This is a genomic window from Haloarcula ordinaria (genome assembly GCF_029338275.1).
Lineage (GTDB): Archaea > Halobacteriota > Halobacteria > Halobacteriales > Haloarculaceae > Haloarcula > Haloarcula ordinaria.
The window spans coordinates 111,680-166,130 of sequence record NZ_CP119789.1 but is presented as its reverse complement, the minus strand read 5'-3'; the positions used below and the strand labels follow the sequence as shown (position 1 = coordinate 166,130).

Genomic DNA, 54,451 nt, shown 5'->3' with positions numbered 1-54,451 from the left:
AGCGACACGCGGTCGTCAGCGGGACGAACACGTTTCGGCAGTAACTCAGCTCCGTAGCCGGCTCGACGTCGGCCGGCGTGACCGACAGCAACCTATCGATGGCCGCGTCGCTCACGGTCAGGTCGATGTCGTAGTCGGCAGCACCGGGAATCACGTCACGGGGTCGGTCCCGGACCACCAAAAGCCTTCACTCCCGGACGACGCCGACACGGCCGTCCGCCACGTCGAGTTCGAAGCCAGCGTCACGGAGCCAGTCGGCCGCCGCGCCGTCGCCGTGGAGCAGCACCTCTGCGAGGTCACCTGGTTCGTCGACGTCCGTCGCCAGTCGGCGGGAGTCGACCTCGGCGAGACTCGCCCCGACCTCGCGGGCGATGCGACGGTGGTCCCGGATGGATGCCCCGTGGTAGTCCACGCGGAAGTCGGGGTGGCGACTGACGAGAGCGTTGGTCCCGCCGCCCAGACCCGGCGCCAGCACCACGTCGGCGTCGGGCGCGAAGAGGCGGTCCATCGTTTCGGGTGTCACGAGCGGCAGGTCGGCCATCACGACCGCGAGGTCACCCGCCGTCAGGTAGTCGTTGATCAGCGCGTCGAGGCCGCGCTCGTCGACAGTCGTCGGTGCGGGGCAGTCTATCGGTGCGGTCGTCACCACAGTGGGGTCGTGGCCCGCCCCGTCGAGCACTTCGAGCACGTCGGCGAGCATCGCTTCGGTCAACGCCAGTCGCTCGTCGGCGTCGAGCACGGGCGCGAGGCGCGTCTTGGGGTCGGCCCCCGAGACGGGGACGACGGTCCGCATCTACAGCTTGCTGTAGTCGTCTCCCTGCTGGGAGTATAGGTAGTAGATGCCGCCGCCGAGCAGGAGGAGCACGACGAGCGCGCCACCGACCAGCAGCAGCGTCCGGGTGGTCTGCTGGCTCTGCTGGGCGCTCTCGGCGGTGTTCTGTGCCTGGTTCGCCAGGTCGACGGCGTTCTCGAAGTTGCCGTTCTCGTACGACGAGACGGCGCTGTCGACGAGGCTCTCTGCCTCCTCGTTGCCGCCAGCTTCGTCGATGCTCTCCTGAGCAGCGTCGATGGCGTCACGGGCCTCCTTGCTCTCCTCGGTGAAGTGGTGGGCCGTGTCGTTGCGGAACTCCTCGGTGTTGTTGCCCGTCTGGCGCGACAGCGTGGCGACCGTGAACCGCTCTTCGGGCGCGTACGTGTAGTTCTCGACGGCCGGGACCGTCCCGGACAGCGCTATCTCGACCTCGTCACCGTTGTCGTCGATGTCCAGGTCCTGCGAGACGTTCTGGCTCCCGTACGTGTCCTCGCTTATCTGGGTCCCGGCACGGAAGACCGTCACCTGCCAGCTGACGCTCTCCAGTTCGGTCGTCCCCCGGAGCGTCCACTGGTTGGGCGCGTCGGTGAACGGGTCGTCGATGGTGTACGTGACCGTGATATCCTCTTCGACAGTCGCCTCGGACGGAACGCCGTCTGCAGCGACGGTAAACGCGGTGGCCGTGCCCGAAACGGCGAGCAGTCCGACCACGCACAGCAGAGCGAGTGTTCCCTTAGAACAGCGGATCAAGTTCATCTTCGTCGTCTTCGACTAACTCCTCTAAGTTATCTTCGCTTTGGCGCCTGATGTCGTCGATGTTGTCCTGCGCCTCGATGGCGACCTGCTGGAGTTCCTTGATCCGCGGCACGTTGTGGACGCCGGCCAGCAGTATCGAGGCCGCGACTTTCGGGGAGTTGGTCGGGTAGTCCCCACCGCGGACCTCCATCGAACCGGTCTGCTCCTCGAGCCACTTGCGCCCGCGCTCGATACCCTTACGATTCAGGTGCTCCGGCGGCCCGGCCATCACGAGTAGCGCGCGCTCGGCGCCCTCTATCTCACACGGCAGCGTGAGGCGGCCGAGTGCGGCCTTTCGAACCAGCGACGTGATGCGGTTCGTGGTGTTGGCCGTGTCCATGCCGTCGTCGGTGCTGTCGTCGCCGCCCTTGAACCGCGAGAGGAGGCCCCCGCCATTCGAGGAGAGCTCGACGTCCTCGGAGGCGTAGCCGACCGTGGAGACGCCACCGCCGTCGAGCGTGTTGATGATCTCCGAGGAGTCGACGACGCTCTCGGCGACGTTGTCGCCCGCCGAGACCTCGCCGGCGCCGAAGAGGACGCCGAAGCGCCGGACGATCTCCTCGTTGATGTGGTCGTAGCCGCCCTCGACGGACTCACCGGTCTGTCGCCAGGCGTCGTTGTCGAACACCATCAGGTTGTCCACCTCGCGGACGAACGTCTGGAACGAGCGGGCGGCGTTCAGGGTGTAGATGCCACCCTCGTCGCTGCCCGGCAGGACGCCCAGCCCGTAGACGGGCTCGGTGTAGATGCGCTTGAGGTGCTTCGCGACGACCGGCGACCCACCGGACCCGGTTCCGCCGCCCAGCCCGGCGACGATGAGGAACGCGTCGACCTCGTGGACCGGGATGTTGTCGATGGCCCCCTGGACTTCGTCGATGTCCTCTTCGGCGATCTCCGCGCCGAGTTCGTTGTCAGCGCCCACCCCGTGGCCCTTCACGCGGGCCTGGCCGATGAGCACTCGATTCTCCTCCGGTACTTGACTCAGACCGAGCAGGTCGGCCTTCGCCGTGTTGACCGCCACGGCGGAGCGGACGATCCCCGAGTCCGTCTTCTCGTCGTACTCGAGGAACTTGTCCACAATTTTACCACCGGCCTGCCCGAAGCCGATCATCGCGAGTTTCATACTATGGTTCTCCGGTTAAGCAGGGCAATGCGGATTGTACGCTTAAGTTTTATGCCCAACTCTCATCGATGAATATCGAGATACGTACCAGGTACGTTTCAATGTCGGGAGCGCGGGCAGCGAGAGAATTCGAGGATATCGGGACACTGGGGCCTCGTAGCAGCCATATCCGCGTTTCGAGTGTCGGCTACTCGACACCCAGGTACGACCCATACGTTCTCATCTCCGATGGGTCCACACCGAACGCGCCGACGTCGTTCGTCGCCGGCGCGTTGACGAAGTCGAGCCCCTCGTACTGGTCGCTGCCCATCGGGAAGCCCAGCGCGCCGAGGACCGGGAGCCCGATCTTCGCGAGCGGCATCGGGAGCGGGACGATGCTGACGGACTTCCCCTCGGCCTCGAAGACCAGCTCCGTCGCCTCACGCAGCGTCAGGACCTCTGGGCCGCCGACCTCGTACACTTCGCCGACGTGTTCGTCGTCCTCCAGTGCGTCCGCCAGCATCGGGACGATGTCCTCGACCCAGATGAGCTGGAACGTGGCCTTCTCGCCGCCGCCGGGGAGCGGGTAGAGCGGTACGCCGGGTGCGAAGATCTGCTTGAGACGCTTCGTGAAGTAGCCGAACTCGTCGCCCTCGCCGAAGACGATGGAGGGCCGGAAGATGACCCAGTCCAGGTCGGACTCCTTCACGACGTCCTCGGCCTTGCCCTTCGCGCGCAGGTAGTGCGTCGCCGCGTGCGGGGCTGCGCCGAGCGCGCTCATCTGGAGATACCGGTCGACACCGTGTGCTTCGGCGGCTTGCACGCAGTGTTTCGTCCCCTCGAGGTGGACCACCTCGTGCATCTCGTTGCCGCCGTCGGGTTCGAACAGCGGCGTCAGTGCGGGCAGGAAGACGACGGCGTCTTTCCCCTCGAAGACCTCCTCGATGCTTTCGTAGTCGGTCACGTCACCCGTCTTGCGCGTGACACCCGTCGGCAGGTCGGCGTCGTGCGGGTCCCGCGAGAGCGCCGTGACGTCGTGCCCGCGTTCGTCAAGTTCCCGACACAGATACTGCCCGATGAACCCCGTACCGCCCACGACAAGTACGTCCATACCTGACATATTACCGGGGATACCGTAAAGCTACGGCGCAACTAGTATGGGCTGTGAGCCGACGGCCCCGAGTCGACGCCGGGGTGCTTACGTACCCGCGGGCTGACGTGCGGGTATGCTCGTCACGCTCGAAGGACTCGACGGCAGCGGAAAGTCGACGGTGTGGGACCGGCTCGCGGCCGACGACGCCCTCCCCTCGGACACCGTCTTCACCCGCGAGCCGACCGACAGCTGGTACGGTGACTGCGTCCAGCGCTCTATCGACGACGACGACGCCGACTCGCTGGCCGAACTGTTCCTCTACACCGCCGACCACGCGGCCCACCTCGCAGAGACCGTCGAGCCGGCCCTGGCAGACGGCCGACTGGTCGTCTCGGACCGCTACTCCGACTCGCGGTACGCCTACCAGGGCGCGACGCTGGCTGACGCCGACGCGTTCGACGACGCGATGGCCTACGTCCGGCGGGTCCACGAGCCCTGGACGCGGCCCCCTGACCTGACCGTCTATCTCGACGTCGACCCCGAGACGGCCGCTCGGCGCAGCGGTGCGACCAACAAGTTCGAGGCGGCCGACTACCTCGCAGACGTCCGCGAGAACTACGAACAACTCCTCGAAGCCGACCCGGACCGGTTCGTCCGCATCGACGCGACACAGTCACCGGACGCGGTCTCCGAGCAGGCGCTGCGTGCGATTCTCGACCGGCGCTAGTTCATCGAGGTGGGCAGCTCCACCTCGTCGGGGGACGGCATCCAGACGTAGTCGAACGTCATCCCGATGGCGAGCGGGACGCCGATAGTCAGGAACAGCGTCGACCCGGTGCCGAGGGCCAACCCGTCGCCCAGCGGGAGCGGGCCGCTCAACAGGAGCAGGACGACGAACATGGCGACCGGACAGAGCAGGACCGAGTAGGCGAGACTCCCCCACTGGGTGTTCAGTCGGACGCGGAAGAATCGCGTCATCAGTGCCGTCATCGCGCTGTTTATCAGGACGATGACGAGCAGTCCGACGAGTCCGAGGACGCTGACCATGGCTGTGTTACGGGACGAGTCCTCTTTTCCGTGTCGGAACCGGCCGGCGACACAAGTGGTGCAGTCGACCGGCCGCCCACAGGTCACTCCAGACAGATGTAGGTACGCGTGTCGGCGACGCCTTCCAGGTTCCTGATCCGTGACGACACCGAGTGCATGACGTCGTACACCTCCGCCCCCGACGCCTCGGCGATGATGTCGTACTGCCCGGCGACGATGTGGGCCTCGTCGACGCCCTCGGACTCCCCGACGGCGTTCAGGAGCTCCTCGGACTTCCCCGCGACGGTCTTGATCATGATGAAGGCGTTGACCATACTATGCTATGACGTGCCAACCCACGAAAAGGTTTCCCGCGGCCCGGTCGGCCGTCCGTCGATTCACCGGGGTACTTTTATTCACCCCCGTCTCGTACGGCCCCACATGAGATTCGTTATCGTGGGTGCAGGTCGCGTCGGCCTCCGGACGGCACGCGTCCTCAAAGAGAGCGGTCACGACGTCGTCCTCGTCGAGGTAAACGAGACGACAATCGAGCGCGCACGCGACGCCGGCTTCGAGGTCATCGCCGGCGACGCCGGTATGGAAGACACCATCGACAAGGCCGACCTGGACTCGGCGGACGCTCTGGGGGCACTCACCGGCGACCTCAACACCAACTTCGTCGCCTGCATGGTCGCCAAGGAACACGGCTGCCGGACCGTCATGCGCATCGACGAGGACTACCGCGAGGAGATCTACCGCCGCTACGCCTCGGAGGTCGACGAGGTCATCTACCCCGAACGGCTCGGCGCCATCGCCGCGAAGAACGCGCTGCTGGGCGGGAACATCCGCGCCGTCGCCGACATCGCACAGAACCTCCAACTGGTCGAGTTCACCATCTCGGCGGGCTCGCCGATGGAGGGGTACTCGCTGTCGGAACTGGAACTCCCCTCGGACTCGCAGCTGATGGCCCACGCGAAGGGTGACTCGCCGCTCGGACTGCCGAACTCCGACGAGACACTCGAAGCCGGCGACCGGGTCGTCGTACTCGCGGACTTCAACCACCTCGCGGACGTCCGGAGTATCGTCGTCGGCGACTCCAGCCAGGCCACCGCGCTCGGAGGTGCGTGAGCATGGTCACTGCGTACGTGATGGTCAAGGCCCACACCGGGGACGCAGACCGTCTGAAGACCGAGATCGAAGCCATCGAGGGGGTCGTCGAGGCCCACATCGTCGCCGGCGACGTCGACCTCATCGCGAAGGTGGACGTCGAGACGCCGGCCGCCGTCAAGGACGTGGCCGCGACCCACATCCAGGACATCGAGGGCGTCGAGAGCACGCAGACGTACATCGCGATGGACTAGAAACTACATTTTTACTTCGGGGGGTTCCGCCGGACCCCGCTCGCAAGAATTTAGTATAAAGGCCGCAGCGCGCGGAACCGCGCGCTGCGGGAAACGGCTCGCGGTGCCCGCCGTAGATAGTACGCGCCGCTTACAGCGGTGTCCCGCCGCGGCTCCCCTCGCTCTCGCCCGTGCTCGCGTCGTTCATCAGGTCGGCGACGACGCCGACGTAGTCGTAGCCGGGGACGATACCCTCGACGTAGGTCCCCTGGACGTACTCGACGAAGGCCTTCGAGACGGCCGGGCCCTGGCTCGCATTCCCGAGGCTGAACCGGTAGGTGACGACGATCTCTTCGCCGTCACGTTCGACCGCGTAGTCGTCGAGGTCGACCGAGACGCGGGTCGCCATCGGCGCGTCCTCGAGTCGGCGCTCCAGCGTCTCGAACCAGCCGTCGGCCACGGCGTCACCGATGTCGTCGGCCGTCGCGGCCTGTAGCGACGGCGCTCGGACGGTCACCTCGAAGTCCGTCCGCCACGTCTCGCCCTCGCTCGCGGCCACGTGACCGCTGAACTGCGTCGTCTCGACGGCGTAGCCGTCACCGGCCGGCACGAACGCGTCGTGTTGCTCGAAGGGCCGCGTAACCTCGTCTGGCGCGTCGGTCATCGACGGAGTATTGGCGATTCGAGCGGAAAAACGCGTCGTATGCGTCTCCCTGGCGGGTCGCTCACACAGTTGACGCCAGTGCGCTCGCATCGCTCTTCAGGTCCGTTCATCACAGATGCGAGGGATGGGATTCTCACTCGATGCCAGACCTCGCTTCGCTCGGTCTGCCGTAGTTCGAATTGCCATCCGAACGATTCGGTGCGGCGCGAACGTGCGCCGCACACTCATGCGAGGGATGGGATTCGAACCCATGGACCCCTACGGGAGCGGGTCTTAAGCCCACCGCCATTGGCCAGGCTAGGCGACCCTCGCGCACTGCAGACTCGATTCCCTCCCGGGATGTCGTTTTCGGTCTCTCCGTCGGAGGGCGGGGTCGGTCACCAGTCGACAGAGAGGGTCCCGTCGCCGTGTGGATTCGGCGCGATTTCCTCGTTCGTCCGGCGGTCGACGACGTGGATGATGCCGCGGTCCTTCTTCGCCGGGCAGGCCTCCGCGGCGGCGACGTTGTGTTCCACGTCCTCCTCGCCGATGAAGTAGGCCCGGGGCGTCGCGATGGCTGTGTCGAGGTCGAGCTTCCAGTTCCGCGAGACTTCCGCGCACTTGCCCGCGCCGAAGCACTTGTTGGCCTCGAAGATTATCTTGTAGGGCTTTTCCTCGATTGGCGGGGCGTCCTGCTCTCCGAACTCGCTCGGGTCGACGGGGTCGTCGGCCTCGGTCATTGGTTCCAGTTCGGTGCCGACGGACTTTCGATTGTCGGTTCCCGCGGCCGACCGTCACTCGACGACGGTGACCTCGTCACCGGCGCGGACGGTCTCCCCGCGGTCGGCTTCGGGGACGCTCGCGATGAGCATCACCGTATAGAAGTGGTCGAAGGCGCTCCGGTCGGCGAAGTCGGGGAACGTGGCCTCCCGGCGCTCGACGAACCGCTCGCGGAACTCGGGGGTCGGCTCGCCGGTGTCGGGGTCCCGTTCGGGGACGACACAGCGGCCACAGGGTGTGACACCCTCGAACTGGACATCGCCCGTACGGAACGCCGGGGCGTCGTCGCCGACGAAGCGGTCCTCCCAGAACGCCGGGACGCCGCCGATTTCGACGTTCGCCCGCAGGCGTCGGCGTACGCTCTCGACGGTCAACTCGTCGAACCACGAGGCCACCGCCTCGAGGGTCGCCGTGCTGACGACGGAGGGTCCCATCTCGCGGCGGTCGACGTACCCCAGATCTGTGTCGCGCTCGAGCGAGAGGTCGACGCCGAACACCGAACTGAACCACGCTGCCGCCCGCTCGCGCTCGTCCTCGTCACCGATGTCGAACGCGACCGATTCGTGACCGGGGGCCGAGACCGAGAGTCGTCGCGTCTCGGGGTCGTACGCTGTCTCGACGTCGTGGACACGGTCGGTCCGCTTCCCGTTGAGAACGTCGCCGTCGGTATCGAACAGCGCGAACTCGCGGTCGTGCGCCAGCGTGCCACCCGCGACGAGTCGCGAGGCCTCGCGGTCGACCCCGTCGAGCCCCTTCACCGGAAAGACTGTGAGCCGTTCGACGTGTACCATTATCGGCCCTGCGTCACCCGTCATATTCAGGGCATCGACACCGAGTCGCATTTCGGGACTTTTTATTACACCGTCCTGATATACTCGCTCAATGGTACAGCACACACGAACGCTCGATTTCAAGATCGCGTTCGCGATCGGGCTGGGCACGATGATCGCGGCGGGCATCTTCTCGCTTTCGGGAACCGCCGTCGCCGCCATCGGGTCGAGCGCGGTCATCGCTTTCGTCATCGCCGCGGCCATCGCCGGGGTCACCGCGGCCGCGTACTCGGAGTTCGCCTCTATCTACTCCGAGAACGGCGGTGGCTATCTCTTCTGTTCGCAGACCTTCGAGGACCGCGACCTGCTGACCTACAGTATCGGGATGTCGCTGTTCCTGGGCTACACCGGCACGACGGCCTTCTACCTGGCGACGATGGACGAGTGGTTCTTCCGATTCGTCCTCCCCGAGTGGCTGCACTTCCTGCCCCACGGGACGACCGGCGTCGTCACCGCACTCCTGCTGGGCGTGCTCAACGCCCGTGGGACCGAGGAGAGCGGCGGGTTCCAGCTCATCGTCACCGGTGCGAAGGTCGCGGTCCTCATCGCCTTCATCGCCGGCGCGTTCGCCTTCCGCGGCCCCGGGACGGCCGTGACACAGTTCGCCACCAGTTTCGGCGGCGACGCCATCAGTATCCTCGCTATCTCCGCGCTCGCCTTCATCACCTTCTTCGGGTTCTCGGCCATCGCCGCCAGCGCGGGCGAGATCATCGAGCCCCAGAAGACCGTTCCGCGGGCCATCGCCGCCAGCATCGTCACTGTCACCGTCCTCTACGCGCTGGTTATCGTCGCGATGGTCAACTCGCCGGTTCCCCCGGAAATCATCGCCCAGGAGGGCGAGACGGCGATGGGACGGGTCGCCGCCGGGTTCCTCGGCAGCATCGGCGAGTCACTCATCGTTGCCGGTGCCATCTTCTCGATGGTGTCGGCGTCGAACGCTTCCATCCTCGCGGCCAGCTCCATCGGATCGCTGATGGGTCGGCAGGGCCAGGCCCCCCGTCGGTTCTCGCGCATCCACCGCGAGTACGGCACCCCGTTCTGGAGCGTCGGCACGGCGACGGCCACCATCATGGTGCTCATCGTCGTCTTCATCGGCGTCTTCCCGACGGAGGGCGGCCTCGGCGCGGCCATCGGCCTCAACCTCGGACTGACGGCACTCACCGGGTTCGCGACGCTGAACCTCCTCCTGCCGCTCGCCGTCGTCAACATCGCACTCATCTACTCGCGCCGGAAGTTCCCCGACATCAAACGCGGGTTCCGGGTCCCGGGCGTGCCGGTCGTGCCGGTCATCGGCGTGCTCGCGAACCTCGGGCTCATCTACAACCTCCCCGACCGCGGGGTCATCACCGGCCTGGTCCTCACCGGCACGCTCGTCGTGGCCTACCTCGCCTGGGGCGGGAAGCCCGACACCGAGGAGATGTTCCAGGAGGTGGTCCCGGAGACACCGAGCGAGGGCGCCGTCGCCGAGAGCGCCGCCGAGGCCAGCGACCAGTTCCGCGTGCTGGTCCCCATCGCCCGGCCGGACCGGACGCTCCGATACGTGAAACTCGCGGCCGCGCTGGCGAACGTCTCGGACAAGGAGGCCATCATCCACGTCCTGAACGTCACCCAGATCCCCGACCAGACGCCGTGGGAGACGGTCGTCGACACGGCCTCGAAACGGACCGAAATCATCCAGGAACAGGTCGACGATGCGGGGCTCGATGTCGACTACACCGTCGAGGGGCACACCTGTCGCGACATCGCCTTCGACATCCTCCAGACCGCTCGCGACGACGAGGCCGACCTCATCCTGATGGGCTATCCCGAGCGCCACCAAGAGGTCACCGAGGCCGTCGAGCGAGAGGCCCCCTGTGACGTGTTCTTCGCCGATCAGACGGTCGACGAGTCGGACCTCGACGTCATCAACATCGGCGCGGGCGGGGGGCCACACCACCAGGCAGTCCTCCCGCTGGTGAACGCGCTGGGACAGCGCGGGAGCGCGCTCCATCTCATCAACGTCTCCTCCGGGGAGGTCGGCACCGACGAGACGCCGGGGATGACGCTCGACGCACTGGAGGGCGTCGAGACCACCCAGGTCCACAACGTCCGGGCCAGTTCGGTCGCCGACGGCCTCGTCGAGACGACCGCCGAGAACGGCGGCGTGCTCGTCATCGGGGCCTCCCGTGACCGCTGGCTCCGCCAGGCCATCTTCGGCAACACGCCCGACGAGGTGGTCGCCCTCGCCGCCGAACGGGACGTCCCCGTCCTGGTCTACGCCAGTCAGACGCCGCTGTCGGACCGTCTCACGGAACTGCTGTTCCCGGTGGCACGCTACCTCAGAAAACGGTTCTCGCGGAAAGGGTCCAAGCGGGGCGGCAGCCCGGACTGGGGCTGATTCGCCGCTCGCGTCGGTTCGCTACCGGTGAATTTCGACCGACTCGAGCACGATATCCGCGTTCGGGTTGTCGCTGTGGTCCGTCTCGGCGTTCCCGATCGCCTCGACGACGTCCATCCCGTCCGTGACGTCGCCGAAGACGGCGTGTTTCCCGTCGAGATGGGGCGTCGCGGCCAGCGTGATGAAGAACTGCGAGCCGTTGGTGTTCGGGCCGCGGTTCGCCATGCTCAGCTTCCCGGGACCGTCGTGTGTCAGGTCGTCGTCGAACTCGTCGTCGAAGGTGTAGCCCGGGCCGCCGCGGCCGGTCCCGGTCGGGTCGCCCATCTGGATCATGAAGTCGTCGATGACGCGGTGGATCTCGATGTCCGTGTACAGCGGGTCGATGCGCTTCTCACCCGATTCGGGGTCCTCCCACGCGCCGGTGCCGGGCCCGACCTCGGTCCCCTCGTAGTCGTCGGCGCCCTCCGCCAGGCCGACGAAGTTCGCGACGGTGTTCGGGGCCTTCTCGTCGTACAGTTCGACCTCGATGTCGCCCTCGCTCGTGTGGAGCGTGGCAGTCAGGTCACTCATATCCGGCCCGAGGGCGGCAGACGGGAAAAGCCTGCTCACTGGCACCGTCGCGAGCGGACCCGACGGTTTTTTGCCCATCGCCAGACCCCGTATGGACAATGAACATCCTCGTCTCAGGCGGGGCTGGGTTCATCGGCGGCCACCTCGCCGAGCGGTTCGCCCGCGACGGCCACGACGTGGTCGTGCTGGACAACTTAGACCCGTTCTACGACCTGGACATCAAGCACCACAACGTCGAGGTCGGTCGCGACGCGGCCGCCGAGGGCGGCGGGAGCTACGACCTGGTCGAGGGCGACGTTCGGGACGCCGACCTCGTGGCCGACCTCGTCACCGACGCCGAGTACGTCTACCACCAGGCCGCACAGGCGGGGGTCCGTCGGAGCGTCGAGAACCCCCGGAAGTACGACGAGGTGAACGCCGACGGGACGCTGAACGTCCTCGACGCCTGTCGCGACGAGGGCATCGAGCGGTTCGTGATGGCCTCCTCGTCGTCGGTCTACGGCGTCCCGCAGTACCTCCCCTACGACGAAGTCCACCCGACGACGCCAGTCTCGCCCTACGGCGCGTCGAAGCTGGCGGCAGAACGCTACGCCTGCGCGTACGGCGAGGTGTACGACTTCCCCGTGGTCGCGCTCCGGTACTTCACCGTCTACGGTCCACGGATGCGCCCGAACATGGCTATCTCGAACTTCGTCTCGCGGTGTATGAACGACGAACCGCCGATAATCTACGGCGACGGCACCCAGACGCGTGACTTCACGTTCATCGAGGACGTCGTCGAGGCGAACGTCACTCTCCTGAACGAAGACGCTGCCGACGGCGAGGCGGTCAACATCGGGTCGACCGACAACATCGAGATCAAGACGCTCGCCGAGGAGATACGCGACCAGATTGCGCCCGACCTCGACCTGGTCTACGAGGAGCGTCACGACGCCGACGCCCAGCACACCCACGCCGATACGTCGAAAGCGAACGACCTGCTGGGCTACGAGGCCGGACACACCATCCGCGAGGGCGTTTCGAAGTTCATCGACTGGTACGAGGCGAACCGCGAGTGGTACGAACCGCTAGTCCGGCGCTCGTGAGGCCGGGACAGCGCGTTCGAGGTGGCAATCAGACGACGCGGCCGGCGAGTTCCGGAAACAGCGCCGTGACGAAGACGATGACGAGCCAACCGACGAAGTTCCACCAGGGGACGCCGTAGAACCGAGGTTTCGAGAGCCGTGCGGGCGGGTAGCGCCAGAGACCGTCACGGACGCCTCTCGGATCCGTTGCCACGTCCCCGAGCGTCGCGAGGAGGGCCGCCAATGCGGCCGCCGGCACCGTCCCGGGTACGACGAGCAGGGCAAGGCGATAGGAGACGTAGACGACGGCCGGCCACACCAGCACGATAGTGACGGGGACGCCGGCGAGCTGTGGTTCGACGGCGTGTTCGAGGAACCCGAGCCGGATCGTCACCGCTTCGAGCACGAACGCGAGTACCATCCCGCCCAGAAAGAGCGCGGCGGTGTCGGCGAGCGGCCACGTGGCGAGCGCGTGTGTGACTGCGACTGCGACCAGCACGAAGTTGGTCACCTGGAAGCGACGGCGGACGTCCATCGGTCGGTGGTCGTGTCGGCGCCACTAAGGCCGTTCGCTCTCCCGCCTCGCTCGCGCTACCGACCCGCCCCGCTCAGTTGGCGAGCCCGCGGTGACCGCGGCGTCGCTTCCGGTGGCGTGGGCCGTCTGGCCGGCGTCCGTGGCGTGGGCTGCGGTGGTCCGGCGGGCCACGACCCCGGCCGTGGGGCCGCTTCGAGCGGTCTTCGTCGTGGCGACCACGCCGTTCGGCGTTCGGTTCTTCACCTCGGTCGTCCCAGCGCGGCCGGGATCCGGGGACTGGCCGTTCCCGAAGCGTGACCGACTCGGTGAACTCCGCGCCGTCCCGCCGGAGCGTCAATTCGACGCTGTCGCCCGGGTCGGCGCTCGTCAGGAGGTAACTGGTCAGCTCCTCGGTCGACCGGACGGGTTGGTCGTCGATGCCGAGGATGACGTCGCCGCCGGTGGGGACGTCCCGGCCCCGGACGCGGACGACTCGCTCGCACCCTCGCAGAACGGCCTCGGCGGCTTCCCCGACGTCGATGACGAGGACGCCCGTGGGTTCTTCCAGCCGGTTGGCCTCCGCGACGGTCGGCGAGACGTCGATAGTCCGGACGTTGAGGTACGCCGGTCGGAACACGCCGTCCGCGACGAGCGCCGGCAGGACGCGGTTGACGATGACCGGCGCGATGGCGAAGCCGATGTTGTCCCCGCCTTTCGCCCGGTTGACACCGACGACGGTGCCGTCGAGGCTGAGGAGCGGGCCGCCGCTGTTCCCTGGGTTGACTGCCGCGTCGGTCTGGACCGTCTCGGGGATGGTGAATCCCGTCCCCGTCGGACTCGAGCGGTTCGTCCCGCTGACGTAGCCGACGGTGATGGTTCCGTCGAGCCCCATAGGATTGCCGATAGCCGCGACGCGCTCGCCGGGTTCGGGGTTCGCCTCGGCGATGGGTAACGCGACGGCGTCTTCGGGGAGGTCCTCGACGGCGACGACGGCGAGGTCGGTGTAGGGGTCGTCGCCGACGACCTCGCCGGTGCGCCACTGACCGTCGTGGAATCGCAGTTCCACGTAGTCGGTGTCGCCGACGACGTGCTGGTTCGTGACGATATAGCCGTCTTCGACGACGAACCCCGACCCGGCCCCACCGCGGCGTCGTCCGGGTTCGGTCGTGACGTACACCGAGACGACGGAGGGGATGGCCTGCTCGTACAGTTCGCTGATTGTAGGTGTGTCTGACATTTTGCGTGCGTCGAGTCGCGACGGGGACACCCCCGCCGGGGAGACTCACCTTTGGTAACAGATGACACTATATGACGGTTCCGGCGACGTCGGTCGCGATACACGTGATTTCGCCCGTCGGCGCTGCACCGGTCGAGTCACTCCTCGAGCAGGCGGAAGGCGATGTCCCGGCCGTAGGTCTGACTGAGCGAGATCCAGAACCGCGCGAGATGCTCTAAGTGCTCGGCGGCGTCGATGTCGCCGGCGCGGAGGGGGTCGAACCCGAGGTCCCTCGCCAGCGTCCCGACGACGTCACAGGCCGACGGGTCGTCGCCGGCGAGGAACATGGTCGCCCGCTGGCCGTGGACCACGGGGTCACGCAGCCGCTCGGCGCCCACGGTGTTGAACGCCTTGACCACTCGGGCCTCAGGGACTGTCTCGGCGAGGCGGAGGGCCAGCGAGCGACCGTCGCTCTCGATGGGGTACTCGTTACTGGTGTCGACGACGGGCTTCTCGACGAGCTCGTTCGAGAGGTAGGTGGCCACGTCCGTGACCGCGCCCGCCGGGAGCGCCAGGACGACGACGTCGCCGAACGACGCGGCGTCGCGCTGGCCGCCGACCCTGACACGGGCCCCCGACTCGTGACTGGTCGACTCGGGGCTCCGCGACCCGAGGACGACGTCGTGTCCCGCGGCCGCCCAGCCGTCAGCGAGTGCGCTCCCGACCGCTCCCGTCCCGATGATGCCGATATCCATACGTTCCATACAGACTACATGCTCGAAAGCGTATCGCCCGCCAGCACCGGATTTTTCACCGTCCGCTACGACCAGCGAGGTGTGACAGACGACAGGGACCCGGAGGACACGCTCCGCGAGTGGAAAGACGCCATGCAGGGCGAACACGCCGAGGCCATCGCGAACCCGGACCCCGACGAGACCCACCGCATCGAGGGGGTCACGCAGGTCTCACACCGCGTCTACTTCGCCTACGACGAGGAGCGGGGGACGCTCGAACGGGACTACAGCGAACAGGTCGACGACCTCTCGGACCCCGAACTCCGCGCGTGTTCGTGTGGCGTCCGCGGGATGACTCCCGAGGAGGCGCTCGAACACGTCCGGGCGGCGCGGGAGGCGTAGATGACGACCGCCAGGGGGATCGTCGAGGCGTACTACGCAGCGCTCCGGGCGGGCGACCCGCTGGCTCACTTCTTCGCCGAGGCGGGCGCCAGCGACGCGCCCGTCGTGAAGTTCGGCATCTCCGAGCGTCTCGTCGGGGCCGAGGCCGTCCGGGAGGGCCTTCGGACCCAGACAGCGACGACCGCCGACTGGACCGTCGACAGCGACGCGCTCCACGTCACCGAGCGGGAGTGCCACGCGTGGTTCTCCGACCTGGTGCGACTGGAGTGGACCGACACGCAGCGCGGCGTCGAGCACGCGTTCGACACCCGCTGGAGCGGGACACTCGAGCGGCATCTCGCGGGGGAAAACGCCGCCGATACCGGTGGCGACGACTGGCGGTTCGTCGGGATGCACGTCAGCACTGCCCGGACGTTCTGACGGCGCCGAACCGAGTGCCCTATAGCACTCCGGGCCACCACTGCCGACGTGGACAAACGCCTGGGGACGGTCGGTCTGTTCGTCACGCTCGCCTCCCTGTGGGGCTTCTCGTTTCTCGCGATAGCCGTCGGCCTGGAGTCGCTGGAACCCGTCCTGTTCGCGGCGTTCCGGTACGACGTCGCCGCTGTCCTGTTGCTTGGCTACGCCTTCGTCAGTGAGGGGGAGTGGCTGCCGACCGACGCCCCCAACCTCGGTGCGATTCTCGGTGGTGGCGTCTTCTTGATCGCCGGTAACGGCTTGCTCTTCGTCGGTCAGCAGACCGTCCCTAGCGGCGTGGCGGCCATCCTCCAGAGCCTGGTGCCCATCGCCACGTCGCTGTGGGCGCTCGGACTCCTCCCTGAAGAGCGCGTCTCGGCGCGGGGTGCCGTCGGCATCGCACTGGGCTTCGTCGGCGTGGGCCTCGTCGTCCGACCGGACCCGGCGAACCTGCTCGGGACGGGCGTCGTCGGACGCATCATCATCCTCTGTCAGGTGCTGAGCGTGGCGCTCGGCGGCGTCCTCATCCAGCGAGCGCGGCCGACGCTGGGGAACGCGGCGCTGTCGGGCTGGTCGATGCTCGTCGGCGCGCTCGTCCTCCACGGCGTCAGCCCGGTCGTCGGCGAACCGTTCGCGCTCCCCGCGACGCCCGTCGCCTGGGCCGCCGTCGCCTACCTCGGGGTGTTCGCGACCGCGATCGCATTCTTCATCTACTACACGCTGCTCGACGTCCGGGGTGCCCTGGAGACGTCGCTGGTGGCCTATCTCGTGCCCGTCGTCGCCACCGTCGTCGGCGTCGTGGTCCTGAACGAGTCCGTGACGCCGCTGACGCTGGTCGGGTTCCTCGTCGTCGCGAGTGGCTTCTTCGTCCTCAAACGCGAGGCCATCGCCGCTCTCGTGGCAGAAATCGGGGCGTGAGCGATCAGAACGCCTGGAGCTCCTCGAGCACTGCAGCGGCGCTCCCGTCGTCCATGACGGCGCGAGCCTGTTCGAGGCCCTCGTCGATGCTGTCCGCGTCCTCGCCGGCGTAGATGCGCAGCGCCGCGTTGAGCGCGACGGCGTCGGCGAAGCCGTCCGCACGCTCGCCGGTCAGGATTTCCTCGGTGATGGTCGCGGAGTCCGCGGCCACGTCGTCGACCTGCAGGTCCTCGCTCGTGAGGTCCATCCCGTACTCGGCGGTCAGTATCTCGAAGTCGGCGATGCCCTCGTCGTCCGACTCGTCCCCCTCGACGGGCCACTCGGCGACGATGGTGTCGCCCGGGCGCACGTCGTCGTAGCCCTCCATCCCCTGGAAGAACAGGGCGCGTTCGACCGTGCTGTGTTCGGACTCGGCGAGCGTGCGGGCCATCTTCTTCGCGAACGCCAGGTGGTAGAAGCTCCCCAGGTGGACCTTGGCATTGGCGGGGTTCGCGAGCGTCTCGACGGTGTTGACGAACGACCGGACGCCCATGTTGTCGCGGTGCTCGAACAGCGCGTCGATGCCCGGGTTGAAGTTCGGCTGGTAGTAGAAGCCGAAGCCGACCTCGTCGACCATGTCGGCGCTCTCCTGGGGTTCGAGTTCCGTCCGGACGCCGAGTTCGTCCAGGACGTGCTTGTAGGCGTCCTGTTTCTGCGTGGGGACCCGGTCGCCCGAGTGAGTGACGATGGGCGTCCCGGCGGCGGCGGCGACGACGCCAGAGGCGACGCCGAGGATGGCCGAGCGCCCCTTGCCGTCGTAGTTGGCGCCGCAGTCGACGGGGTCGGCGTCGGGTTCGGCGGTGACGACCGACTCCTCGTGCATGACGTCGACGTACGCGCCCAGCTCCTCGGGGCTGTTGCGCTTCCATCGGTTGGCGAGCCAGAACGCCCCCAGCGTGAGGGGGTCGGGCTCGTCGTCGAGGATGCGCTGGAACGCCTCGCGTGCCTGCTCGCGGGTCATGTCCTCGGCCGACTTGTGCCCGGAGCCGACGACCTCTGTCATCAGTCGTTTCAGCGGCCATTCACCGTACTCCCGCGTCGCTTGCGCCATGGGCCGGAGTTGGGGTTTGAGTTCAAAAGCCGTGTCGTTTCGTTCCCAGTCCGCGGGAACGGCGACCCGGCCCGAAACTGATACACCCGTTCACTCCTAACTCGCCTCCAATGAGCCTCAAGTCGGGTGAATGGCGCGAGGACATCGACGACGTGGACGCCGCGCTCATCGACGAGTTCCAGAGCGGCTTCCCCATCCGGGAACGGCCCTTCGAGGCGGTCGGCGAGCAACTGGGCGTCCCGGCCGAGGAGGCCCTCGAACGCGTCGAACGACTCCGCGAGGCGGGCGTGTTCCGCCGGTTTGGCGCGGTCCTGAACCCGCCGGTCATCGGCTCCTCGACGCTCGCGGCCGTCAGCGCCCCCGAGGACCGCTTCGACGAGGTCGCCGAGATAATCAACGGCTACCGCCAGGTGAACCACAACTACGCCCGCGACCACGAGTGGAACATGTGGTTCGTCGTCACCGCCGGCTCCCGCGAGACGCGCGACGGGATTCTGGCCGACATCGAGGCCCGGACCGGGCTGTCGGTACTGGTCCTGCCGATGCTCACGGACTACTACATCGACCTGGAGTTCCCCGTCGTCAACGGCGACCGATTTGCCCGGGAGTCCATCGAGTACACCGACGCCAGCGCGACCCGCATCAGCGAGGACGCCGCCGCCGACTTCTCGGACCTCGACCGCCGACTCCTGCTTGCGATTCAGGAGGGGTTCCCGCTGTCGGCGACGCCGTATCGCGATATCGCGGACGCCGTCGGCGCCGACGTCTCGGACGTGCTCGTGGCCATCGAGGGGCTGCTCGCCGACGGCTGTATCAAGCGCATCGGCTGCGTGGTCAACCACATCGTCACCGGGTTCGACAGCAACTGCATGGTCGTCTGGGACGTCCCCGACGACGAACTCGACGAGCGTGGGGAGGCCGTCGGCGAACTACCCTACGTCACGCTCTGTTACCACCGCCCGCGCCGGTCCGACCAGGACTGGCAGTACAACCTCTTTACCATGATTCACGGGCGCGAGGCCGAGGCCGTCGACGCGAAGATCGACGAACTCGCGGCCGACCATCTCCCCTTCGACCACGACCGCCTCTACTCGACGGCGACGCTGAAACAGACCGGCGCCCGGTACGACGACATCGTCGGCCAGTAGCCGGCCGGAGTCAGTGGCTCAAGGGGGGGGGTCCCCCTTCCGAAACCCATATCCACGTCTCGTCCTAACGAAGGGTCAATGAGCCAGCAACTCCCGGACGTACAGGCGACGAGTCCCGACGTGACAGTCGGTCTCAACCGCGTCGGTGTGACCGGCGTCGAGAAAGCTCCTCAAACTCGGCCGGAAGGACCAGGACCCCATCGTGCTGATGGCCGAGTTCGAGGTGTTCGTCGACCTTCCCTCGTGGCGCAAGGGGGCCGACATGTCCCGGAACATGGAGGTCATCGACGAGACGCTGGAGACGGCCGTCTCCGAGGAGGCCTACCGCGTCGAGGACGTCTGTGGCGACGCCGCCGAACTGCTGCTCGAGAAACACGACTACACGACTCGGGCCGAGGTCCGGATGGAAGCCGAGTACGTCACCCGCGAGCAGACCCCTGAGTCCGGGATGGCGACCCAGTCGACCGCCGATATCATCGCCTCGGCGTCGGCCACCGAGGACGGCACCAGCGAGGAGATCGGCGCCCGTGTCGTCGGGATGACGGTTTGCCCGTGCTCCCAGGGGATGTCGACGGCCCGGGCCCGCGAGACGCTCCAGGGACTCGACGTCGAGGACGAAGTCATCGAGGAGTTCCTCGAGAACGTCCCCCAACCGGGTCACTCTCAGCGGGGCCACGCGACGCTGACCGTCGAGAGCGACGGCGCGCCGGAGGTCGACCTCAACGAACTCATACAGGTCGCCCGCGACTCGATGAGCGCGCGCATCTACAACCTCGCGAAACGGCCCGACGAGGACCACATGACCTTCGAGTCACACAAGGACGCGAAGTTCGTCGAGGACTGCGTGCGGGCGATGGCCGAGGGCGTCGTCGAGCACTTTCCCGACCTCCCGGACGACGCCGTCGTGACGATGAAACAGTCCAACGACGAGTCCATCCACCAGCACAACGCCCACGCCGAACGGGTCGCCGAGTTCGGGACGCTCAGAGACGAGGTCGACGAGGACGTCCTCGCCGACGACTGACTGCGCTGGCTGTCACGGCGGGCCGATAGGCGTCGCGTCCGCCCAGTGTTCTGCGAAGGCGTCGCTGATGTCCCGCGTGAACTCCGGGTCCTTCAGGTCGATGACGCCGAACGTCTCCTCGCGGCCCAGCGGGTGCGGGACCTCGATGCACACCTCGACGTCGTCGATGAGCTCGAACGTCGTCGAGACGTTCTGACTCGCCCGGGCGGCGTAATCGTCGTACGGCGAGAGCCGGTCGTAGTACTCGCGGTTGGCGGCCTCGGGCAGGTTCTCGAAGAGGTCGGGCCGGACGAGCAGGGAGACCTCGACGCCCCGTTCCAGCGCGGCCTCGAGCTGGTCGACGATGCGTTCGGTCGCCGCCAGGATGTCGACCTGCCTTGCGGGGGCGGTCCCCACGACGACGATGTGGTCGTCGGCGGCGGCCAACCGTTCGAGCAGCAGGTCGAGCGTCTCCTCGGGGCCGACGGCGGCCGTCCAGAACGGCTCCTCGACGGGGTCGCCGGTCTCCAGCTGGTCGCCCAGGTCGTCGACGATGCTCTCGTACTGCTGGGCCTGTTCGTCCAGCTCCCGTTTCTTGTCCTCGAGCAGTCGGTCGAGCGCCGTGTCCGGCTCGACGGCGACGTACTTCTTGGGCCGACTCGCCGTCTGGCTCCGGACGAGGTTGTACGTCTCGAGACTGTTGAGCACGTCGTACACCCGCCCCATCGGGACGTCGCTCGCGCGGGAGAGCTCTTTCGCCGTCGTCGGCCCCGTCTCCAGCAGCGAGCGGTACGCCCGCGCCTCGTATTCGGAGAGTCCCAGGTCGCGTAGACTGGCCATGGTCGAACGTGACCCGCACCTCGCAAAAACTTATCGGGCGTTTACTGTTCCTGGAAGGCGGTTACCGCCCACTCTCGTCGTCGGTGAGCAGCACCTCGAGGTCGGCCGGCGTCGACGCCGACCCGGTCACCTCGCCGGCCTCGACCAGTCGCGCCGTCCGGTCGCCGTCCGGAGCCGGGACGACGGTGGCCTCGTGGTCGGCCAGGCGGAGCGCCGCCCGGTGGAGGTCCGACCCGGCCCCGGTGCCGACGGTGACGTACCGGGGGTCCTGCAGGCGGGCCGCGACCGACGCGTAGCCCGCGACCTCGACGCCCATCCGTTCGGCCGCGCCGGCGAACGACCCGACGGCGTCGCGGGCCGTCTCGCGGTACCCCTCGTCGCCGGTCAGCGCCGCGAGGTCGACGAGTGCGTCGGCCAGTTCGACCGTCGCGTCGAGCGGGTGGAGCGACCGCCCACAGAGCCCGGCGCCGCTCTCGGGCCCGTCGCGGAACGCACCGGTGTCCTGCTGGCGATGCTCGATGGTCCAGTCGGCGACAGTTTCGGCCGGGCCCGCCTCGCCGAGCACCTGCCAGCTCGTGGTCAGCCCCCGGAGGAGCTGGGCCTGGTCGCCCAGAAGCCCCGTCTCGCTGTCGGCGCCGTCGTGGTGGGCCACTGCACCGTCCTCGACCAGCGTCTCGCAGACGTGCTCGCGAGCGCGCCGTGCGTACGACGCGGCCCGCTCGTCGTCTGTGTAGGCGTGGTACCAGCAGAGCGCGTCGACGGCGAGGCCGTTGCGGTCGGCGAACACCGTCCCGTCGACGTGCGGGGCGTCGGCGCTCTCCCGTTCGGACGCACCCATCCGGTAGTAGTCGTCGTCGCCGGCCTGGCTCCCGGCGAAGGCGTCGCCGGTCCAGAGGTCCGTCGTGAGGTACTCGATGGTCCGGAAGGCGGCGTCGCGGTAAGCCTCGGTCCCGGTGTACCGGTAGCCCAGCGCGAACGCCCGGACGAGCGCCGCGTTCTCGTCCAGCAGTTTCTCCCGGCGCGGATTGCCCCAGTTTCGCTCGGTGGCGTAGCGGTAGAACCCGCCGTCGTAGGTGTCGAATAGGTGGGTCCGAATCGCTTCCAGGGTGCGCGCCGCCTGGTCGGGCGCCCTGACCAGCGCGAACTCGATGGTCCGGGGCAGCGGGAACTTCACATCTCCTCCCCAGCCCCCGAACTCGTCGTCGAACGAGCCGAGCAGCTGTTCTATCATGTGTTCCTCGATGCGCGGGCGCAGGTCGCCGGCCGGTGGTGCTTCGTCCTGCAACTGTCGAGGTACCGACCCGGCGGCCTCGCCCTGGGCGTCCCAGGACTCACGGACGCTGTCGAGGATACCCCGGAACCCCTCGGGGCCGAGGAACGTCGCGCCCGTGATGACCTCGCCGCCCGGCGTCAGGAACACCGTCGACGGGAACCCCCCCATCGTGTAGCGCTCGCGGACTCTGGGATTGCGGTCGGCGTCCACCCGCACGGGGACGAACCCGTCGTTGATGTTGGCCGCGATGCGTGGTTCGCCGAAGGTCGCCCGGTCCATCGCCCGACACTCCGCGCTCCAGGGTACCGTGAGCGCCAGCAACACCGGCTTGCTGGTGTCGGCGGCGCGCTCGAAGGCCGCGGGCCCCCACTCGCGCCACTCGACTTTCGTCTCCGCCGCGAACTCGTCCATGGCGTCGTGTCGGTGACGGGCGTACAAAGGCCCTCTCATGAGCGACGAAAGACCGAACTGTCGGCCGTCCTAACTCCGGCCATGGCCAGCCAACAGGCCCGCGCCACGGATTCGGGGCCGGTCACGCCCGGCGACCGACCGCCCATGCTCGGCCGGGTCCCGTGGGTCGACAACACCCTCGCGATGCTCCGGGACCCGCTTGGCTTCTACGACCGCGTGGGCGAACTCGACGCCGACGTCGTCGGCTACCACGTCGCCACCACGCGAGGCTACTTCGTCACGCACCCCGACCTCGTCGAGCAGGTGCTGGTCACCGACGCCGCCGACTACGAGAAGGGCCAACTGCTCTACGACACGCTGGGTCAGTTCATCGGTGAGGGGCTCTTCCTGCTGGAAGGCGAGGAGTGGAAACAACAGCGCACGGCGCTCCAACCGGCGTTCTACCGCGAGCGCATCGAGACCTACGGCGAGACGATGACCGGCTTCGCGGGCGAGACGGCAGACGGGTGGACCGACGGCCAGACGCTGAACGTCCTCCCCGAGATGCAGTCGCTCACGCTCCGTATCCTCGGGAAGACGCTACTGGACGTGGACATCGAGGCGACGGCCGGCGCGCTCGAACCGCTGCTCGACGCGCTCCGGGACCGACTGGACCCACGGACCCTGTCGGCGTACCTGCCTCTCGCAGTGCCGACGCCGGTCAACCGACGGGTTCGGCGGACGAGAGCTGACTTCGAAGCGACCCTCGACGACATCGTCGCCCGGCGACAGCGCGAGGCAGCGGCGACCCGCGAGGCCCGCGACGATGTGCTCTCCTTGCTGCTGTCGCTCGACGACGAGACGATGGACCGCGAGCGCCTGACACACCAGCTGCTCACCTTCCTGGTCGCCGGTCACGACACGACGGCGCTGACGCTGACGTACGCCTGGTTCCTGCTCGCGAACCACCCCGACGCCCAGCGGGACCTCCACGCCGAACTCGACGCGACGCTGGGCGGTGCGGACCCGACCCCCGCGGACCTCTTCGAGTTGCCCTATCTGGACGACGTGCTCACGGAGGTGTTGCGGCTCTACCCGCCCGCGTTCACGGTCTTCCGCCAGCCCACGAAACCGGTGACGCTCGGGGGCTACGACATCGGCCCCGAAGCGCAACTGACCATCCCGCAGTACCTGGTCCACCGCGACGAGCGCTGGTACGACGACCCCGACGACTTCCGGCCCGAGCGCTGGACCGACGCGTTCGAGGCCGAGTTGCCCGACTACGCCTACTACCCCTTCGGCGGCGGCCCGCGCCACTGCATCGGGATGCGCTTCGCCCGCATGGAGGCGAAACTCGCGCTCGCGACGATTGCCCAGCGGTTCCGGTTCGAGGCGGTGACCGAACCGCCGCTGGACCTGGCGATGCGCATCACGCTCTCGCCGGCCGACCCGGTGCGTGTCAGGGTCCACGAGCGCGACTGACCGACCGTCGACCCCGGCTGCCCGTCTCGAAAGGCGTTTGGGGCCGGGTCCACAATCACGGGTATGCTCCGGGTCATCGGGCTGCTGTTGCTCATCCCGCTGTTCGACATCGTCCTGCTGGTGACGGTCGCCATCCCCTTCTTCGGGCCGCTGGTGACCGTCGCGCTGGTCGTGCTGACCGCGCTCGTGGGGATGCTCCTCGTGCGTGCCGAGGGGCGGGCCACGCTCAGGGCCATCCAGGAGAAACTGGTAGTGGGCGACCCACCGACGAACGAACTCATCGACGGTGCGCTGCTCATCGCCGCCGGGGCGTTCTTCCTCACGCCCGGCTTGGTGACGGACTTCGTCGGCCTACTGCTGGCGATTCCGTTCACCCGGTACCCGATCCGTGCGGCGCTGCGTCGCTGGGTCATCGTGCCCTACATCGACGCCCAGACGGGCGGCCTCGGCAGCGGCCAGATATACATCGGCGGCTTCCCCGACGAGGACGGTGCACCGACCGGCTCCGGTGCGGGCGGTCCCGGTCCGGGTGGGGCTTCCGGCTCCGGTGGCACCGCTGGCGCCGACGACCGCTCCGGTGGGTTCGACCCCGACCAGGCGACCGACGTCGACTTCGAGGAACGCGACAACTGATTGGCGTCTCCCTGGTGCGGTTTCCCACGCCCTGCGGGGCGAAACGTTACCCTTTTCAATACCCCTCGGGTACACTCTGATGCGCTCACCTGGGCCAATAGCTCAATCAGGTTGAGCGCTCGGCTGATAACCGGGAGGCTCTCGGTTCAAATCCGAGTTGGCCCACTCCAATCGCGGTCGAATCTCATTCGACTGCATTGGGGCCTCAAACTCCCCAGCCAATCACTTTCCGTAAACTCACTCTCGAATAGAAGTCTCTATATCCGGTGATTTGAACCGAATTTTCCGCGCAGTTGCCCGCTGTTGCTGGAAAACCTTCGCCGAGATACCCCCTACGGCCAACTGATCCATTCGACAGCCGGCTCCCTATCCTTGTTGAAGTTCTTCGTCGATGATCGTTCGTTGGAGCCGTGCTGAATACAGTGCGCAAATCGGTCAGTGGATTTCCGGTGAAAATTGAGATTGCTATTCGGTCAATACAGGGCCCGTATCGATTACGGCGAGTGGTCGAGGCCTGCAGATTGAATCGGTGCATACAGTGAGATGGATCACCATGTCAATCCGAATACTACTGGATTCTTGCCAGTAACTGCTCTGCTGCGTCTCAGAACGGTTTATATACTACATTAGCGTATAGTAATATGATTATCTATAATGAAAAATACTGATGGTACGATAATGGTGTCCCGCCGGAGACTACTCCAGACCACCGGTACCGGTGCGGTGATCATCGGGTTAGGTCTTGGAGTAATCCCGGGAACAGCGGCGGCGATGAACAAAGCGGAGCTGATCGAGGCAATGGCGAGCCACGCCGGGCTCTCGAAGGCGGACGCAAAGAAGGCGCTCGAAGGGTTTACCAGCGCGACGACGAACGCCCTGACGGAAGGGGATAGTGCCGTATTGATCGGGTTCGGTTCGTTCAGTATATCGAAGCGCTCGGCCCGAACGGGACGGAATCCGCAGCACAAGAACGGGCGCCCCACTGATTCGGCGGTCACCTTCGAGTCGTGCCCAGAGTTCGCAGCAGCTCTCGATCTCAACCCCGGCAGGGGCGACGAAGCCAGCGCCAAGTGTCGGGATGCGGATGTGACGATCGATGCGGAGTCCATCGCCAGGGAAACCGGACGTGACCCTGAGAGCAGGCTCTCGGAGCGGGAGGTGCAGCTTGCGGTGGACGCGTTGATAAGCGTGACCACAGACGCCCTGAAGAAGGGTGAAAGAGTGTTGGTGAGCGTGGGATTCGGTTCGTTCAGTATCTCGAAGCGCTCCGCCCGGACGGGACGGAACCCCCAGACGGGCAAGGAGATCCAAATCGCGGCAAAGAACGTAGTTAAGTTCAAAGCAGGGGCCGAACTTTCGAAGGCCGTCAACTGAGACCGTAGCCACACACATCGCGACTTTCACCAAGGCGATAGGAAGCCTCATCCTCGGACGCTCGTTCACTACGCAGGTCTACTGAATCGCTGATTCGCTAACTTCACCGTGAAAGAAATGAGGGTGTCGTGCTGAACTCATCCTCTGTATCTCGCACAACGCTTCTAACCATTCGTCTTTAGTTAGGCCTCACACCTCGGTTGCGCAGCGGTAGCGAGCGTCTCTTGCAGGACCGGTCGTTGTTTGTGGATCTTCTGAGCATCTTGGATCAGCTGCTCCAACAGCGGCGGTGGTGAGTAGCCGAGGTACTCACCGAGTTCGTGGAGGATGAGCTGGGCGTGCGACCGGAAGGTCGCCGCCCAGCGTTCTGGCGGGAATACGATCTCATCATCAGCCTGCTCGGTGACCAGATCCAGTAGATCACGACTCACCAGCAGAGACAACAACGCTGCGTACAGCAGGATCTCCACCACGTCCGGGTTGCTCGTGTCGAACTCGTCCAGTTCGTACTGCGTCTTCAACTCACGAAACAGCGTCTCTACTTCCCATCGACACCGATACAAAGTTGCGAGATCGGTCGGGAGGAACTCTTCTCGCGGCAGATTCGTCATGTATAGATGGTAGTCGTCGGCGTCCTCGTTGCGGACGCCGACGACGCGGAACCGTTTCCTATCCCACGACCGCGTCCCGTTGTACTCTCGTCGTCTGAACTCCACTTCGACCTCGACGTCGATGTACTTCCGCGAGAGATCTTCGAAAACATCGTTGATCTTCTCGCCCTCCAAGGGAATGGCGCGGCCGCGCCATTCCCGTAACTCGGCCGTTATCACCGGATTTGCGTTCTCCTTCAGCCGACTGACGAAGTAGCCATCGTTCTCGTCGATCAGCGCGAAGCGGCGGTATTTGAAATACGCAAGATCGAGCAGAACAAGCCGTCCTTGCAGCCACGATCCCGTGTTGAACAACGTGCTGTCGTGCGCTTTCTCGTCTGTCACGTCGATGCGTTCGATCATCTGCTCGGTGGCGTTGTGGAGCAGGTGGAGCTTCGCTCCAGCCTGCTCCTCGTGGCGAGCCCCGTACTCCTCGGAAAGGAACTCGTGAAGCCGCAACACGGTTCCATCGGCGATCATGACGTCTCTGAATCGGTCGATATCGGCGTTAACAGCATCGGGAACAGCGACCTCGTCGAGACCGCGCTCGACGAGGTCGCGGAGATACTCCGCGAGTGTCGGCGTCAGGCGTTGATAGAAGCCACCGGGAGAGATCGATTCGTCGGCTGTGGAGTTGTAGCTGCGTCGGAAGCCAGCGAGTGTTCGGCTCTCGCCTGCGGCGAAGCCGAACACGAGCGCCCACACGAGGACGGGGATCTGGAGAGTTCGGGTTCGTTCGACCACGCCGAGTTCCTCGGCGTGCTCTTGGAGGAACTCAGAGGGAAACAGTGTAGTGAGCCGACGCATGATTCTTGATGAGGAGGCGTCTTGGTGCACACTTGCCGCCTCCTCGTTCCTTTCGAAAAGTAGTCTCGATAAGCCGCTGCTGTCACGCGCTTTCTCGCCTAACTAAAGACGGATGCGCTTCTAACAGACTCCGAGTAGATTTCTGCGACCGTGCTGCATACAGCGCGCGTATCCCACACAGGTAGTTATTCAAATTCCGATGAGCGAATCGTTCGATATGGAGCACATATCTATCGACCCACACGGTCAACATTGGTCAATAGTCGTTACACATCCGCTCGTGAGTGCCTCGTCGCGACACTCCAGAGAGGTGGGCAAACAGCAATCGGCTTCCGGGCCGTCTTCATAATCGTGTAACTCAACGAGCGGTTCCAACTCTCGCAACTGAATGGTGATTTCAGTTCCCTGCTCAGTCAGTGAGTATGTCGTGGTTGGAGGGGTCGTTTCTGCGACCATTCGCTCGACGAGGCCATGACACCGAAGCTCTTTGAGCCGTTGAGAGAGTATCGGTGCGGTCAAACCGTCGAGCTCGCGCTGGATAGCGTTGAACCCTTGGGGCTCTTCTGACAAGAGCCGAAGGATATGTAGCGTCCACTTCGGCCCGAGGATGTCCTGTAACCCGTGCCATGTTGCCTGCCACTGCTCACTTCCGGTCATTACTGTGGTACCAGCCGCTATAGCAAAATATAGGTTCGGTCTCTCCCCCTCAGTTCAGGCGGTTTCACTACGAAAACCACGTTTATACCTGATTACTGAACAATATAGAGGCCACCAAGCCGAATGATGAACTGCGATGGACAATCCCACAGACGCCAGAACGGTATCGGTTATTCAACCACCTGCCGAAGGGTATACACGCCGGACAGTTACTGTCGATTTCCTTTATTTGGACAACGAATCTTGCGAGCGATGTATGGGGACTGAAGATGCACTCCAAGCGGCGCTCGAACGGATCGAATCGATTTTCGAATCGCTGAATGTCGGCATTACTGTCAGAGATATTCATGTCTCGACGCTGGATGCCGCTGAAGCGACCCAACTGGCCGTGTCGCCGACGATTCGTATCAACGGCCGGGATATCCAGCCCGACTATATTGAAAACACCTGCGACTCGTGTGGGGACCTCTGTGCGTGTGAGGGTGACGTCGATTGCCGTCTCTGGCGGTACCGCGGGAAGGAACACTCGACAGCGCCTATTGGACTTATTGTCGAGTCGTTGGTACAAGCTATTACATCGAATGGGACAGGACCTAGTGAATCACTCGAGAACCGGGCCAATCAGCTTTCGTCGAATGTCCGGGACTTTTTCGAAGGGTCGGGTAGCGACGATTTGGACTGTGGGTGTGGCTGCTAAGTTACGAGTCGTTGTAATCGTGGTTTGAGCCAGTACTGACTTGTGGCTCAAGGAAACAACCAATCCCGGAAGTCAGAGCGACTCTCGTCAGAACCAGTGAGGCGTGAACACTTTACATCACTTCGCCCGTCCACTGACCGGCTGATTCATCTAAGTCGATGCGATACCAACGATGGCCGACTGTTGCATAGAACCTCTGTATCTCGCAGGTCGCTTCTGACAGAGATCGGGTGAATCCTATCGATTGTGCTGAATACAGTGCGCACAGTCAGCACTGATTATCGATTCAATAGTCAGTGGAGTGCTTCGAGATATCGGATATTTCGGGAAATCTGAATCCAGTCACCCACTTCGAGGGAGTTCTCTGCCTCTGAGGGATCGAACAGAATCGTGCCTACACCAACGTCCAGAACGCCCCGGCTACTGTCGAGGTCACGATTGATCTCGGTCACCTGACCCTGAAAGACTGGCTGATCCTCATCATCAAATACGACTCTGCTTTCGTTCTCGTCGAATTCGGCCACATTCGCCAAGAAAACGAACAGCTCGATTGATAGGCTCATCCCAACGTGTTCTAAGTTGAGAAGCGTCCTATGGTCGTAAATCTCGAAGTGCGTACTATCTGCCAGGGAAACGACTGCATCCTGTGTATAGACCTGTCCCTCATAGACTGCAGATGGATGAATCGCCTGAATCTCAAGCGGGAGTGAGGCGGAAACCATTTTATTCAGATGAGGCATCCGGTAATCGGATATCTGGATGAACGCGCTTCTTAGGAACCATCTCGTTGCGCCACGTTAAGCCAGTTCTGTCACCCGTACCAAAATTATCTGACGAAGATCCCATGAACAAGGGCTTGCTGACTCCATCCTCTGTATCTCGCACGCCGATACTGGCAGGCACTGAGTAGTTCGCCAAGACTCTGCTGCAGAGAGACTGAGCCCGCCCAAGGCCAGTAGTCGTAAGGACAGTTAGAACACGCCAGCAGTTGCAACTCGCTACGGTCGGGTGCAGCAGTCAGCAGGCGTCTGTGGTGGCCGTTGCGTTCGGCTCCTCGTCGGTTGCCCACGCTGGTCGCTCGAGGAGAGGGGGAGTCGCGTCGAAAGTAAACGTCGTTCGTGACCCTGTCGAGCCGGAGTACAGCACCCTGGATAGCACGTAGTGAGCATACGTCTCGCCTCGTGTCACCGTCCACGAGACGTTCGCCGAGGTGACTGCCCCCGTCTCGTCATCAGCACGGACGGCCCCAGAGACGCCGGTGAGTCGGTACACGACGCTGCCCTCGTACCAGCCGGGTTGTGGCTCGTACGTCGTCACGCCCGCCGAATTCGTCTCTGTCACCTCGTACGCAGCGACCCAGAGGTTATTGACGAAGACCGATGCCGTTCCCGACACGGGCTCTGACGAGGGGTTCGTCTCGGACTTGCTGATGAACGTCACGCAGTTCCCGTCCCGGGATTCACGGAGGATGGTCTGGTCTTCGTTCTCGGTGAGTTGCGCTCGACGCTCCTCGGCGGCATCGGCGCCCTCGACTGTGAACCGTCGGTACACCCCACCCTTCGAAGACCGATACTCCTCGTAAACGACACCGTCATCGACCACCCGTTGGTACCATGCACCATCGGCGGTCACGGCGCCATCGAACGCGAGTCGTGTCTCATCCTCGACGACGATACGACCCGTCGCGCTGAACGCATCTGTCTCGCCCACGGTGAAACGTTCGCCGGACGGGTTCGTGCCGTGTGGCGAGGCCGTGGTAAAAGGATAGACGACAGATAGGACGAGTCCGAGACACACAATTGCGAGCATCCCGATTATGAGGCGTGCTGTACGTTGCCGCATCCTTGTTCGCACAGGTTACCAATCGATAGCCGATAAATAGCGTGGTTCGTACCTGTGTATATTCTTCGAGAGGAGACACGGCCGTAGAACCCGCGTACAGTGCCTGCAGCGCGAGTCGTACATACTATATGTTGTCTGGATACACTCTCTGTATCGCTTACACTGGTACTGACAGACACTGAGTAGGTGGAATTGCTGCATACAGCGCGCGAGTCGGTCACCCGCGTCGACACCACAATGTTTTGATTCGTCGAGGGCGACGTGACTGCCCTTCCGCTCGCCGACGACGGGTTCGATATCGCCTCCTCCGAGTGGGTGTTCCAGATGGTCGAACGCCTCGACCGGGCACTCGCCGAAGGGGACTATTTCGATACCGGCCCTCGGAAGATACGGATCGACGAGGACTACGACTCGACGTTGACCGTCTTCGACCGCACGGTCGCAGACCTCCACGACGCGCTCGTCGACGCCGGATTCGAGGTTCGATGCCTCATCGAACATAGGCGTGCCGAAGTCGAGGAGACCCAGCCGGCGGACAGCGACCTGCCCGAGATACTGTGGGACGTACCCGAGAGCGTTCGGTTCTGGGCGGTCGTACGGTGATCCGGACGCCAATCGAACGAGAGCCGATTGCTGCATCTATCCTCTGTATCGGTCACGTCGCTTCTGACAACACCTGAGTAGATTTCGGCGACCGTGCTGCATGCGGGGTGCGGTTCCCTCTTCTATGAGCAGATGACTGATGGGCGAAGTCTTTTGTTTGAATTGATACACGCAACGTATATGCTGTCGAACCCTATCGGTCCACAGACATGTTCAGCATGACTGCCGAACTCAGCGACGGAACCACAATCAGAGACGTACAGGAAGTCGTCGAAGGTTCGAACGGCGTGCACTTGAAAAAGGAGGTCGAAGGGGGAGATGTGAAACGAGTAGCGTACATCCCCTACCCTCAACTCGTCCACGTGTCCCCGGATAGTTAATCGCGAGTCACACACCGGCACCTCACGAACCAGAACCAATCCCTACTGAATGTATCCTCTGTATTCAGCAGTTCCTGATTTGGTGTATTGACGATACGTAGCCTTACAATCTTCAGTAGGAGTGTTCTCTTGGTGGATGACAGATAACTACCACCAATCGAACGAGTGGGCCGAACAGCACAGACAGTCATTGATCACGCTGCATACCCACGAGGATGTACTCACGGATCGCGAGTTCGAACTCCTACTGGAAGCTTGTAGTTCACTGACGGAGCCGCGAGATATCCTCACTGTCTCCGCGCGACTGCTGCCAGTTACCAGGCATATCAAGGAGTCGCACCCGTTCCGCTCTAGGCGCTGATGGGCTGGAGCGATCTGGCGACCGCTCAAAAATACATCCGGATCTCCGGGAGAGCCACTGCCGACGCTCTCCGGTAAGTCCATCACCGGTAAACGAATCGAAATAGCTGTTGCCACAGTCTGTAAACCTACGCCTGACAGGTCCGATATGGTATTTCCGGACTATGCAAGATGGAGGGCGCGTATCTCGCACAGGACCAGTTTCAGATTGAACAGGCTTGATCGGCCAATATAGGTATTCAGATATCAGGGCCAAGTCTCTGAAATCAGTGCAGTCAGGAAAACAGCTGTTCCAACAACACCGAATAACAGCCCCACCAATGGATACGGAAAGACACCCTCAAAGAATACTACGAGAAGCAGTCCGACGAGTGTTAACTGGACGCCGAGAAGCTCACCCTCTGTCTTCTCCATAGCATTTTTTCCCTCTACCGACCAACAAAAGAGTTCGCACTATACACAGCGCGTATCTCGCAGGGCACATTGCTCACCAACCAATCACAGACTCAGTAGAGAGACAAGTGCGGTATCGCTATTCGTAGACCCCGCCGAGACTCGACATCGGTGTCGCACCGGCCACGATTGCGCCCGTCGCCAAGATCGCGGCCGAAAGCACGACGAACTCCCCGCTCGGTGAGTAACCGGCCAGCCCTGCGCCGGCCTGGACGATGAACACAGTTATGAAGAAACTGACTATCGCAAACACCAACATCACGATTGCCGCGATGATACTACTCACTAACGCGCCGAAGGAATCAAGAAATCCCATATCCACTCGTGGGAGTGCCGGCCGACGGATAAGGATTCGTTTTGGCTGCCCACGACAGACGCCACGAGCGAACGGCTGTTCTTCGAATTAGGCGTCGTCTGCGGTTATCTCTTCGAGTGCCGCCTCGAAATGCGCTTGCGTCAGTACGATATCCTCGACAGCCGTCGGTTCGTCACCGGACTGGGACCGGACGTGCTCACGAACGGCAGCAGTGGCCGCGCCGCGACACAGTGCGGCCACATCGGCACCCACCAGGCCATCCATGTCAGCAGCAAGTTGGTCGAGATCGACATCGTCGGCCAGTGGCCGCTTGCGGGTATGGATCGTCAGAATCTCACGTCGAGTTGCCTCGTCAGGCGCACCGACCTCGATCTTCCGCTCGATTCGGCCCGCACGGGTGAGCGCGTCGTCGATGAGGTCTGGCCGGTTCGTAGCCGCGATAACGACCACATCCTCCAACTCTTCCAGCCCGTCGAGTTCAGTCAGCAACTGCGAAACCACGCGCTCACCGACCTGATTGTCTCCGCTACCGCTGCCACGCTTGCTTGCGATGGCGTCGATTTCGTCGAAGAAGATGACGGTGGGGGCATTCGAGCGAGCCTTCTCGAAGATTTCCCGGACCCCCTTCTCGCTTTCGCCGACGTACTTGTCGAATAGTTCCGGCCCCTTCACCGAGATGAAGTTCGACTGGGCTTCGTTCGCGACAGCCTTCGCCAAGAGTGTCTTCCCCGTGCCGGGCGGCCCATGCAACAGAATCCCTTTTGTCGACTGGAGGTCGACCTGCTTGTACGCATCCGGATAGGCGAGAGGCCACTCGATGGCCTCCTGCAGTCGCTCCTTGGTCTCAGCGAGACCACCCACGTCGTCCCACGTGACATCGGGTTTCTCGACGAACACTTCGCGAAGTGCGCTGGGGTCAATCTCCCGGAGCGCCGACCGGAAATCCTTCTCGGTTACTTCCAGCCTTTCGAGCGTCTCGGCGCTAATCTCGTCGCCTTCCAGGTCAAGGTCCGGACGGACGCGACGGAGCGCGTTCATCGCCGCCTCGCGGACGAGGCTTTCGAGGTCTGCGCCCACGAAGCCGTGCGTGTTGTCGGCGTACTGCTGGAGATCGACGTCGTCGGCGATAGGCATCTCTCGGGTGTGGATCTGGAGGACCTCGTGTCGGCCCGTGGTATCAGGGGCGCCGATTTCGATCTCGCGGTCAAACCGGCCGCCACGTCGGAGCGCGTTGTCGATCGAATCGACACGGTTGGTCGTCCCGATGACCGTCACTTGACCGCGGTCTTCCAGCCCGTCCATCAGGGAGAGCAACTGCGCTACCACTCGGCGCTCGACCTCACCCTGCGTATCATCTCGCTTCGGGGCGATGGAGTCGATTTCGTCGATGAAGATTATCGACGGCTCGTTTTCGCCAGCCTCCTCGAAGACCTCACGGAGTCGCTCCTCGCTTTCGCCGTGGTATTTCGACATGATTTCCGGGCCGGAAATCGTCGAGAAGTTGGCGTCTATTTCGTTGGCGACTGCCTTCGCTATCAACGTTTTGCCGGTCCCGGGCGGGCCGTGGAGCAAAACGCCCTGCGGTGGTTCGATACCGAGTGCCTGAAACAGCTCGGGATGGGTCATCGGCAGCTCTATCATTTCCCGAACTTGGTCGAGTTCGTCGTTGAGCCCCCCGACGTCTTCGTAGGTGACGCTTGGTGATTCTGGACTGTCAGCTGCCTCACCGGTCCGGTCGGCGCTGACAGATTCAGCGGACTGCTCGACGACCTCGACGGTGGTTGCTTGCGTGACGATTACGGTCCCCCCAGGGTCGCTGTCGACGATACGGATCGGAATGCGGCGGTTCGAGCGCCCCATCACAGAGCCGAGTCCGAGCGAGAGCGGGACGGTCTGTCCTGCCTGTACAGCTCGGTTGGCGAGCTTTTCGCGGAGATATGGCGCGAGGTCGCCACGGATTTGCAGGCCGTCAGGGAGTGCAATCGACAAGTGGCTTGCTGGCTCGACATCGGCTTCTTCGACAGAAACGATTCGGTCGAGTCGGGCACCGATTGTCTTGCGTGTTTGCCCGTCGATGCCGATGATGCCGCGCTGTCGCTCGCCGGCTTGTCCTTGCCTGACACGGACAACTGCAGTCCCGGTCTTTCCTTCGATAGTGACGAAATCGCCATTCTCGATGCCGGGCTCTGACATCGCTTCCCGGTCTATTGCTGCGATACCCTTCCCTGCAATTTGCCTGTCGAGTGGCTTAACAATGAGTCTCATGGGTGTGACCGTCCAGACTGCACTCGAGGAAAGATGGCCTTCCAAGTCATCGAGACGGATACAGAACTGGAGTTACTACGCATACCGGGTGACGGCGGAAATAAGTTGGTACGCAAAGTGAGCGGGTAGTTCAGTCATAAAGTGATGGAACCGACGTAGGAACGATGCTGAATGGAACCTCTATATCCCACACGTGGGGATTGTCAAAGATAGAGGGTTTCAATAACGCCGAACTCAAATAGCTTCTAAATAGTCTCGACGCTGGTCCGCCTTCTGGCGCTCAGTGCGCCGGTCGCAATGCTCCGCAAGCACGTCGAGTCACGTTCATCCGGTCGCTATCACCCGACGACCTGTGCGACGAGTCGCCACCCGAACCGAACACGTTCGGGGATAGCGATTGCCCGGTTCGACCGGCTAGTACCGCTATGAGCGCGGACGCGACGGTCATCGAACTCGACGTCAGGACCATCGACGGCGAACCGTTCCCCGAGATCGCCTCGGCGCTAGAAGCCCTCGACCGCGAGGAGACGCTCCGGCTCGTCGGCGCCTTCGAGCCGGTGCCCCTCTACGACGTGCTGGAAGCACGGGGGTTCACCTACGAGACGGAGCGAGTCGACACTGATACGTGGCATGTCACCATACGGCGTGAATGAGGCACACGGGTGACTCGCTCGCAACTCGTCGCTCGGGGGTCGCGGGGCTTCGTCGCCGCGAGCGCCGGGTTCTTCTTGGTCGTCCACGTCGCGATGCTGCTGGACGCCGGCCGGCGCGTGGTCGTCACGCTCGCGCTGTACGGCTTCGTGCTGCTGGTGCTGTTCGGGAAGGCCTACGCGCTGGTCCCGTCGTACTTCGACCGGTCGCTCGCGGTCCCGCACGCGCCGCTGGTCCAGCTCCCGCTCTCGGCCGCGGGCGTCGTCGGCCTGGCGCTCGCCCCCTTCGGTCCCGGGTGGGTCAGACCGCTGGGTGTGGGCCTGTGGGCCGCGGGTGTCGTCGTCTTCCTCGCGACGCTCGGGTGGACGCTCAGGGACAACCCGACCGGGCGGGAGACGGGGACCGGCGGGGCGACCGCTCACCGTGAACCGGTCGACAAGGCGGCCAACGCCGTCCTTCCCGTCGCCCTCGCGTATCTCGCGCTCGGGACCCTCGGCCATCTGTGGACGCTGGCCGGCGACTCGCCGCTCGCGACCATGCAGGTGTCGCACCTGCTCGCGGCCGGCACGGCGGCGCTGTTCGTCTTCGGCGTGGGCCTTCGTCTGCTCCCCCGGTTCCTCGTCGCGACCCCGCCGCGACCACTGGTCGCCGTCGTGCTCCCGACCGGGGCGGTCGGTCCCGCGTTGCTCGGATTCGGCCTGTTCGACCGGGGACTTTTGCTGGTCGGCGGCGCGCTCGAGACGCTTGCAGTCGGCGGGTTCGCGCTGGCGTACGTCGTCCTGTTCGTCCGCTCTGACCGCCGGCGCGTAGGTTTCTACGCGGTGCTGGCCGCCGTCCTCGCGGGCGTGGTGGGGGTCGCGCTGGCGCTCGTCGTCGCAGTCACCGGACGCGACCCGGCGCTGGTGACGGCGCACTACCGGACGATGTTGCTTGGGTTCCTCGGCCTGACCGTGGTCGGCGCGGCCTACCAGTTCTACCCGCCCGCGGTCGGTCAGGTGCCACTGGCGTCGGACCGGACGGCGCTCGGCTCTATCGCGCTGCTGACCGGTGGCCTCGGGATGCAGGTCGTGGGGCTATTCGGTGGGTGGGCGGCGCTCGGGACGGCTGGCGAGGCCGTCGCCCTCGGCGGTGTCGTCCTGTACGCGTGGCTTCTCTTCGGGGCATTCGCCCGACAGCGGGGCTGACCCGTTCACTCCTCGACGATAGTGCCGAGCAGTTTCGTCTCGGCGGCCGCGAGGTGCTCGGCGAACGTCGAGACGGTGATGTCGAGCGCCTCGGCCACCTCGCCGGCGTTCGCGCCCTTCGGATACTCGAAGTAGCCCATCTGGACGGCCGTCTCCAGCACCTCGCGCTGGCGGTCGGTGAGCTGGCCCCGGTCGACGAGCACCGAGTCCTCGCTGCCGGTGGTGCCCTCCTCCCGCAGCGAGCGCAGCGAGACGCCGTCGTAGAGTTCCCGCATGCGCGTGACGATGGCCCGAATCCGGTCGATGTCCGGCGCGTAGAAGGTAAGCAGCAGCTGGCCGTCCTCGGCCTCGACGTCCGCGATGGGACAGGCGAACTCCTCGATAGACTCACAGGGGCAGGTCCCGCCACGCTCGTCGAGTCGGTACCGACCGCCTCGGTCCGCGTCGAACACCCGCGTGACGTCCGTCCGGTCCTCGAGGGCCTCGGTCGTCTCGGTCACGGTGAACTCCTCGACTGCCGGGTCGTCGGTGCCCACAGTGCTCCGTGCGACGTCTGTCACCGCCGTCCCGGCCTCCGCCGAGACGCTCGATACCGGACACGCCCCACCCGAGTCGACCGCGAGCTCGACCCTGATTCCCGATGCACTCATACTGACGCGTTGACCAGGTCGGTACAAAATGGCCGTCGCCGGTTCCCGCGCAGTGAAAACGCTCCGGAGGCGGCGGGTGCCGGTCGAGACCCGTGGGGCACCACTCACGCTCGCGAGCAGCATTCTCAGCGTGGGTAGCGCCGGAAATCGATCGGTTCGTCTGCGTGAGTGCACGCGTCGCTGAGCGGGTCGCGGCAAGTCGAAGCGCGTAAGAATCCCCTCCGAGATTGTGACGACATATGAGCACCGACGCCGACGGCACACACGAGAACGCCGAGCAGGACGTCATCGCGGTCGACGCCGACGACAACGAGCAGGGGCTGGTCAACCGGCTCGAGGCCCACACCGGCGACGGGGTCCGCCACCGAGCGTTCACCGCGCTGCTGTTCGACGAGGACGACAACGTGCTGCTCGCCCAGCGTGCCGCCACCAAACGGCTGTGGGACACCCACTGGGACGGCACCGTCGCCTCCCACCCGGTCGAGGGCCAGACGCAGGTCGAGGCGACGCGGGAGCGACTCGACGACGAACTGGGTATCTCGCCCGACCAGTACAACGACCTCCGCGTCACCGACCGCTTCGAGTACAAGCGCTACTACGAGAACAGCGGCCTCGAATGGGAGGTCTGTGCGGTCCTGCAGGCGACGCTGACCGATACGACGCTCGACCCGAACCCGGAGGAGGTCGACGGCCTCATGTGGGTCCCCTACGACCGCCTGCGCGAGCACCCAGAATACTACCGCCAGCTCAGGCTCTGTCCCTGGTTCGAGATCGCGATGCGACGCGACGAAGAACGCTAACTGTTCTCCCGCGGGCCACGTCCCTGCCGCAGGGCCGCTGTCTGTCGCCGGCTCTCGGCGTCGGTCGCCGCTCGTTTCAGCCGGAGGTCGCTGCCGGGGGGTCGGCTCGGGGTAACTCGATCTCGACCGTCGTTCCCGGCCCGTCGACGAACGACATCGTCCCGCCGGCGTTCCGGACGACCCACTTCACGAGCCAGAGCCCGACCCCGGAGCCGTGCTGGAGCGGCGTCTCGTCGCCCGAGCGGATGACCTCGCGCTCGTGGTCGGCGATGCCCGGTCCGTCGTCGCTGACCCGGACCGTCACTCCCTCGGCCCCCCGTTCGACGGTGATGGTGACCGTCACCGGCCCGTCGGCGTGTTCGACGGCGTTGTCGACGAGCTCCTCGAAGGCGAGCGTCAGCGATGGACTGGCCAGGACGCCGACCGTGTCCGGACGCTCGACGACCACCTCTGCGTCGGAGTAGCGCTCTCGCGCCTCGGCGACCACGGGGTCGACGAGGGCCGTCAGGTCCAGCGGGCGGGCGTCCTCGGCGTCGAGCGCCTCGGAGACGGCACCGATCTTGTTGCTCCGCTCGACGACTGTATCGACCGTCGTGAGGATGCGGTCGATTCGCTCGCGGCCGCCCCCGTTGGTGTGGTCGGCGAGCAGGTCGGCGTTCCCCCGGACGACGTTCATCTCGTTGCGGATGTCGTGGCGCAGCAGGCGGTTCAGGACGGTGATACGTTGCTCGCGCTGGCGGCGCTCGGTCACGTCCCGAAGGCTGACGAGGTGCCCCGAGACTGCGCCGTAGGCACGGTACAGCGGCGTCACGCGGACGTCGTAGTAGCGGACCGCCCCGTTCCGTTCGAGGCGCGTCTCGGTGTGGGCCCGTTCGCCCGGGCCGGGGATGGTCGCGGCGAGCGCGGGGAGTTCGTTCCCGAGGAGCCGGCCCAGCAGCGCGACCGGCGAGACGTCGAACAGGTCGGCGGCGGCGTCGTTGACGTCGACGATGCGGCCGGCCTCGTCGACGATGACGACCCGGTCGTCCATCTCCTCGAGGATGGCCTCCCGGCCGAGATTGCGGGTGACCGGGGCGACGTCGAGCAGCTGGCCCTGGAGAATCGCGGCCGAGAGGACGACGCCCGAGACGATGTAGCCCAGGCTCGTCGGGTCGAACAGCGGCGGGGCCACCGAGAGCAGGTGGAGCGAGTGGGCGGCCATCGGGACGGTGATGACGACGATGAGCGCGACCCCCTGGCTCCGGAACAGCTGGTTCGTCTGGAGCATCAGCCGCAAGAGGAGCACGCCGCCGGCCAGCACCAGCACCAGGAGATACGCCAGGTGCGCCCAGCGCACCAGCCCCCATGTCGGGGAGAGCACGCTCAGTTCGCCGCGACTGACCGTCTCGGCGGCCCGCCAGACCAGCCCGTGGCCCGGGTTCGACCACACGAGCGTGACGAACACCGCCGGCTCGACCAGGAGCAGCGCCACCCGTCGCCGACTCAGCCAGTGGGGGTGGCCAGTGTACTCGAGGACGGCGACGAGCCAGGCGATGGGCACCACCACCGACAGCGTCAGCTGGACCTGGAGGAGCCATTGCATCGTCCCGAGGTCCTGGACGGCCAGTTCCAGGCCGTAGGCCACCGTCCACAGGCTCGCCGCGACGACGAACGTCGCCAGCGGGCCGGCACCGGGGCGGTCGCGGTGGAGCCACACCAGGAACGCGACGCCCATGCCGACGACGGACGCGAGCATGACGGCCGCGAGGGTCGTCAGGGCCATTCGCTTCGCTCTACCGTGACCGCTGTGATAAGGGTTCCTCGGCAATTACACCGCGTGAAAATCGCCTCATCCCGCCCGAGAGCGGAGCGCGGACCAGACGGCGATGGCAGCGAGCAGGAAGGCCGGTACGAGCGGCAGCGTCAGGTACGCCGCCCTGAGCGTCAGCCCGAGCGACGCGACGACGCCCTGGGCGGCCGGCAACAGGAGAATCGCGCCGGGGACGACCAGGAACGCGACGACGACCATCCCGACGAGCACCCAGCCCTGCCAGCCGAACTCCTCGCTCGTCTCGGCCTGTCGCGGCGGTTCCCCGCTCGGTCGGTGGACGTAGCCCTCGTCGTCGGCCTCGGGTTCGGCCGCTCGCTCGCGTCCGCCGGTCCCGGCGTCGGGGTCAGCCATCGCGCTCACCGTCCGCCCCAGTGGCGCGGGTCCAGACCTGCTCGTGGGGGACCGCGGCGGCGCCGCCGGTCGTCCGGCCACGGTCCGCGTCCTGGACTCTCTGCATACCACGCTGTCGGGACAGCGAGCGCAAAACGCTGGCGGTCCCCGCTCTCACTCGGTTGGCTGCTCCCCGATGTCGAGCAGCGTGGTCCTGTGGCCGTGGTCGGCGTCGTGGCCGTCCTGCTCGCTTCGCGCGTCGGTTCGCTCCGCGTATATCGCCTCGAAAGCGCACTCCCTGCACACCAGATGATACGGTCCGCCCATGGTGGCCGAAATTTCCGGCCAATATGGTTTAAAATTTTCCGAATCGAACTCAGTTCAGATCTCTCCAGTCCGCCATTCGAGCGCCCTCCGGCGCTATCGGGGCCGTCGTGGTATCCCCGGCACAGACAGGCCAACAGAACTCCGTCGTCCTCAGCCGCGCGTTATCTCTATCAGCCCGCGCTTGACCGCGTCCATGAACTGGTCGTCGAGCGACATCCCGTCCCACTCCTCGGGACGCTCCTCGTCGGGAATCGCCGTCAGCGACTCGAGCAGTGACTTGTGGACGAACCGACCGTGTTCCCCACACTCGGCACAGGTCCGGATGAGCGACTTGACTGCGAACTCCCGTTCGACGGTCGCCTCGCATCTGGCACAGACGTACGTCTCGGACACGCCCCCCTCTACGAGCCCCTGCTATTCGGGTGTTGTGACTCGCGGGCGTCGCTGGCGGTCCCTGATAGAGCGGTTGCGGGATGGCACCAGCAGGAGAGAAGAGAACGCGGCTCGGCGTCTGGCCGGACTCAGTCCCACTTCGCGCCGGGGTTGGTCACCGCCCCAGTTCCACCTTTTTTCGTCGGGGTGTTCGCTCCGCTCACACCCGCTCGGAAAAACCTGGGAGAAAAACGCGAATCGCCTGCGATTCGCGTGAAACCGCGCCTCCGGCGCGGCACAGTCAGTTCAATCCCACTTCGCGCCGGGATTCGTCACCGCGCCGTTGGCCGCAGAGCCGAACGCCTGCTCGTACTTCGCCAGCACGCCGTTCGTGTACGGCGGGTCCGGTTCGTCACGCTCCTCGAGGCGCTGCTCGATTTCCTCGTCGGAGAGGTCGACCGCGAGCGTCCGGTCGGGGATGTCGACGGTGACGTGGTCGCCGTCCTGCAGGGCGCCGATGGGCCCGCCGACGTAGGCTTCGGGGGCGACGTGGCCGATCATCGGGCCGCGGGTCGCGCCGGAGAAGCGACCGTCGGTCAGCAGCGCCACGTCGTCCTCGTGGCCCGCGCCGACGACCGCCGCCGTCACGCCGAGCATCTCGCGCATCCCGGGGCCGCCGCGTGGCCCCTCGTTGCGGATGACGATGACGTCGCCAGACTCGATCTCGCCGGTCTGAACGTACTCCATGGCGTCCTCCTCGCCTTCGAAGACGCGGGCGGGCCCCTCGTGGTGGAAGGCGTCGTCGCCGGTCACCTTCAGGACGCCGCCGTCGGGCGCGAGGTTGCCGGTGAGAATCTTGATGGCTCCCTCTGCCTGGTAGGGGTCGTCGACGGTGTACAGGTAGTCCTCGTCGATGGTGTCGTCGTCGGGGAGTTCGCCCTGCTCTTCGAGGTGAGCGAGTTCCTCCGCGATGGTCCGGCCGGTGACGGTCATGGCGTCGCCGTGGAGCAGGCCCGCTTCGAGCAGGCGACGGACGACCACGGGAACGCCGCCGACCTCGAAGAGGTCGTTCATCACGCGGGTGCCGCCGGGCTGGAGGTTCGCGATCTTCGGGGTCCGCCGGGAGATCTCGTCGAACTCCTCGATAGAGAGGTCGATGTCGGCCTCCGCGGCGAGTGCGAGCAGGTGCAGGACGGCGTTCGTCGAGCCGCCGATGGCGACCTGCAGGGCGATGGCGTTCTCGAACGATTTCTTGGAGAGGATGTCGGAGGGCTTGCGGTCGTTCTCGATGGCGTCCAGCACGAGGTCGCCCGCGCGTTCGGCCACCTCGTAGCGCTCCTCGTGTTCCGCCGGCGGGGCAGCCGACCCCAGCGGGGCCAGCCCCAGCGCCTCGGAGATGGAGGCCATCGTGTTGGCGGTGAACATCCCGCCACAGGAGCCCGCGCCGGGGCAGGCGTGGCGTTCCATCTCGTCGAGTTCGTCCTCGCTCATCTCGCCTTCGGCGACGGCGCCGACGCCCTCGAAGACGTTCTGGATGGTCACCTCGCGGCCGTCGTGCTCGCCGGGCATGATGGAGCCGCCGTAGAGGAAGACGCTGGGGAGGTCGGTGCGGATGGACGCCATCATCATCCCCGGCAGGTTCTTGTCACAGCCGGCGACGGTGACGAGGCCGTCCATCCGCTCGCCGAAGGCCACCAGTTCGACGGAGTCGGCGATGACCTCACGCGAGATGAGGCTGGCTTTCATCCCCTCGGTCCCCATCGAGATGGCGTCGGAGATGGTGATGGTCCCGAACTCGATGGGCATCCCGCCGTTGTCGTCGACGCCGTCGTACGCAGCGTCGGCCACGTCGTCTAAGTGTACGTTACACGGGGTGATGTCGGCCGCCGGGTTGGCGAGGCCGACCATCGGCGAGGAGAGGTCCTCGTCGTCGTACCCCATCGCGCGGAACATCGCTCGGTGCGGGGCGCGTTCGGTCCCCTCGGTCACGTCGTTGCTCGGGAGGTCCGGGTCCTTCCCCGGACGTTCGCGGCCGTCCTGCTGGCTCATACTCGGCAGTTGCCGTCGGGGACCTTAAGAACACGGACTACCGTGTTCGGCCGGGACTCACCCCCTCGGTCTGGCCGCCGTCGACGGCGGACTGCAAGGCGCTACCTTGATTTCCAGGGCTCTCGAACCGGCGCGTATGGCGACGGTCACGACCGCTGCGCGGCTCCACTTCGGCTTCCAGAACCTCGCGCTGGCTCACGAGCGGTTGTACGGCGGCGTCGGTCTGGCGCTCGAGGAGCCACGCCTCGTCGTCGAGGCCGAACGCGCCGACAACGTGGTCTGTGCCGACCAGTCCGCTACCCCGTACGTCGAACGGGCCGTCGAGGTGCTGGGCGTCCCCGGGGCCAGAGTCACCGTCCGCGAGCGGTATCCGCGCCACGTCGGCCTCGGGAGCGGGACGCAGCTCGCGCTCGCCGCCGTCGTCGCCGTCGGTCGAGCGTACGGCCGCGAAGTCGACGTTCGCGAGCTGGCCCCCGCGCTCGGCCGCGGCGGCCGGAGCGGCGTCGGCGTCGCCACCTTCGAACACGGCGGGTTCGTCGCCGACGGCGGCCATCCGACCGAGCGTTTCACCGCCGAACCGCCGGCCGAGGGCGACTGGGCGGTTCCGCCGGTCATCGCCCATCACGACCTGCCGACCGACTGGCGCTTCGTCCTCGTGGTTCCCGACGCCGACCCCGGACAGAGCGGGGCCGACGAGGACCGGAGCATGCGCCAGGCCGTCGAGCGGGCCGACCCCGGCATCGCCGACGAGATAGCGACGCTCCTCACCAGACAGCTGCTCCCGGCCGTCGCGACGGGGGACCGTCGCGGGTTCGGCCATGCGGCGGCCCGGCTCGGCCGACTCAACGGAGCCTGGTACGCCGACGAGCAGGGCGGGGTCTACCGCCCGCCCGCCGGCGAACTGGTCGAGCGACTCGGTGACGAACCACGGGTAACCGGCGCTGGCCAGTCCTCGTGGGGCCCGGCCGTCTGGGGGCTCACCGACGTAGATAGCGCGTCTGCGGCCCGTGACGCCGGTCAAGCGGCGCTCGATTCGGCCGGCGTCGACGGCCACGTCCAGGTCGTCGCCCCCCGGAACCGCGGTGCGCGTGTCAGCGAGTGAGCACGCAGGCCAAGCGTTTATACACTCGTGAAGGTGAGTGAACGTATGGACCGACTCCCGTTCGGGGTCCAGCAACTCGACTCGGTCATCCAGGGTGGTGCACCGGTCGGTAGCGTCGTCTTGCTCTCTGGTGAGGCCGGTGCGGGGTCCCGGGAGTTCATGCACACGAGCGCGGTGATGAACGCGCTGGGCCGCGTCGACGAGGACCTGTTCGACCTGCACTACGGGTCGCTGGCGGCCGACGCCGTCCTGCCCGACGAGGTCCACTACCTCTCCTTTACCGCGAGTGAGGCACAGCTGGGTGCCGAATTACGGATGGAGATGGACGACGAGCTCGTCGCCGCCGGGATGGACGGGTTCGAGTTCCACGAACTGTCGGAGCGGTACTTCCACATGAGCCCGGTGCCCCGCCAGTGGTACGCCAACCAGACGCCCAACATCAAGGACCTGCGGGCGCGCCACGAGCGAACCGACCTGCTCGGAGCGTTCGGGATGAAGCTCAGTGAGATCGCGCCCGACAACCTCGTGGTCATCGACTCGCTCTCGGACCTCGTGAGCGCGATGGGCGAGGACGTCGACTGGACGGACATCACGTTCCTCGTCTCCGGCCTGCAGAAGGCCGCCTTCGACTGGGGTGGCCTCATCCTGCTGCACGTCAACCCCCAGACGCTCTCCGGTATCAGGCACGGGCAGCTCTCGGACGCCGCCCACGGGACCCTCGAGTTCGCGTGGGCCTCCGGCGGGTCCACCAGAGCGCGGACGCTGGTCGTCAAGCAGTTCCGAGGTGTCCTCTCACAGATCGAGGAGGAGAACATCGTCCAGTTCGAGACGGAACTGGGCGACGCGGGGTTCGACATCAGCGACGTCCGCAAGATACGGTAGCCGAAGCCACCGCTCCGTGACCGAGTCTCGCTCGCTGAAATCGGCGGCAAACGCTTATCTGTTTGCTACAAGTAGGTGACCGGTAATGGCGAGTGAGCCGACCGAGGAGGGGGTGGTCACCGTCGACGTGCCGGAGGGGCTCGACGAGTGGCTTGACGAGCAAGCCGCCGAGCTCGGCGTCTCTCGCGACGTTCTCGTGACACAACTACTGGCGTCCTATCGAGCCACCGTCGAACTCGAGGGTGACCAGCCGCTGTCGTCGGTCGTCGGGTTCGACGTAGAGGCGGCCGTCGACGACTCCATGGGGGACCGAATCGACGCCGCGGCCGCCGCATCCGTCGACGAGCAACTCGACGCCGCCGTCAGCGACCGCCTCCCGGACCTCGCCGACGCCGTCGAGAGCCGTCTCGACGACCGATTCGAGCAGGTCGAGGCAGAGTTCAAGGCGAAGCTCGACGACGTCCGCGAGCGGGTCATCCAACTGAAACGGGAGCTCGAAACAAAGGCTGACGAAGACCACGACCACGAGGCGCTCGAAGAGGTCGAAGACGAGGTCCAGGACCTTTCGGAGACCGTCGAGTCGCTGCGTTCGAATCTCGACGAACAGATCTCGGAGGTAGAGGCCAACCTCTGGGACCTCGAAACGCAGTTCGACGAGACCGAAGACCGCCTCGAACGGGTCGCGTGGGTCGTCAGCGACCTCCGTAAGGACACCAGTGGCAAGGACGCACACCAGAAAGCCGTCGAGCGAATCAAGCGCGCGGCGGCCCAGGAGAACATCTCGACGGCGACCTGCGAGAACTGCTCTGAGAGTGTGGACATCAGCCTGCTGACCGACCCGGAGTGTCCACACTGCAGCACGACCGTCTCTGACGTCCGCCCCGAGGGTGGCATCTTCCGCAAGAAAGCGCGCTTAGTGACAGCCGCACAGCTCGAGGCCGGCGACACAGATGAGTGACGACGACCCCTTCGAGGAGTTCGAGCCGGTCGACGACCGCGAGGGAGACCCGTTCGAGGCGTTAGAGGGCCCTGACGCCTCCGACGACACCGAGGCAGCGAAGGATTCGACGGACGGTGAGCGCGCCGCATCGCCGACCGATGTCGATTCGTCCGACGCGGCAATGGACCCGTTCGCGGAGCTGGGGCCAGACGAGGGCGACCCCCTTGGCGACGAGCACGACGCCGACGACCCGTTCACCGACATGGAGGGCCGTGAGGGCGACCCCTTCGGCGGTGGCGACAGCGTCTTCGAGCACGTCGACGTCGACACCATCGACGCCGACACCGTGTGGGCCGACCTCACCGGCGACGGCGACGCGTCCGAGTCCGCCGGTGAGTCGCGCTACGCCGAGGTGTCGAAACACCGCTACTGCGAGCAGTGCGAGCACTTCTCCAGCCCGCCGGACGTCCACTGTACCAACGACGAAGCCGAGATTCTGGAGTTCACCGACATGGAGCACGTCCGCCTGCTGGACTGTCCCGTCGTCGCCGAGCAGCGCCAGCTCGCCGACGATGGGTAACGGTTTTTGGGCCAGCCACCGCACACTTCGCTATGCAGTTCTGCGACGACTGCGGGTCGATGATGCACGGGGACGGTGACGAGATGGTCTGTCAGTCCTGTGGGGCCCGGGTAGAGAAGGACGCCGACCGGGCCGCCGCGTTCGTCACGACGGACGAGCAGAGTGACGACGACGTCATCGAGACGGAGGAAGGCGCCAACTTCGAGGGCAAACCCACCGCCAACGACGTGACGTGTGACGAGTGTGGGCACGGCGCGGCGTGGTACACCATCAAGCAGACCGGGTCGGCCGACGAACCGCCGACGCGCTTCTTCAAGTGCCAGGACTGTGGCCACCGCTGGCGAGAGTACAACTAATCCGCGGTCGGGGGCGAGCCGACTGGACCGAGTGAGAGGACGCTCAAAACCCGTTCGAAGCCTACTGAAGGCTCTTACACAGTCAGTGTCAACTCGTGGGTATGAAACGTCGCCGCCTGCTCGCGCTGTGTGGGTCCCTCCTCGCGACGGCGGGCTGTGTCTCGACGCCCGCCGAACCACGCGACGAGACCGGCACCGAGACGCCAGTACCGCCACCCGACAGTCCCACCGACGAGGGGACCGGCACGCGAACTGACTTCGGCACCGTCTCTGTCGAGTCGGCTACCGTCCAGCAGGGCGTCGTCGGGCCCGACAGCCCCGACTCCATCGGCGTCTACGACGAGGCCGAGCAGTATCTCGTCGTGATTGTCGCCGTCGACGGGCCGGCACCAGAGCCCGAGCGGTTCGCTCTGAAGGCCGACGGCGACGCCGTCAACCCGGACACGCTCGTCGACGGGCTCTACCGCGACGGGCAATGGGCCGTGCGCTACGGTCAGGGGGGTGGCCCGCTCGTCTTCCCGTTGCCGGCGACCGTTCCAGCCGAGTCCGTTCGCCTCGAGTGGCCCGGTGGGTCGTGGTCGCCGCCCGAGCCGATTCGCCACCGCCTGGCCGCGCGACCCCCCGGCTTCGCCGTCTCGATGGACGGGCCGTCGCAGGTCGAGCCCGACGACGACCCGAAGGTATCCGTGGTCGTGACCAACGTCGGCGAAGTCGCCGGTCGGTTCGTCCTCGCGCTGAACCGGTCGGGCCCGCGCGTGGCCTACACGCCGGTCGCGCGGCTCACCGGCGTCCTGGACCCCGGTGAGTCCTGGCAGCGGACCTTCGACGCGGAGAGCCCGTACGTCGCCGACCCGCCGCGCCGGGCGACCTATCTGCTCGACGCACCGGGCGACCGCCAGGACACGACGGTGACCCTCTCGCCGACCGACGCCTCGACCGAATCGGCTAGTGAGACCGGGACTATGGTCGAGTGAGGCCGGCGACGAGGCGAGAATAGCCTATATGAGAACCCACGCAGCGACGACCAGCACCGCGCCGATGACCGTCGACCCGACGCCGTGGGTCCGCAGCTCGTCGAGGAGGTCGTGGGAGTGTTCGTGCAGCGAACACGCTTCGTCGATCTCGCTGCCGGCCTCGCAGTTCGGGAGGAAGTCCATCGCGACGTGGAGGAAGATCCCGGCGGCGAAGCCGAAGACGACGGCGTTGACCGCGGGTGCCTCGGGAACCGGGAGGAGCGCCATCGGGATGGCCGTGAGGCCGACGCCGGCGGCGGGGAGCAACAGGCCGGTCGTCGACTTGCCGTTCCGCGCCAGCCTGCGGGCGGCAGCGTAGCCCGCGGGTCCCTTGTGCGAGACGATGGCGAGGCCCAGCAAGACCCCAAGCGACGGCATCGAGGCGTAGACGAGGCCGATGATGAGCCCCGCGGAGAGCGCGTGGGCGGAGATGGCTGCCGTCGTCGTGTCGATGCCGGTGTCCAGGTGAGTCAGGCGGTGGCCGATGGTGTGGGTGCCGTACCCGGCGACGACGCCGAGTGCGATACCGATGCCGCCGATTCGGGGGGTCCCCGCGGCCGCCCCCAGGCCCATCGCCTGCGGGACGAGGAACATCGCGGCCGAGGTTATCATCGCCCCGCTCGCGAGGCCGTAGCCCCAGACCAGGCGGTGGGGGCTCGTGCTGTCGGCGTTCGCGCCGAGCCACGCGCCCAGCGCCATCGCCGCGAAGGCCACCCAGGCGATGACGAGGACTTTCTCGGCCCCGGCCGCGACGGCGAACGCCGACAGCGCTACGAGTCCGACGACGCTGGCGACGCCGACCAGGGATATCTGCCGGCTGTTATTAAAAACAGCAACTCCATTATTAGCCATTGTTCGTTATGAGCGCTAGTCTTACTAATAAATCCGTCGGTGCGGCCTACCGCGTGGCCGACCGGAACTCGCTCCAGGTGAGGATCTGGCCGTTCAGTTCGTCGGCCGAGAGGTCCTGCAGGGCCCAGCGGACCATCTCGGCCACCGTCTGTGGGTCTCGGCCGCCGTCGCCCGAGAGGTCCGTCGACACCTGTCCGGGGTCGACTGCGCCGATGGGGACCGCCAGGTCGACGGCGAACCCGCGGACGATAGCCTCCGCCGCGGCCTTCGAGACCGCGTACGACCCGTACCCGGGGAAGCCCTCGCGTGCGACAGCGCCCGTCGGGACGACGATGCGCGCGTCCGCTGCCATGTGGGGGACCGCTTCGCGGACGGTGGCGAACACGCCGCGCGCGTTCGTCCGCATGTGGTCATCGAACGCCGCGTACGACTCCTCGGACAGCGGCGTCTCGCCGGGGTTGCCGTGATAGATACCGGCGTTCGGGACGAGCGCGTCTATCGTGCCGCCGACCTTGGCCGCGCGCTCGACCAGTCGCTCGACGTCGAACTGGTCCCGGACGTCGGCCCGGACTGCCGTCACCGCGCCGCCCTCGGCTTCGATGTCGTCGGCGACAGCCTGGATATCGTCGGCGTTCCGCGCACAGACGACGACGTGGACGCCAGCCGCGGCCAGTGTCCGCGCCACCGCCTCGCCAATGCCTCTGCTAGCGCCGGTGACGACAGCAGTGCTGCTTCCCATGGCAGTAGTAACGGCCGCAGATAATTTCAGGCTTTCCCGCCGTCCGACATCGTCGCTACTCGACACGGTATCGGTGCCAGACTGCAATGAGACGGCGCGTTCGCACGGCGTGGGCGGCCCCGTCGGCTGGCTGCTTACTCGCCTTGCGCGGAAGCGATGGACACGTTCTGCTGGTGGTCGACGGTGACGGTCGCGTCGCGGTGGCGGAACTCGACTTGCCCGTCGGACGACGCCAGGAACCGGTCGAGGGACTCCGGGTCGATACTCTCGTAGAGCGGCGGGTGGATGTCGAGTTTCCGGGCACCGTACCAGTCGGCCAGTGCGTCGAGGACCGCCATACTCGCGGATGGAGCGGGCTCTGCGTCGGGTCGCCGCACCACGCCGCTCTCGTCGGTTGCTCGCTGGTCCGTCCAAGCACTGGCGTCGACGACCTCCCGTTCCGCCAGTTCCGACTGCTCGTCGTCCGTATGCCCTACCTGTTCGTCTCTGCTTGGATATTCCCTTGACATTCGTAGAACTGTACGCTAGAGTGACGTATCTTAATGTTGCCGACATACTCCTGCATTTATATACGAACCGGGCCCTGACATAGCACGTCACGGGTACCAGAGATGCTGATAACCGACCTCACCATCGCACACCCCATCCTCGGTGCGTCGCTCCACCGTCTCTCGGGCATCGAGCTCGAATGGCAGGAGACCTACACACAGCAGGACCGACCGACTCAGATGCTGTTCTGGGTCGAGGGCGACTCGTTCGATGCCGTCGAGTCGGCCATCGCCGAGGCGACGATGGTCGAGAACCCGACCGTGTTCGCGCAACTGGACGACCGTCGGCTCTATCGCGTCGACTTCAACGATGAGGGGAGTTCGGTCAATCTGATGGGCGAGTTCATGCAGGTCGGCGCTGTCCTGGAGGCCGCTCGCGGTGACGACGAGGGTTGGCACTGCCGGATCCGGTTCCCGGCCCGCGAGGCCTACCACCACGTCTACGACTTCTGTACGTCACACGACATCACAGTCCACATCGACCGAGTGTGGGAACGACGGGCCGGCGAACCCGGCGACGGACTGGCGCTGACCGACGCCCAGCGCGAGACGCTCATCGCCGCCGTCGAGAGCGGATATCTCGACATCCCCCGGGGCTGTTCGCTCGAAGAGCTGGGCGAGCAACTGGGTATCTCCCGGAGTGCGACCTCCGAGCGGTTCCGTCGCGGGGTGAAGAACCTCGTCCTGGAGTCGCTCTGACCCGGACCCTGGTCCGACACCCCGTCGCGGTGCGTGTACGCCGGTGTCACACCAACCCAGTATGGCGCGCCTTTATTGTCCTTGCAGGTCGGATATCTCGGTAATGAATCACCTCTCCGACGTGGACGTGCTCGTCGTCGGCGGTGGGTTCGGCGGTCTCTCCGCTGCCTGCTACCTCGCCGACGCCGGCGCGGACGTCCACCTCCTCGAGAAAAACGAGCAGCTCGGGGGCCGCGCCTCCCGACTCGAGGCCGATGGTTTCCGCTTCGATATGGGTCCGTCGTGGTATCTGATGCCCGACGTCTTCGAGCGCTTCTTCGCGTACTTCGGTCGGGAACCGAGCGACTACTACGACCTCCAGCGGCTGGACCCCCACTACCGCATCTTCTTCAAGGACGGCGACCGACTCGACGTCAACGGCGACCACGACGAGATGCGCGAGAAGTTCGAGGCCTACGAACCCGGGGCCGGTCAGGCCTTCGACGACTACCTCGCGACGAGCGAGCGCCACTACGAGACGGCGATGAACAAGTTCGTCTACGAGGACCGCTCCAGTCTGCGTGACTGGGTCGACCTGGACGTGATGACCGCCGCACCGGTCGGCCTGCAGCTCATCGGCTCGATGCAGGGCCACGTCGAGGACTACTTCGAGCACCCGAAGCTCCAGCAGATCATGCAGTACACGCTCGTGTTCCTCGGTGGCTCCCCGAAGAACACGCCGGCGCTGTACAACATGATGAGCCACGTCGACTTCAACCTCGGCGTCTACTACCCCGAAGGCGGTATCGGGGCCGTCGTCGACGCACTGGTCGAACTAGGCGAGGAGATGGGCGCCACCTACCAGACCGACGCCGAGGTCGACGAAATCGACCGCCGACGCGACGGCTTCCTCGTCGAGACGGTCGACGGCGAGCAGTTCGACCCCGACCGGGTGGTCGTGAACGCCGACTACGGCCACGCCGAACAGGAACTGTTGCCCGAACACGAACGGCAGTACGACGAGGACTACTGGGACAGTCGGACCTACGCCCCCTCTGCCTTCCTCCTCTACATGGGCGTCGAGGGCGACGTCGACCCGCTGGCTCACCACACGCTCGTCCTCCCGACCGACTGGGAGCCACACTTCGATGCTATCTTCGAGGACCCGGCCTGGCCAGACAACCCGGCGTACTACTGCTGTGTCCCCTCCGAGACGGACGACACCGTCGCCCCCGAGGGCCACTCGAACCTCTTCGTCCTGGTCCCCATCGCATCCGGTCTGCACGACGGCGACGCCATCCGCGAGGAGTACCGCGAGAAGGTGCTCGCCGATATCGCCGCCAACACCGGCGTCGACCTGCGTGACCGCATCGTCTTCGAGAAGCAGTTCGCCGTCTCGGACTTCGGCGAGCGCTACAACGCCAGCGAGGGCACGGCACTCGGACTGGCCCACACGCTCCGCCAGACGGCGCTCCTGCGCCCGAACAACCGCTCGTCGGCCGTCGACGGCCTCTACTTCACCGGGTCGTTCACGACGCCAGGCATCGGGATGCCGATGTGCCTCATCAGCGGCGAACACACCGCCGAGGCGCTCATCGAGGACGTCGACTGACCCGACCGACGAATGAGTACCGTCACCGACAAACTGACCGAGGTCGTGCCCTCCGAGGAGTCGCGCGTGGGCTACCTGCTTCGGCTGTCGCGACCCCGGTTCTGGCTCTACCTGGGCGGCCCGGTCGTCGTCGCCGTCGCCTACGCCGCCGACGGCCCGGGCGAGCTGTTCTCGCCGCTCGCCGTGGCGCTGTTCCTCTACTTCACGCTCCCGGCGAACGTCTTCCTCTACGGCGTCAACGACGTCTTCGACGCCGACGTGGACGAGCACAACCCGAAGAAAGACGAGGGGCGGGAGGTCAGTTACCAGGGTGACCGGGTGGCGCTCGCCATCGTGGTCCTCTCGGGCGTCCTGGCGCTGGCGTTCGTCCCGTGGCTCCCGCCGCTGGGCATCCTGGCCCTGCTCGCCTGGGCGGCCCTCTCCGTGGAGTACTCGGCCCCGCCGTTCCGCTTCAAGACGACGCCGTTCCTCGACTCGCTCTCGAACGGGCTGTACATCCTTCCAGGCGTCGTCGCCTACGCCGCCATCGAGGGGGTCGCACCGCCTGCGACGGCGGTGGCCGGCGCGTGGCTCTGGACGATGGGGATGCACACGTTCTCGGCGATTCCCGACATCGAACCCGACCGCGAGGCGGGCATCCAGACGACGGCGACGTTCTTGGGCGAGTCCAACACCTACTACTACTGCGTGATGACCTGGCTGCTGGCCGCGTTCGTGTTCACCTACACCCACTGGGCGTTCGGGCTCGTCCTCTTGCTGTACCCCGCGCTCGTCTTCGGTATCCTCGCTATCGGTGTCGACATCGACGAGGCCTACTGGTGGTACCCGGCTATCAACACGCTCGTCGGGATGGTGTTCACGCTGGGCGGCCTGTGGGTGATGCTGTATGGCTGACGTGCTGGGGTGGTCGGTGCCAGAGACCCGACCGGAGGCGACCGAACGGCTCGACGCGCTGGTCCGCGAGCACCGCTTCACCATCGCCGTCGTCTTCCCGCTGGTCGGCGCGGTGACGCTGCTGGCGAGCGCCGAGGGCCTGCTCCCGCCCCCGCTCGCGTTCAACCCCTTCTTTGTCCTCTTCGGGACGCTCGTAATGCGCCTCCCGCTGATTGCCGGCGCCTTCCCGCTGATAACCCGGAAGGCCGCCGCTGCGCTGCTCGCGCTGACGGCTTACGCCTACGGCATCGAACTCGTCGGGGTCCGGACCGGCTGGCCCTACGGCGACTTCTCCTACGGCGTCGACCTCGGACCGATGCTGTTCGGCGAGGTGCCTCTCGGACTCCCCATCTTCTTCTTCCCGCTGGTGTTGAACAGCTACCTCCTGGTCATCCTCCTGCTCGGGCGGCGCGCCGCCTCGACGTCGATTCGCCTGTTGGCCACGCTGTCGACGGTGCTACTGGTCGACTTGGTGCTGGACCCTGGTGCCGTGAGCATCGGTTTCTGGGCCTACGAGGTCCAGCAGTTCTACGGCGTCCCGTGGACGAACTACCAGGGGTGGCTCCTCTCTGGGACCGTCGCTGTCGTCCTCTTCGACGTCGGCTTCGAGCGGGCCGGCCTCCGACAGCGCCTCGAGGAGTGTGAGTTCATGCTCGACGACCTGGTGAGCTTCGTCGTCCTCTGGGGCAGCATCAACCTCTACTACGCCAACTGGATTCCGGTCGCGCTGGCGGCCCTGCTCGGTGCGGGACTGCTCCTGACCGACCGCTTCGACTTCGACCTCTCGGAGACGCGCGTCGGCCGGACCGTCCTCCGATAGTCGGCCAGCGAGCCGAGTGCCGGTCCGTCTCTGCGGTCCGCTGGTGTCGGCTCCCGTTCCCGGACCCCGCTTCAGACCGAGTCGAGGTCCAGGTCGACGGCGTACCACTCCAGCGCCAGGAGGACGACGACGCCGACGACGGCCGCGCCGGCGAACGCGAGCGTGACGTCCTGCGAGAAGCCCGGCGACTCCGCGACCCGCTGGACGGGGGCGCGCAGCGCGCCGACGACGAGTCCCACCAGGAAAGCGAGCGTCCCTCGCCGCCGCCACTCCAGCGCCCGCCGGATGA

The 54,451-nt window shown here is 65.7% G+C and carries 61 protein-coding genes, 2 tRNA genes and 2 pseudogenes (2 of these 65 cut by a window edge); 30 read left to right on the top strand and 35 right to left on the bottom strand.

The genetic code is table 11. From position 1 onward, the window contains the following. The 5 genes from cofG to P1L41_RS00885 form a co-directional block, all read right to left on the bottom strand. Positions 1–154: the beginning of a 7,8-didemethyl-8-hydroxy-5-deazariboflavin synthase subunit CofG gene (gene cofG, locus P1L41_RS00905; RefSeq protein ID WP_276297003.1), read on the bottom strand. 950 nt of this gene lie to the left of the window's left edge; 154 of the gene's 1,104 nt are visible here — the first part of the coding sequence; it begins with the start codon at positions 152–154; its stop codon lies off the left edge, out of view. Positions 155–187: 33 nt separating this feature from the next. Beyond that, a complete protein-coding gene (gene cofC, locus P1L41_RS00900) occupies positions 188–793 on the bottom strand; it encodes a 2-phospho-L-lactate guanylyltransferase (protein WP_276297002.1) in 606 nt (201 codons plus the stop codon). Next, entirely contained in the window at positions 794–1,567 is a 774-nt protein-coding gene (locus tag P1L41_RS00895; protein WP_276297001.1) for a hypothetical protein, read from the bottom strand. Further along, complete coding sequence (locus tag P1L41_RS00890; RefSeq protein ID WP_276297000.1) at positions 1,545–2,729, bottom strand: tubulin/FtsZ family protein; 1,185 nt, start codon at positions 2,727–2,729, stop codon at positions 1,545–1,547. The genes P1L41_RS00895 and P1L41_RS00890 overlap by 23 nt, the downstream gene beginning before the upstream one ends. Positions 2,730–2,916: 187 nt before the next feature. Next, the gene (locus tag P1L41_RS00885) at positions 2,917–3,819 is read right to left on the bottom strand and encodes a complex I NDUFA9 subunit family protein (RefSeq protein WP_276296999.1); all 903 of its coding nucleotides are present in this window, start codon (positions 3,817–3,819) and stop codon (positions 2,917–2,919) included. 115 nt (positions 3,820–3,934) lie between these two features. Between P1L41_RS00885 and tmk the strand changes: the two genes are divergently transcribed. Continuing rightward, a complete protein-coding gene (gene tmk, locus P1L41_RS00880; protein ID WP_276296998.1) occupies positions 3,935–4,528 on the top strand; it encodes a dTMP kinase in 594 nt (197 codons plus the stop codon). Here tmk and P1L41_RS00875 read toward each other — a convergent pair. Continuing rightward, positions 4,525–4,848, bottom strand: a complete 324-nt coding sequence (locus P1L41_RS00875; protein WP_276296997.1) for a DUF7991 family protein — start codon at positions 4,846–4,848, stop codon at positions 4,525–4,527. The genes tmk and P1L41_RS00875 overlap by 4 nt on opposite strands. A gap of 83 nt (positions 4,849–4,931) precedes the next feature. Next, positions 4,932–5,162 carry an Lrp/AsnC family transcriptional regulator gene (locus P1L41_RS00870; RefSeq protein WP_276296996.1) on the bottom strand — a complete coding sequence of 77 codons (231 nt, stop codon included), beginning with the start codon at positions 5,160–5,162 and terminating at the stop codon, positions 4,932–4,934. A gap of 106 nt (positions 5,163–5,268) precedes the next feature. On the opposite strand from P1L41_RS00870, the gene P1L41_RS00865 reads away from it, so the two are divergent. Further along, the gene (locus tag P1L41_RS00865) at positions 5,269–5,955 is read left to right on the top strand and encodes a potassium channel family protein (protein ID WP_276296995.1); all 687 of its coding nucleotides are present in this window, start codon (positions 5,269–5,271) and stop codon (positions 5,953–5,955) included. Between the two features lie 2 nt (positions 5,956–5,957). Beyond that, the gene (locus tag P1L41_RS00860) at positions 5,958–6,188 is read left to right on the top strand and encodes an Lrp/AsnC family transcriptional regulator (protein WP_276296994.1); all 231 of its coding nucleotides are present in this window, start codon (positions 5,958–5,960) and stop codon (positions 6,186–6,188) included. A 130-nt stretch (positions 6,189–6,318) separates the two neighbouring features. On the opposite strand, the gene P1L41_RS00855 is transcribed toward P1L41_RS00860, so the two are convergent. The 4 genes from P1L41_RS00855 to P1L41_RS00840 all read right to left on the bottom strand — a co-directional run bounded on the left by P1L41_RS00855 (position 6,319) and on the right by P1L41_RS00840 (position 8,381). Next, positions 6,319–6,831 (bottom strand): DUF5813 family protein, encoded by a 513-nt coding sequence (locus tag P1L41_RS00855; protein ID WP_276296993.1) that lies wholly within the window; start codon positions 6,829–6,831, stop codon positions 6,319–6,321. Positions 6,832–7,058: 227 nt separating this feature from the next. Next, positions 7,059–7,143 (bottom strand) — tRNA-Leu (locus P1L41_RS00850). A 65-nt stretch (positions 7,144–7,208) separates the two neighbouring features. Continuing rightward, positions 7,209–7,550, bottom strand: coding sequence for a ferredoxin (locus P1L41_RS00845; RefSeq protein WP_276296992.1), 342 nt, complete (start codon positions 7,548–7,550; stop codon positions 7,209–7,211). A 54-nt stretch (positions 7,551–7,604) separates the two neighbouring features. Further along, positions 7,605–8,381 carry an MOSC domain-containing protein gene (locus tag P1L41_RS00840; protein ID WP_276296991.1) on the bottom strand — a complete coding sequence of 259 codons (777 nt, stop codon included), beginning with the start codon at positions 8,379–8,381 and terminating at the stop codon, positions 7,605–7,607. A gap of 91 nt (positions 8,382–8,472) precedes the next feature. Here P1L41_RS00840 and P1L41_RS00835 point away from each other — a divergent pair, with 91 nt between their 5' ends. Continuing rightward, positions 8,473–10,797 (top strand): amino acid permease, encoded by a 2,325-nt coding sequence (locus tag P1L41_RS00835; protein WP_276296990.1) that lies wholly within the window; start codon positions 8,473–8,475, stop codon positions 10,795–10,797. A gap of 21 nt (positions 10,798–10,818) precedes the next feature. On the opposite strand, the gene P1L41_RS00830 is transcribed toward P1L41_RS00835, so the two are convergent. Further along, entirely contained in the window at positions 10,819–11,367 is a 549-nt protein-coding gene (locus P1L41_RS00830; protein WP_276296989.1) for a peptidylprolyl isomerase, read from the bottom strand. Positions 11,368–11,465: 98 nt separating this feature from the next. Here P1L41_RS00830 and P1L41_RS00825 point away from each other — a divergent pair, with 98 nt between their 5' ends. Continuing rightward, complete coding sequence (locus P1L41_RS00825; protein WP_276296988.1) at positions 11,466–12,452, top strand: NAD-dependent epimerase/dehydratase family protein; 987 nt, start codon at positions 11,466–11,468, stop codon at positions 12,450–12,452. A 28-nt stretch (positions 12,453–12,480) separates the two neighbouring features. Here the strand turns inward: P1L41_RS00825 and P1L41_RS00820 are convergent, their stop codons facing one another. The 3 genes from P1L41_RS00820 to P1L41_RS00810 form a co-directional block, all read right to left on the bottom strand. Beyond that, positions 12,481–12,966, bottom strand: coding sequence for a carotenoid biosynthesis protein (locus P1L41_RS00820; protein ID WP_276296987.1), 486 nt, complete (start codon positions 12,964–12,966; stop codon positions 12,481–12,483). Between the two features lie 73 nt (positions 12,967–13,039). Continuing rightward, on the bottom strand, positions 13,040–14,182 hold the full coding sequence (locus P1L41_RS00815) for a S1C family serine protease (protein WP_276296986.1): 1,143 nt from the start codon (positions 14,180–14,182) through the stop codon (positions 13,040–13,042). Positions 14,183–14,319: 137 nt separating this feature from the next. Then, entirely contained in the window at positions 14,320–14,916 is a 597-nt protein-coding gene (locus P1L41_RS00810) for an NADPH-dependent F420 reductase (RefSeq protein WP_276296985.1), read from the bottom strand. 81 nt (positions 14,917–14,997) lie between these two features. Between P1L41_RS00810 and P1L41_RS00805 the strand changes: the two genes are divergently transcribed. The 3 genes from P1L41_RS00805 to P1L41_RS00795 are packed head-to-tail and all read left to right on the top strand — an operon-like array spanning position 14,998 to position 16,671. Further along, complete coding sequence (locus tag P1L41_RS00805) at positions 14,998–15,297, top strand: hypothetical protein (protein ID WP_276296984.1); 300 nt, start codon at positions 14,998–15,000, stop codon at positions 15,295–15,297. Further along, a complete protein-coding gene (locus P1L41_RS00800; RefSeq protein WP_276296983.1) occupies positions 15,298–15,717 on the top strand; it encodes a nuclear transport factor 2 family protein in 420 nt (139 codons plus the stop codon). 48 nt (positions 15,718–15,765) lie between these two features. Next, positions 15,766–16,671: a DMT family transporter gene (locus P1L41_RS00795; RefSeq protein WP_276296982.1), complete on the top strand. Its 906-nt coding sequence runs from the start codon at positions 15,766–15,768 to the stop codon at positions 16,669–16,671. 4 nt (positions 16,672–16,675) lie between these two features. On the opposite strand, the gene P1L41_RS00790 is transcribed toward P1L41_RS00795, so the two are convergent. Continuing rightward, positions 16,676–17,761, bottom strand: a complete 1,086-nt coding sequence (locus P1L41_RS00790; protein WP_276296981.1) for an anthranilate phosphoribosyltransferase — start codon at positions 17,759–17,761, stop codon at positions 16,676–16,678. Positions 17,762–17,871: 110 nt separating this feature from the next. On the opposite strand from P1L41_RS00790, the gene ahbB reads away from it, so the two are divergent. Further along, complete coding sequence (gene ahbB, locus P1L41_RS00785) at positions 17,872–18,909, top strand: siroheme decarboxylase subunit beta (protein ID WP_276296980.1); 1,038 nt, start codon at positions 17,872–17,874, stop codon at positions 18,907–18,909. 78 nt (positions 18,910–18,987) lie between these two features. Continuing rightward, positions 18,988–19,933 (top strand): annotated as a pseudogene (gene mptA / locus P1L41_RS00780) (GTP cyclohydrolase MptA). A 12-nt stretch (positions 19,934–19,945) separates the two neighbouring features. Here the strand turns inward: mptA and P1L41_RS00775 are convergent. Together P1L41_RS00775 and P1L41_RS00770 are read right to left on the bottom strand one after the other, a co-directional pair. Continuing rightward, positions 19,946–20,752 (bottom strand): TrmB family transcriptional regulator, encoded by an 807-nt coding sequence (locus tag P1L41_RS00775; RefSeq protein WP_276296979.1) that lies wholly within the window; start codon positions 20,750–20,752, stop codon positions 19,946–19,948. Between the two features lie 61 nt (positions 20,753–20,813). Next, entirely contained in the window at positions 20,814–22,436 is a 1,623-nt protein-coding gene (locus P1L41_RS00770; protein WP_276296978.1) for a DUF255 domain-containing protein, read from the bottom strand. 81 nt (positions 22,437–22,517) lie between these two features. Here P1L41_RS00770 and P1L41_RS00765 point away from each other — a divergent pair, with 81 nt between their 5' ends. The 4 genes from P1L41_RS00765 to P1L41_RS18735 all read left to right on the top strand — a co-directional run bounded on the left by P1L41_RS00765 (position 22,518) and on the right by P1L41_RS18735 (position 25,904). Continuing rightward, the gene (locus P1L41_RS00765) at positions 22,518–23,897 is read left to right on the top strand and encodes a cytochrome P450 (RefSeq protein WP_276296977.1); all 1,380 of its coding nucleotides are present in this window, start codon (positions 22,518–22,520) and stop codon (positions 23,895–23,897) included. Positions 23,898–23,960: 63 nt separating this feature from the next. Next, positions 23,961–24,530 carry an FxsA family protein gene (locus P1L41_RS00760; RefSeq protein WP_276296976.1) on the top strand — a complete coding sequence of 190 codons (570 nt, stop codon included), beginning with the start codon at positions 23,961–23,963 and terminating at the stop codon, positions 24,528–24,530. A 91-nt stretch (positions 24,531–24,621) separates the two neighbouring features. Further along, positions 24,622–24,695: transfer RNA gene (locus P1L41_RS00755), tRNA-Ile, on the top strand. A 489-nt stretch (positions 24,696–25,184) separates the two neighbouring features. Next, positions 25,185–25,904 carry an HU family DNA-binding protein gene (locus P1L41_RS18735; RefSeq protein WP_276296975.1) on the top strand — a complete coding sequence of 240 codons (720 nt, stop codon included), beginning with the start codon at positions 25,185–25,187 and terminating at the stop codon, positions 25,902–25,904. Between the two features lie 182 nt (positions 25,905–26,086). Here P1L41_RS18735 and P1L41_RS00745 read toward each other — a convergent pair whose 3' ends face one another. Next, a complete protein-coding gene (locus P1L41_RS00745; RefSeq protein ID WP_276298481.1) occupies positions 26,087–27,361 on the bottom strand; it encodes an IS4 family transposase in 1,275 nt (424 codons plus the stop codon). Positions 27,362–27,607: 246 nt separating this feature from the next. Next, positions 27,608–28,018: a winged helix-turn-helix transcriptional regulator gene (locus P1L41_RS00740; protein WP_276296974.1), complete on the bottom strand. Its 411-nt coding sequence runs from the start codon at positions 28,016–28,018 to the stop codon at positions 27,608–27,610. A 136-nt stretch (positions 28,019–28,154) separates the two neighbouring features. Between P1L41_RS00740 and P1L41_RS18540 the strand changes: the two genes are divergently transcribed. Further along, complete coding sequence (locus tag P1L41_RS18540; protein ID WP_379788264.1) at positions 28,155–28,715, top strand: DUF2703 domain-containing protein; 561 nt, start codon at positions 28,155–28,157, stop codon at positions 28,713–28,715. Between the two features lie 293 nt (positions 28,716–29,008). Here the strand turns inward: P1L41_RS18540 and P1L41_RS00735 are convergent, their stop codons facing one another. Then, positions 29,009–29,437: a hypothetical protein gene (locus tag P1L41_RS00735; RefSeq protein WP_276296973.1), complete on the bottom strand. Its 429-nt coding sequence runs from the start codon at positions 29,435–29,437 to the stop codon at positions 29,009–29,011. A gap of 295 nt (positions 29,438–29,732) precedes the next feature. Continuing rightward, positions 29,733–30,425: a hypothetical protein gene (locus tag P1L41_RS00730; protein WP_276296972.1), complete on the bottom strand. Its 693-nt coding sequence runs from the start codon at positions 30,423–30,425 to the stop codon at positions 29,733–29,735. Between the two features lie 390 nt (positions 30,426–30,815). Between P1L41_RS00730 and P1L41_RS00725 the strand changes: the two are divergent. Both P1L41_RS00725 and P1L41_RS00720 read left to right on the top strand, forming a co-directional pair. Then, positions 30,816–31,160: pseudogene (locus P1L41_RS00725) on the top strand (class I SAM-dependent methyltransferase); the annotation flags it as partial. 209 nt (positions 31,161–31,369) lie between these two features. Further along, entirely contained in the window at positions 31,370–31,540 is a 171-nt protein-coding gene (locus P1L41_RS00720; protein ID WP_276296970.1) for a hypothetical protein, read from the top strand. A 606-nt stretch (positions 31,541–32,146) separates the two neighbouring features. Here P1L41_RS00720 and P1L41_RS00715 read toward each other — a convergent pair. The 3 genes from P1L41_RS00715 to P1L41_RS00705 form a co-directional block, all read right to left on the bottom strand. Beyond that, entirely contained in the window at positions 32,147–32,314 is a 168-nt protein-coding gene (locus P1L41_RS00715; RefSeq protein ID WP_276296969.1) for a hypothetical protein, read from the bottom strand. A gap of 118 nt (positions 32,315–32,432) precedes the next feature. Next, positions 32,433–32,669, bottom strand: a complete 237-nt coding sequence (locus tag P1L41_RS00710; protein WP_276296968.1) for a hypothetical protein — start codon at positions 32,667–32,669, stop codon at positions 32,433–32,435. Positions 32,670–32,756: 87 nt separating this feature from the next. Next, complete coding sequence (locus P1L41_RS00705; RefSeq protein WP_276296967.1) at positions 32,757–34,934, bottom strand: CDC48 family AAA ATPase; 2,178 nt, start codon at positions 34,932–34,934, stop codon at positions 32,757–32,759. Positions 34,935–35,359: 425 nt separating this feature from the next. Here P1L41_RS00705 and P1L41_RS00700 point away from each other — a divergent pair, with 425 nt between their 5' ends. Together P1L41_RS00700 and P1L41_RS00695 are read left to right on the top strand one after the other, a co-directional pair. Then, positions 35,360–35,587, top strand: a complete 228-nt coding sequence (locus tag P1L41_RS00700) for a DUF2249 domain-containing protein (protein ID WP_276296966.1) — start codon at positions 35,360–35,362, stop codon at positions 35,585–35,587. A 93-nt stretch (positions 35,588–35,680) separates the two neighbouring features. Further along, the gene (locus P1L41_RS00695) at positions 35,681–36,769 is read left to right on the top strand and encodes a hypothetical protein (RefSeq protein WP_379789126.1); all 1,089 of its coding nucleotides are present in this window, start codon (positions 35,681–35,683) and stop codon (positions 36,767–36,769) included. 5 nt (positions 36,770–36,774) lie between these two features. Here P1L41_RS00695 and P1L41_RS00690 read toward each other — a convergent pair whose 3' ends face one another. Continuing rightward, positions 36,775–37,419, bottom strand: a complete 645-nt coding sequence (locus tag P1L41_RS00690) for a helix-turn-helix domain-containing protein (RefSeq protein ID WP_276296964.1) — start codon at positions 37,417–37,419, stop codon at positions 36,775–36,777. 239 nt (positions 37,420–37,658) lie between these two features. Here P1L41_RS00690 and P1L41_RS00685 point away from each other — a divergent pair, with 239 nt between their 5' ends. Next, positions 37,659–38,219 (top strand): NUDIX hydrolase, encoded by a 561-nt coding sequence (locus P1L41_RS00685; protein WP_276296963.1) that lies wholly within the window; start codon positions 37,659–37,661, stop codon positions 38,217–38,219. 76 nt (positions 38,220–38,295) lie between these two features. Here P1L41_RS00685 and P1L41_RS00680 read toward each other — a convergent pair whose 3' ends face one another. From P1L41_RS00680 to ilvD, 5 genes are all read right to left on the bottom strand, one after another. Next, entirely contained in the window at positions 38,296–39,981 is a 1,686-nt protein-coding gene (locus P1L41_RS00680) for a sensor histidine kinase (RefSeq protein WP_276296962.1), read from the bottom strand. A gap of 66 nt (positions 39,982–40,047) precedes the next feature. After that, complete coding sequence (locus P1L41_RS00675) at positions 40,048–40,380, bottom strand: DUF7977 family protein (protein ID WP_276296961.1); 333 nt, start codon at positions 40,378–40,380, stop codon at positions 40,048–40,050. A gap of 153 nt (positions 40,381–40,533) precedes the next feature. After that, positions 40,534–40,686, bottom strand: coding sequence for a hypothetical protein (locus P1L41_RS00670; RefSeq protein WP_276296960.1), 153 nt, complete (start codon positions 40,684–40,686; stop codon positions 40,534–40,536). Positions 40,687–40,836: 150 nt separating this feature from the next. After that, on the bottom strand, positions 40,837–41,079 hold the full coding sequence (locus tag P1L41_RS00665) for a hypothetical protein (RefSeq protein WP_276296959.1): 243 nt from the start codon (positions 41,077–41,079) through the stop codon (positions 40,837–40,839). A 285-nt stretch (positions 41,080–41,364) separates the two neighbouring features. Beyond that, complete coding sequence (ilvD, locus tag P1L41_RS00660) at positions 41,365–43,107, bottom strand: dihydroxy-acid dehydratase (RefSeq protein WP_276296958.1); 1,743 nt, start codon at positions 43,105–43,107, stop codon at positions 41,365–41,367. Between the two features lie 136 nt (positions 43,108–43,243). Here ilvD and P1L41_RS00655 point away from each other — a divergent pair, with 136 nt between their 5' ends. The 6 genes from P1L41_RS00655 to P1L41_RS00630 all read left to right on the top strand — a co-directional run bounded on the left by P1L41_RS00655 (position 43,244) and on the right by P1L41_RS00630 (position 47,941). Beyond that, a complete protein-coding gene (locus tag P1L41_RS00655) occupies positions 43,244–44,209 on the top strand; it encodes a beta-ribofuranosylaminobenzene 5'-phosphate synthase family protein (RefSeq protein WP_276296957.1) in 966 nt (321 codons plus the stop codon). Positions 44,210–44,254: 45 nt separating this feature from the next. Next, positions 44,255–45,091 carry an RAD55 family ATPase gene (locus P1L41_RS00650; protein WP_276296956.1) on the top strand — a complete coding sequence of 279 codons (837 nt, stop codon included), beginning with the start codon at positions 44,255–44,257 and terminating at the stop codon, positions 45,089–45,091. 85 nt (positions 45,092–45,176) lie between these two features. Next, the gene (locus P1L41_RS00645; protein WP_276296955.1) at positions 45,177–46,049 is read left to right on the top strand and encodes a hypothetical protein; all 873 of its coding nucleotides are present in this window, start codon (positions 45,177–45,179) and stop codon (positions 46,047–46,049) included. Further along, a complete protein-coding gene (locus P1L41_RS00640) occupies positions 46,042–46,611 on the top strand; it encodes a DUF8135 domain-containing protein (RefSeq protein ID WP_276296954.1) in 570 nt (189 codons plus the stop codon). The genes P1L41_RS00645 and P1L41_RS00640 overlap by 8 nt, the downstream gene beginning before the upstream one ends. 32 nt (positions 46,612–46,643) lie before the next feature. Beyond that, a complete protein-coding gene (locus P1L41_RS00635; RefSeq protein ID WP_276296953.1) occupies positions 46,644–46,967 on the top strand; it encodes a transcription factor S in 324 nt (107 codons plus the stop codon). Positions 46,968–47,068: 101 nt separating this feature from the next. Continuing rightward, positions 47,069–47,941, top strand: coding sequence for a hypothetical protein (locus P1L41_RS00630; protein WP_276296952.1), 873 nt, complete (start codon positions 47,069–47,071; stop codon positions 47,939–47,941). Positions 47,942–47,965: 24 nt separating this feature from the next. On the opposite strand, the gene P1L41_RS00625 is transcribed toward P1L41_RS00630, so the two are convergent. From P1L41_RS00625 to P1L41_RS00615, 3 genes are all read right to left on the bottom strand, one after another. Further along, positions 47,966–48,832 (bottom strand): ZIP family metal transporter, encoded by an 867-nt coding sequence (locus tag P1L41_RS00625; RefSeq protein ID WP_276296951.1) that lies wholly within the window; start codon positions 48,830–48,832, stop codon positions 47,966–47,968. 46 nt (positions 48,833–48,878) lie between these two features. Then, positions 48,879–49,571: an SDR family NAD(P)-dependent oxidoreductase gene (locus P1L41_RS00620; RefSeq protein ID WP_276296950.1), complete on the bottom strand. Its 693-nt coding sequence runs from the start codon at positions 49,569–49,571 to the stop codon at positions 48,879–48,881. A 134-nt stretch (positions 49,572–49,705) separates the two neighbouring features. Next, on the bottom strand, positions 49,706–50,080 hold the full coding sequence (locus P1L41_RS00615; protein WP_276296949.1) for a HalOD1 output domain-containing protein: 375 nt from the start codon (positions 50,078–50,080) through the stop codon (positions 49,706–49,708). A 102-nt stretch (positions 50,081–50,182) separates the two neighbouring features. On the opposite strand from P1L41_RS00615, the gene P1L41_RS00610 reads away from it, so the two are divergent. The 4 genes from P1L41_RS00610 to cruF all read left to right on the top strand — a co-directional run bounded on the left by P1L41_RS00610 (position 50,183) and on the right by cruF (position 54,162). Further along, positions 50,183–50,818: a helix-turn-helix domain-containing protein gene (locus P1L41_RS00610; protein ID WP_276296948.1), complete on the top strand. Its 636-nt coding sequence runs from the start codon at positions 50,183–50,185 to the stop codon at positions 50,816–50,818. Positions 50,819–50,921: 103 nt separating this feature from the next. Then, a complete protein-coding gene (gene crtD / locus P1L41_RS00605; RefSeq protein ID WP_276296947.1) occupies positions 50,922–52,409 on the top strand; it encodes a carotenoid 3,4-desaturase in 1,488 nt (495 codons plus the stop codon). A gap of 12 nt (positions 52,410–52,421) precedes the next feature. Then, on the top strand, positions 52,422–53,303 hold the full coding sequence (locus P1L41_RS00600) for a prenyltransferase (RefSeq protein ID WP_276296946.1): 882 nt from the start codon (positions 52,422–52,424) through the stop codon (positions 53,301–53,303). After that, entirely contained in the window at positions 53,296–54,162 is an 867-nt protein-coding gene (cruF, locus tag P1L41_RS00595; RefSeq protein WP_276296945.1) for a bisanhydrobacterioruberin hydratase, read from the top strand. Before P1L41_RS00600 ends, cruF begins: the two co-directional genes overlap by 8 nt. A 71-nt stretch (positions 54,163–54,233) precedes the next feature. Here cruF and P1L41_RS00590 read toward each other — a convergent pair whose 3' ends face one another. Further along, positions 54,234–54,451 carry the 3' portion of a DUF368 domain-containing protein gene (locus P1L41_RS00590; protein ID WP_276296944.1) on the bottom strand. The gene runs 790 nt beyond the window's last position, so only the last 218 of its 1,008 coding nucleotides appear in the window; its start codon lies beyond the right edge, outside the window; its stop codon occupies positions 54,234–54,236.

Coding starts and splice junctions, on each gene's coding strand:
- cofC (WP_276297002.1), bottom strand. CDS start 793: ATGCGGACCGTCGTCCCCGTCTCGGGGGCCGACCCCAAGACGCGCCTC.
- P1L41_RS00895 (WP_276297001.1), bottom strand. CDS start 1,567: ATGAACTTGATCCGCTGTTCTAAGGGAACACTCGCTCTGCTGTGCGTG.
- P1L41_RS00890 (WP_276297000.1), bottom strand. CDS start 2,729: ATGAAACTCGCGATGATCGGCTTCGGGCAGGCCGGTGGTAAAATTGTG.
- P1L41_RS00885 (WP_276296999.1), bottom strand. CDS start 3,819: ATGGACGTACTTGTCGTGGGCGGTACGGGGTTCATCGGGCAGTATCTG.
- tmk (WP_276296998.1), top strand. CDS start 3,935: ATGCTCGTCACGCTCGAAGGACTCGACGGCAGCGGAAAGTCGACGGTG.
- P1L41_RS00875 (WP_276296997.1), bottom strand. CDS start 4,848: ATGGTCAGCGTCCTCGGACTCGTCGGACTGCTCGTCATCGTCCTGATA.
- P1L41_RS00870 (WP_276296996.1), bottom strand. CDS start 5,162: ATGGTCAACGCCTTCATCATGATCAAGACCGTCGCGGGGAAGTCCGAG.
- P1L41_RS00865 (WP_276296995.1), top strand. CDS start 5,269: ATGAGATTCGTTATCGTGGGTGCAGGTCGCGTCGGCCTCCGGACGGCA.
- P1L41_RS00860 (WP_276296994.1), top strand. CDS start 5,958: ATGGTCACTGCGTACGTGATGGTCAAGGCCCACACCGGGGACGCAGAC.
- P1L41_RS00855 (WP_276296993.1), bottom strand. CDS start 6,831: ATGACCGACGCGCCAGACGAGGTTACGCGGCCCTTCGAGCAACACGAC.
- P1L41_RS00845 (WP_276296992.1), bottom strand. CDS start 7,550: ATGACCGAGGCCGACGACCCCGTCGACCCGAGCGAGTTCGGAGAGCAG.
- P1L41_RS00840 (WP_276296991.1), bottom strand. CDS start 8,381: ATGGTACACGTCGAACGGCTCACAGTCTTTCCGGTGAAGGGGCTCGAC.
- P1L41_RS00835 (WP_276296990.1), top strand. CDS start 8,473: ATGGTACAGCACACACGAACGCTCGATTTCAAGATCGCGTTCGCGATC.
- P1L41_RS00830 (WP_276296989.1), bottom strand. CDS start 11,367: ATGAGTGACCTGACTGCCACGCTCCACACGAGCGAGGGCGACATCGAG.
- P1L41_RS00825 (WP_276296988.1), top strand. CDS start 11,466: ATGAACATCCTCGTCTCAGGCGGGGCTGGGTTCATCGGCGGCCACCTC.
- P1L41_RS00820 (WP_276296987.1), bottom strand. CDS start 12,966: ATGGACGTCCGCCGTCGCTTCCAGGTGACCAACTTCGTGCTGGTCGCA.
- P1L41_RS00815 (WP_276296986.1), bottom strand. CDS start 14,182: ATGTCAGACACACCTACAATCAGCGAACTGTACGAGCAGGCCATCCCC.
- P1L41_RS00810 (WP_276296985.1), bottom strand. CDS start 14,916: ATGGATATCGGCATCATCGGGACGGGAGCGGTCGGGAGCGCACTCGCT.
- P1L41_RS00800 (WP_276296983.1), top strand. CDS start 15,298: ATGACGACCGCCAGGGGGATCGTCGAGGCGTACTACGCAGCGCTCCGG.
- P1L41_RS00790 (WP_276296981.1), bottom strand. CDS start 17,761: ATGGCGCAAGCGACGCGGGAGTACGGTGAATGGCCGCTGAAACGACTG.
- ahbB (WP_276296980.1), top strand. CDS start 17,872: ATGAGCCTCAAGTCGGGTGAATGGCGCGAGGACATCGACGACGTGGAC.
- P1L41_RS00775 (WP_276296979.1), bottom strand. CDS start 20,752: ATGGCCAGTCTACGCGACCTGGGACTCTCCGAATACGAGGCGCGGGCG.
- P1L41_RS00770 (WP_276296978.1), bottom strand. CDS start 22,436: ATGGACGAGTTCGCGGCGGAGACGAAAGTCGAGTGGCGCGAGTGGGGG.
- P1L41_RS00765 (WP_276296977.1), top strand. CDS start 22,518: ATGGCCAGCCAACAGGCCCGCGCCACGGATTCGGGGCCGGTCACGCCC.
- P1L41_RS00760 (WP_276296976.1), top strand. CDS start 23,961: ATGCTCCGGGTCATCGGGCTGCTGTTGCTCATCCCGCTGTTCGACATC.
- P1L41_RS18735 (WP_276296975.1), top strand. CDS start 25,185: ATGAAAAATACTGATGGTACGATAATGGTGTCCCGCCGGAGACTACTC.
- P1L41_RS00745 (WP_276298481.1), bottom strand. CDS start 27,361: ATGCGTCGGCTCACTACACTGTTTCCCTCTGAGTTCCTCCAAGAGCAC.
- P1L41_RS00740 (WP_276296974.1), bottom strand. CDS start 28,018: ATGACCGGAAGTGAGCAGTGGCAGGCAACATGGCACGGGTTACAGGAC.
- P1L41_RS18540 (WP_379788264.1), top strand. CDS start 28,155: ATGGACAATCCCACAGACGCCAGAACGGTATCGGTTATTCAACCACCT.
- P1L41_RS00735 (WP_276296973.1), bottom strand. CDS start 29,437: ATGGTTTCCGCCTCACTCCCGCTTGAGATTCAGGCGATTCATCCATCT.
- P1L41_RS00720 (WP_276296970.1), top strand. CDS start 31,370: ATGTTCAGCATGACTGCCGAACTCAGCGACGGAACCACAATCAGAGAC.
- P1L41_RS00715 (WP_276296969.1), bottom strand. CDS start 32,314: ATGGAGAAGACAGAGGGTGAGCTTCTCGGCGTCCAGTTAACACTCGTC.
- P1L41_RS00710 (WP_276296968.1), bottom strand. CDS start 32,669: ATGGGATTTCTTGATTCCTTCGGCGCGTTAGTGAGTAGTATCATCGCG.
- P1L41_RS00705 (WP_276296967.1), bottom strand. CDS start 34,934: ATGAGACTCATTGTTAAGCCACTCGACAGGCAAATTGCAGGGAAGGGT.
- P1L41_RS00700 (WP_276296966.1), top strand. CDS start 35,360: ATGAGCGCGGACGCGACGGTCATCGAACTCGACGTCAGGACCATCGAC.
- P1L41_RS00695 (WP_379789126.1), top strand. CDS start 35,681: ATGCTGCTGGACGCCGGCCGGCGCGTGGTCGTCACGCTCGCGCTGTAC.
- P1L41_RS00690 (WP_276296964.1), bottom strand. CDS start 37,419: ATGAGTGCATCGGGAATCAGGGTCGAGCTCGCGGTCGACTCGGGTGGG.
- P1L41_RS00685 (WP_276296963.1), top strand. CDS start 37,659: ATGAGCACCGACGCCGACGGCACACACGAGAACGCCGAGCAGGACGTC.
- P1L41_RS00680 (WP_276296962.1), bottom strand. CDS start 39,981: ATGGCCCTGACGACCCTCGCGGCCGTCATGCTCGCGTCCGTCGTCGGC.
- P1L41_RS00675 (WP_276296961.1), bottom strand. CDS start 40,380: ATGGCTGACCCCGACGCCGGGACCGGCGGACGCGAGCGAGCGGCCGAA.
- P1L41_RS00670 (WP_276296960.1), bottom strand. CDS start 40,686: ATGGGCGGACCGTATCATCTGGTGTGCAGGGAGTGCGCTTTCGAGGCG.
- ilvD (WP_276296958.1), bottom strand. CDS start 43,107: ATGAGCCAGCAGGACGGCCGCGAACGTCCGGGGAAGGACCCGGACCTC.
- P1L41_RS00655 (WP_276296957.1), top strand. CDS start 43,244: ATGGCGACGGTCACGACCGCTGCGCGGCTCCACTTCGGCTTCCAGAAC.
- P1L41_RS00650 (WP_276296956.1), top strand. CDS start 44,255: ATGGACCGACTCCCGTTCGGGGTCCAGCAACTCGACTCGGTCATCCAG.
- P1L41_RS00645 (WP_276296955.1), top strand. CDS start 45,177: ATGGCGAGTGAGCCGACCGAGGAGGGGGTGGTCACCGTCGACGTGCCG.
- P1L41_RS00640 (WP_276296954.1), top strand. CDS start 46,042: ATGAGTGACGACGACCCCTTCGAGGAGTTCGAGCCGGTCGACGACCGC.
- P1L41_RS00635 (WP_276296953.1), top strand. CDS start 46,644: ATGCAGTTCTGCGACGACTGCGGGTCGATGATGCACGGGGACGGTGAC.
- P1L41_RS00630 (WP_276296952.1), top strand. CDS start 47,069: ATGAAACGTCGCCGCCTGCTCGCGCTGTGTGGGTCCCTCCTCGCGACG.
- P1L41_RS00625 (WP_276296951.1), bottom strand. CDS start 48,832: ATGGCTAATAATGGAGTTGCTGTTTTTAATAACAGCCGGCAGATATCC.
- P1L41_RS00620 (WP_276296950.1), bottom strand. CDS start 49,571: ATGGGAAGCAGCACTGCTGTCGTCACCGGCGCTAGCAGAGGCATTGGC.
- P1L41_RS00615 (WP_276296949.1), bottom strand. CDS start 50,080: ATGTCAAGGGAATATCCAAGCAGAGACGAACAGGTAGGGCATACGGAC.
- P1L41_RS00610 (WP_276296948.1), top strand. CDS start 50,183: ATGCTGATAACCGACCTCACCATCGCACACCCCATCCTCGGTGCGTCG.
- crtD (WP_276296947.1), top strand. CDS start 50,922: ATGAATCACCTCTCCGACGTGGACGTGCTCGTCGTCGGCGGTGGGTTC.
- P1L41_RS00600 (WP_276296946.1), top strand. CDS start 52,422: ATGAGTACCGTCACCGACAAACTGACCGAGGTCGTGCCCTCCGAGGAG.
- cruF (WP_276296945.1), top strand. CDS start 53,296: ATGGCTGACGTGCTGGGGTGGTCGGTGCCAGAGACCCGACCGGAGGCG.